Below are 57,671 nucleotides of genomic sequence, written 5' to 3'. Positions count from 1 at the left end.
CCACACACACCAACGGATGGAACACACTTCCAGCGACTCAGTGCAGCCCTGCAGGCACTACCGGAACAACGATCGGAGGTGGATCAACTGCACGTCACTCCCGAAACCTGCCACCAGTACTACACAAGCATGATTTCCGACCTGCTGCTGATGGCCGATGCCACCGGCAAACTGAACAACCTCCATTACAACAATCAGGTGAAAATCCTGCTGCTGATTTCAGAAGCCAAAGAACGACTGGGACAAACACGTGCCCTGATGACCCCGATTCTGGCCAGAAACACCGTCAGCAGTGCCGATGAACAACAGCTCATACAACTCAGAACTGAATTTCACCTGCTGATCAACCACGCATTCAAGTATTCCGATCAACCCACACGTCTGGCACTGGATCAGTTCATGACACAGGACAGCCTGCAAAGGATGCTGCAAATCATTCAACACTCACTCGCAGCATCCGCAGCAACAACCAACCTGCAACCGATCACTTACGAACAATGGTTTCACCTCAGCAGCCAGGCGATCAATCAGCTGCTGGATACCGAGCTGCGCGTCATCAATAACCTGATCAATGAAAACACACAGCAGCTTCAATCCACCCAGACCACCACGGCCAGCCTGGTGTCTTTTTTCATGCTGTTTCTACTGATCATTCTGCTGGTCTCTGCCGAAACCCATAAGTCCATCAAGGATAAAAGAGAGCTGCTGCTGCAATTGCTCAATGAAAAGGCTGCCGACTCGGTGCTGGCCAAACAGGTTTATGATGCCATCACCAGGAGCAGCCAGCAGATTCGGCCACAAGGCATCAACTATGCCATTCAGCCCTGTGTCGGCCATGAGTTCAGCGGTGATTTTGTGATGTTGTCCAGAACACCAAAATCCGGTGTTTACCACCTGCTGATTCTGGATGCTACCGGCCATGGCCTGTCTGCTGCCATCAGCCTGCTACCCCTGATTCAGATCTTTCGTTCGATGTCAGAAAAAGGCTTTGAGCTGACCGACATCATTTGTGAAGCCAATCAGAAACTGGAACAGATCCTGCCTGGTGACCGGCTGGTGGCGGCAGCCTTCATCAGCCTGGATCTGAATCTGCAGCAGGCACAGTTATGGAATGCTGCCATGCCAGACACACTGCTGCTGGACCGGAAAAACCAGGCCCGGCTGCTGGCATCCGACTTTCTGCCGCTAGGTGCCACCCCTCTCAGCAAAGAGGAAGTGAAACCCAACACCATCAGTCTGACGGATCACTCCATCATCCTGCTGTCTGATGGATTGATAGAACACACCCGCGGGCAGAAAAAAAGCCGTGCTTACAAACTGCTGGCTGAAAACCTGATCCTGCAGCACTATCAGCCCGACAAGGTGATCAGCCAGCTGCTGGCCTCCGGGCCACCCCAGGATGACATGACACTGCTGATCATCAGCCACCCGGACCTGCAACAGATCACTATCTGAACAAAGTCAGCCGCTTCACTGACAGCTGCCACAACAGGTTTCACTGGTCTGCAGAGGCTGCACAAACAACACCTCGTTTTCCAGCAGTATGTGCTCCATCAGGTCTTCTTTCAGCTCCTGCAAGCCGCGATACAAGGCGGTCCAGGTGTTGCAGGCGCCTTCCGGCAGAGTGATGCCATTGGTCAGATAGTCCAGCTTGTCCAGTTCTTCACCATGCTGCAAGTGTTCTTCCTGCATCACATGAATCGGGCCGGAAGGATAAATGCCCTGTTGCAGCATCGGAAAAAGGATCTGCTCTTCCTTGCGCATGTGGCTATCCAGTTCCTGCTGCATGTTCTGCAGATGCTCAGCCAGCCCCAGCGGGCATTCCTCGGCATGACCATGCACCTGCTCAACCCGCAGCGCCAGACGAATCAGCTCAGGCAACTGCTCCCGATGGCGTTGGTGATAACGCTGCAGGATATGCTCAACCAGTGTTTTGGCAGACTCTTTTCGCCAGTCTTTAGCCGGGGGCTGCTGCTGCAACTGCTCCAGTGCTTGCAGAATCGGTGCTGCATCCAGTTGCTGTTTGGCCAGGGCATCAGCCAGGGTCTGTTGTCCACCGCAGCAGAAATCCAGCTTGTGTTGATGGAAAATGCGAGTGGCACCGTTGATTTCAGTCGCCAGCTTGCCCAGGGGTTGATCCAGTAGTTGCATGTGTTTTCTCCTCTCAGGAACAGATATCCCCTGATTCAAAGCAACCCTCATGCCAAAAATAAACCACTGTTTATCAAGATAAAAAAAGATATCAGGGTATTATCAACCCCGACCAGAAAGGGTTAATTAAACCCTGAAGGGTAAAATCCACCCTCGCACTTCATTAAAAGCACTCCATCAAGAAAGCCCCATCAGGAAACATCTGATTAACCTTATCGGCGCGGGCAGGGCAAAATCGTTCATCCGCCGCTTCCGCGATCAACCGGGACGACCATCCGCACGCGGACGCGTCAAAACCGGCCAGTACACCAGGCAATAACAGGCATAAGCCAGCACCCAGCCTGCAGCCGCCAACTGATACCAGAACACCAGGCTACCCGGCAACCAGGGAGCCAGCACTCTTGCACCTGCCACCAGCAGGATCAACAAAAAGGCCAGGGACATCACCGGTTTTGCTTGTAACAAACGCCCCGTGTGCCCAAGGGAAATGCGGGCCATCATCGCCAGAATCATCAAGCCCATGGCACCCACTGCCAGCGCATGCAGCGCGGTTGAGCGCGGCACCGGCAGGCCTGCGGCGGCGGCCGCAAACAGTGCCAGTCCCAGCGGAATGAACCAGCAGGCCAGATGCAGAGACCAGAGCAGTGGCACACGCCAGGTCACCCAGATTTTCACCCGCAAGACCCGCCAGAAACCCAGCAGTGCTGCCAGGCCATACAAGAGTGCCAGCCAGGTATCCGGCACGTGGATCTGCAACCCGGTCAGATGCAGGAATACAATCAACCACAGGGCACCCAGAAACCACCGATCCAACCAGGGATGATCCGCCACTTTTGGAGTGCCGGTGCCATTGGCGGTGAACATCGGCAACACCCGGCCCGACACGATCGCCATCACCAGGGTGATCAGCCACACAGCCGTCAGTGCACCCTGCTGCTGCAATACCGGTTGCTGCCAGAGCACACCAAGATGCATCAGCAGATTACAGACCGTCAGCAACAGCAGCAGCGGCACAAAAAACAGATTCCGCCATTTCCCGGCCTGCACCAGAATCAACCCGAACAGCAGTGCTGCCACCGGTAAAAAAACCAGATCCACACCAGCCGCCAGCCAGCCCGGTACACCGGGATTCCAGAACATCAGCACCCGACCGGCCAGCCAGATCACAGTAAGCCACAGCAGCAGACGGCCATGTGTGGCCCTGACGCCGGTCCAGTTCTGTACTGCAGTCAGCAGAAAACCGACAATGATGGCTGCCACAAAGCCGAACAGCATCTCATGCTGATGCCAGAACATCAGGCCACCATAAGGCTCAAACATCACCCGGCCCGTTAACAACAATCCCCATAACAACATGGCCAGCAGACTGAACAGGGCACCCAGCAGAAACAGCGGACGAAACGCCTGTCGCAGCAGAGGGTGCAGAGCCTGCTCCTGATTCAATTCAGGTGTTGTCATGCTGTTGTTCTCTGTTGTTGATGGTGGATGCCTGTTGCTCAGTGACCGGTTTACCTGCTGTTGCTCCGAGGCCACGATGCAACGCCACTCGCGCCAGCAGATGAGCACTGATCGGGGCAGTGACAAACAGGAACAGGGTAATCAGCGCCTCCTGTACGGAAATGCCCGGTTGGGTGCTGCTGAAATAGATCAGTGAACCCAGCAAGGTTGCCCCCACACCCAGGGTGCTGGCCTTGGTCGGCCCATGCAACCGCATGAAAAAATCCGGCAACCTGGCCAGCCCCCAGGAGCCCAGCAACGCCACCAGCGCACCCAGCAGCAATAACAGGGCAATCAAACCTTCCAGTAGCCACATCATTCGATCACATCTCCCCGCAGCAGGTATTTGCTTAACGCCAGGGTACTGACAAAACCCATCAAGGCAATCAGCATTGCCACTTCAAACAGGACACCCAGCCCCAGATGTATGTCCGTCAGCACCAGCAGGGCAATGGAGTTGATCATCATGGTGTCCAGCGCCAGCACCCTATCTACAATATCAGGCCCCTTCACCAGTCGATAAAGATTCAGCAACAGAGCCAGGGCAAAAATGCCCATTGCCAGTGGAACCACCCAGCTCAACATTGAAAGATCTCCTTCAGCGGTTGCTCATAACGCTGCTTGATCTGTTGTACCAGCGCCTGCTCATCTTCCAGGTGCAGCACATGAATCATCAACACCTGACGCTGTGCATCATAATGAGCCGACACAGTGCCTGGTGTCAGAGAGATGGTGCTGGCCAGCAACGTGATGGCATAGTCATTGTTCAGCTCAACCGGATAATCAATGAAACCAGGGGACATGCGCTCAACCGGCCCCATCAACAGTCGTGCCACCACCCAGTTGGAAGTCAGCAGATCCCCCAGAAACACCAGCAGATAACGCAGCATCAAACCGGGACGGTGCACCTCCGGCTGGCGTGGCATGAATGGATCTGCCACCAGTGGAATCACCCAGCCCAGCAAGCCACCCAACAGCAGATGAGCAACACTCAGGGTGTTCATCAGAAACAGCCACAACACCACCAGAAAAACCGACAGCAGCGGACGAGGCAGCCAGAAACGCCAGCGCATCATTTCCACACCCCACCTGGCAGCAGCTCGGCCACCTTCGGATGCGCTTGCAGATAAGCTCCCGGTTCCATCAACTGCTCGGCAGTCAGCAACATCCACCCCATCACCGGCTCCGCATTCAGGGATAAAAGACCACTGGCACTCAGTAACACCACCACCAGCAACAATTCCACCGGGTTCAGTGGCCGTTGTTTTTCACAGGCCGGAGAACTCCAGAACCAGGCCGATCCGCCACGACTCAGGGCCACCAGCACCAGCAGGCCGGCAAACAGGATCACTGCCCACAGCCAGAACCCCTGTTCCAGACTGTATACCGAATGGAGTATCCAGACCTTGCTGATAAAACCACTGAAAGGAGGCAACCCGGCCATGCTGATGGCGGCCACAAAAAACAGTCCCGCCATCAACCAGCGGTTATTCATGCCCGCCTGCACATGAAAGCGATCATACCCCTGATCCCTTTGCCGCCCGATCAGATCAGCCATTAAAAAGAACACTGCGGTCATCAGGGTGGAATGCACCAGATAAAACAGCGCTGCAGCCAACGCCTGTGGACTGGCCAGGGTCAGGGTGGCCAGCAGAATGCCGACAGAAAGAATCACCAGATAAGCGGTCAGGGTTCTCAGGCTGAGTGAACCCAGCGCACCCAGCCCACCCAGCAACAGGGTGGCCAATGCCAGAGGCCAGACCCAGGCGAGCAACTCAACCTGAAGGGGATCATCACCCGTGCCAAACACCAGCCAGAACACCCGCAGAATGGCGTAAATCCCCACCTTGGTCATGATTGCAAACAGTGCAGCAACCGGTGCACTGGCTGCGGTGTAAGCCCTTGGCAACCAGAAGAGCAGCGGCAGGATCGCCGCCTTGATGCCAAACACCACCAGCAACAACACTCCGGCAGCCAGATAAAGCGGGCGATCACTCACCGGCGCAGCAGCAACCTTCAGCGCCAGATCCGCCATATTCAGGGTTCCGGCGACACCATAAAGGGTGGCCAGTGCCAGCACAAACACCGCCGAACCCACCAGGTTGATGATCACATAATGCAAACCCGCCCGACTGCGGGCACGGCTGCCGCCATGCAACAGCAAGGCATAAGAGGCCAGCAGCAGGATTTCAAAAAACACAAACAGGTTGAACAGATCCCCGGTTAACAGGGCACCATTCACACCCAGCAACTGGAATTGAAACAGTGCATGAAAATTCATGCCGAGGCGATCCGTGCCCTGACAGGCATACAACAGACAAAATGCCGCCAGCACAGCGGTTAACACCAGCATCAGAGCACTTAAACGATCCAGCACCAGCACAATGCCAAAAGGTGGTGCCCAGTTGCCGAGGGCATACAGGTGATAATCACCGGATGCAGCCAGTGCCAGCAATTGCAGCCCAACCACCACCAGTGAAAGACTGGCGATCACGCCGATCACTCGCTGCAGCGCCAACCCGAGACCCGGCCAGAGCAGCAACAAGGCACCGGCCAGCAGCGGTAATAAAACCGGCATCAGCAACAGGTGGCTCATAAGCGGTCCTCATTGGGTGCTTCGCCATCCACATGGTCGCTGCGCAACTCCACTGCCGCTTTTAATGCCAGCACCACCGTAAAGGCAGTCATCGCAAAACCGATCACGATGGCAGTCAACACCAGTGCCTGTGGCAAGGGATCTGCATAATCATCCACCACCCCGATCAGTGCCGGTGATCCGGTTTTTAATCGCCCCATGGCAAACAGAAACACATTCACTGCATGAGAAAGCAGTGTCAGGCCCAGAATCACACTGAAGGTTCGTCCCCGCAGCAGCAGATAAACACCTGAAGCGGTCAGTATGCCCAGCACCACTGCCAGAATCAGCTCCATCAACCCACCTCCTTGCCGGGACCAGCCACCGTCATCAGGCGCCCCAGGTTGGCCAGTATCAACAGGGTGGAACCAACCACCACGGCATAAACCCCCAGATCAAACACCAGCACACTGGCCAGCTCGACTTCACCCAACAGCAGCAGATCAAAGTGCCCAAAGGTTGAGGTCAGGAAGGGATAACCAAACACCAGACTCCCCAGTCCTGTCAGGGTTGCCAGCAGAATTCCGGCACCGATCAACGGACGGAACTGCGTACGCATGCGTTGCTGGGCCCATACCAGACCACCCGCCATGTATTGCAGTGTCAGCGCCACCGCAGTCACCAATCCGGCAATAAAGCCGCCACCCGGCATGTTGTGGCCACGCAGGAAGATATAAGCCGACACCATCAGTGCAATCGGCAACACCAGACCGGCCGTGACCCTTAACAACAAGGGGTGAGCCTCGGCAAAACCCTGCGCATCCCAGCCTTCAGACACCCGTGACTTGAGCTGCAGATCCTGAGTGAAGGCAAACACCGCCACCGCAGCAATGGCCAGCACGGTGATTTCACCCAGAGTGTCAAAACCACGAAAATCCACCAGAATCACATTCACCACATTGGTGCCACCACCACCGGGCACACTCTGCTCCAGAAAAAAACCGGAAATTGAATCCAGGGGTCGTGTCAGCAATCCATAAGCCAGGGTTGCAAACGCAGCACCGACTCCGCCCGCCAGGAACAGATCCCGCCCTCTGCGAGCCTTGCTGCTTTCATGCGGTGATCGCTGGGGTAAAAATGACAAGGCCAGCATCATGATCACCACCGCCATCACCTCCACCGACAACTGTGTCAGCGCCAGATCCGGTGCTGAAAAACGGGCAAAAAACAGCGTGATGATCAATCCCACCACCCCCAGCAACAGCAAGGCCAGCAGACGCTTGCGCTGAATCATCACCACCCCGATGGCAGCAACCGCCAGCACCAGCGCACCGATGGCAAAGGCCGGATCAACCGGTGACAAGGGGAGAGGCCCGACCACCATTCCCTGCAGCGCCCAGAACAGCAACACCAGCAAAGTGGTGAACAACAGGGCCAGATAACGCTGCAAAGAACCATTTTCCAGCTGATGCACCAGCCAGCGGGTGAACAGAATCACCTGCCGCATCAGGGTTTCAAAAATCTCCTTGGCATCCACTTCCGGCAAACGGGCATGCAGTGCAAACAGCGGATTGCGTGCAGCATAAAAGGCAATGCCACCGATCAGCGCCAGCAGACTCATCCAGAAGGGCCAGCCACTGTCCAGCGCAGCAAAGTCATAACTGGGCAACAGCTGGCCGGTTGCAGCCAGGGTCACTGGCACCACCCAGAAATCAAACAGTCCCACCGGATGCCAACCGATCACCAACGTCAGCACCACCAGCGGCAACAGCGGCAACAAGGCCCAGCGACGCAACGGCTGGGGTATTCCTTTGGGCAAATCCTGCGGCTGACCATTAAAAAACACGTTGTGGAAAATCCGAGCGGAATAGGCCACTGACAAACCACCGGCCAGGGTCACCCACAGCGGCAGCACACTCACTGCCCAGAAAGGCTGATCAACCGTCAGGCTGGCCGCAAACAGCATTTTCTTGCTGAAATAACCGCTCAATAACGGCAGGCCCGCCATGGCAGCAGCAGAAATGGCGGTCAGCACCATCAGCCCCGGATAATAGCGCCACAAACCATTGATTTTTCGAAGATCACGGGTTCCTGTGGCCAGATCCACATAACCGGCCATCATGAACAGCGGTGCCTTGAACAGGGCATGACCAATCAGGTGAAACAGTGCAATGCCCAAAGCCAGCGGGCTGCCCAGCCCCAGCAGCAAGGTGATCAACCCCAGGTGTGAAAGGGTGGAATAAGCCAGCAGGCCTTTCATGTCATGCATGAACATGGCCACAAAAGCACCCAGCATCAGGGTACTCATGCCAACCAGGGTCACCAGTGTGAACCAGGCATGGGTTTCAGCCAGTGCAGGATGCAGTCGCATCAACAGAAAGATCCCGGCCTTCACCAGGGTTGCTGAATGAAGATACGCTGAAACCGGTGTGGGGGCTGCCATGGCATGAGGCAGCCACAGATGAAAGGGAAACTGCGCGGACTTGGCAAAAGCACCCAGCAGAATCAACACCAGTATCCACTCATAATATGCGCTGGCTTTGATGGCCTCACCACTGGCCAGCACCTGACTCAATTCCAGAGAACCAGCCACCTGCCCCAGCAACACCAGCCCGGCCAACAGCGCCAGCCCGCCACCGGCAGTGATCACCAGCGTCATGCGTGCACCACGACGGGCAGCACTTTTTTGCCAACTGAAGGCCACCAGCAGAAACGAAATCAGGCTGGTCATTTCCCAGAACACCAACAGCACCAACAGGTTTTCCGAGGTCACCAGCCCCAGCATGGCAGCCATAAACAACAGCATCAGGACATAAAACCGCCCGGCATTTTCTTTACCGGCAAAATAATGGCGCGCAAACAGGATGATCAGACTGCCAATACCACTGATCAGCAGGGCAAAAATGCCACCCAGTGCATCCAGTCGCAGACTGAAAGTCAGCCCCAGGCTGGGCACCCACTGCCAGTGATGAATCAGTGTCTCACCGGCCAGCACCAGGGGCAGCTGCAACACCACCAGCAGAAAGCTGGCCAGCGCAGGCAACAGGGCAATCACAGCCAGCAATCCGACCGGGCGGGAAGCAAAAAAGACGGGTAACAAAGCACCCAGCAAAGGAAAAAGAAACAGCAGAGCCAGTGCCATGAGCCGGTCAACCTGTTGTTGATCTGGTTTCAGCAGCCAGAAGGCATCCATCAGAAGTGCGCCATGCAGTTGCCATAACAACCACAGGACGCCACTTCTTTACGCTTAAGGCCAACCTTGGTTAGCGGGGCGTGGGCTGCTGCTGTGCTTCCTCTTCTGCCAGCATGCGATCCACAGATGAAATGTAATACTCATCATCAAAGGCATTTTCAGGTTCTTTCAGCCACAGCAGGCAGATCAGCCAACTGATGAAAGCACCGGTTGCAATGATGTAGAAGAACTGGGTTGGTGTGACAAAGGTGAAGATGGTCAGATAAACCACTGCTCCCACATTGCCATAAGCACCGGCCATACCCGAGATCTGCCCGGTGATGCGGCGTTTGATCGACGGAATGATGCCGAAGGTGGCACCCTCTGCACCCTGTACAAAAATCGAGCAGAAGATGGTCACGGCAATGGCGATGATCAGCGGCCAGGAAGCGTTGAGCATACCCATGAGTATGAAACCGACCCCGATGCCAAACATATAGCAGAGCATCACAAACCGCCGATTACCCATGCGATCCGACACCATGCCACCCATCGGGCGAGCCACCAGATTCACAAAGGCAAAGGATGCGGCAATCAAACCGGCCGCAGCAGCACTGAGTCCCCAGGTTTCTTCAAAGAACATTGGCAGCATGGAGACCACCGCCAGCTCGGCACCGAAGTTGGCAAAATAGGTCGAATTCAGTGCCGCCACACTGTTGAAGTTGTACTTGTCATCTTCTGGTACACCCTTTTTCAGGATCGGCACGTTGACCCGCAGAATCTGGACAATCTGGTAAATCACCACCGCAGCAATGACTGCATAAGCAATGATGGCACCGGTGGTGGTGATATAACCCATCATCTGAATGCGCCATACCAGAATGGCCAGTACCCCAACCAAAGGAATGGTCCACAGAATCAGTTTGACCATATCACCCCAGCTACTGACCTCCATGGCAGCGGCTTTACGAGGCTTGCGGTGCGCTTTTACATCCGGGCCATCAGTGATGGCAAACCAGTAAAACACACCATAACCAGCCATCACGATGGCACTCTGGGCAATCGCCCAGCGCCAACCGTCATCACCACCGTACCAAACCAGCGCAATGGTCGGCAGGGTCATGGCCGCTGCAGCGGAGCCGAAGTTACCCCAACCAGCATAAAAACCCTCGGCAAAACCGATATCCTTGGGTTTAAACCACAGGGCAGTCATGTGAATACCAACCACAAAACTGGCACCAATGGAGCTCAGCACCAGGCGTGAAATCAACAGCTGCATCATGGTGGTACCAAAGGCAAACATCAGTGCCGGAATGGCCATCACCACCATCAGAATGGAAAACACCCGCCGAGGACCAAAACGATCCAGTGCCATGCCCACCAGGATACGCGCCGGGATGGTCAGGGCCACGTTACAGATGGCAAATAATCGGATGTCATCTGCGGTCAACCAGTCCACACTGCGCAGCATGCTGGATGCCAGCGGTGCCATGTTGAACCAGACGTAAAAAGTGATAAAAAAGGCGATCCACGTCAGGTGGAGCGCCTTGATATCGGGACTCTTGAATTTGAAAATGTCAGCGACTTTCATGGGGCTATCCTCTGGCCTTCATTCAGGAAAACGCAATCAGCTGGGATAAATCAGCACCGGCACTTCCACTCGACGAGCCAGAAACGAGCTGACACTGCCGAAGGTCATGTAATCCAGTTCATCCACAAAATAATTCAGTGATCGCGAGATAAAGCCGCCATCCGGCTGATGGCTATGACGTGCAATCACCAGCAGATTGGGGTTATGTTTCTGAGTTGCCCGCAGAATCATCTTGCGCGGGTCACCCTCAGCCAGCAGCACCTCACCGGACAACTTCTCCTGAGTGACAAAATCCAGCCCTTCGTGCAGGGCCTGCTTGAGCTCCTCATACTCCTCCTGAAACAGGTCTTCATTGGCATCAGAGGAGTCGCGGGGGTTTTCGGCCACACCCACCAGCATGATTTTTGGACTCATGCAGTGGAACATAGTGAGCGTCTGGGCCAGCGCCAGCTTGGCATTACGTGAACCGTCATAAGCAACCATGATTTTCATGTTCTTGCCCTCGGGACAGGTGGGAATACCGGTTTTCCCGCAGGAAAACCGGTTGCAAACAACTCAGGGGTTTTTTACATAAGCGCCTTTGCGCAGGTAGAACCACCAGTTCAGCACCATGCACAGGGCGTAGAAGACCGCAAAACCGTACATGGCCATTTCCGGTGTACCACCACGGATCTGATCACCAATCACCATCGGTGCTACAAAAGAACCGTAAGCAGCCACTGCAGAAGTCCAGCCCAGCACCGGTCCGGCCTGCTCCTGGTTGTAGATCACACCAATGGTGCGGAAGGTGGAGCCGTTGCCAATGCCGGTGGCCGCAAAGATGACCACAAACAGCACAATGAAGTAGAAGAAGTACTGCTCAGGTGTGGCTGACTGGTAAGCCAGCATCATGATGTAACCCACCGCAGCCGAAGCAATCACCATCACACCGGCAATCACCTGGGTCACAATCGAGCCACCCAGCTTGTCAGACACCCAGCCACCCAGCGGGCGAATCAGTGCACCCACAAACGGGCCAATCCAGGCATAGGTCAGAGCAGAGGGTGCATTGGGGTTGCTCACCCGCTGCATCACACCATCCACTTCAATGGTGCTGGAGCCGAAGATAACGGTGATGGACAGTGGCAAGGCCATGGAAAAGCCGATGAACGAACCGAAGGTCAGGATGTACAGGATCGACATGGACCAGGTGTGTTTATCCTTGAAGATGGCAAACTGACGCTTGGAGTTTTCACCGATCTTGCCGGGCACCATGCGCATCAACACCAGGGTTGCCACCATGATCAGCAGCATCGCCAGCCAGGGGTTCAGAATACCCAGACCGGTCGGAGCCGGCAGATAGAGGTAAAGACCCACACCGGCAGTGATAAAACCGATGATGTACAGGCCAGTGATACGACCAAAAGCTGCCAGAGGATTGCCTGGGTCTGGCGTGATGCTACGCAGGTTATTCATGCCAAACCAGGCGGCAATCACCAGTGGCAGCAAAATGGCGACCCAGATGAACCCGGCATTCTGAATCCAGGTCTCGGTACCCGCCTCAATGCGCCCGATCAGGGTGCCGCTGTCGCGCACCAGGGTCATCGGATCACCCGCCAGCAGACCAAAGACACCCACAGTCATCACTGCCGGGATCAGAATCTGCATGGTGGTGACACCAAAGTTGCCAAGACCGGCATTCAGGCCTAACGCCAACCCCTGCTCCTTTTTCGGGAAAAAGGTGCTGATGTTACTCATCGAGGCCGCAAAGTTACCACCGCCGATGCCAGACAAGAACGCCAGTATCTGGAAGGTCAACAGCGGTGTATCCGGATTTTGCAATGCCATACCGGCACCAAAAGCTGGAATCATCAGCATGGCGGTGGTCAGGAAGATGGTATTGCGTCCGCCTGCGATGCGGATCATGAACGAAGCAGGAATACGCAGGGTCGCCCCGGTAAGACCTGCAATGGCAGTCAGAGTGAACAGCTGTCCTGGTTCAAAAGGAAAGCCCAGGTTCAACATCTGAACCGTGATGATGCCCCACATCAGCCATACGGCAAAACCGCACAGCAGGTTGGGGATTGAAATCCAGAGATTGCGATAAGCTATAGACCGACCCTTGGACTTCCAGTAAGACTCATTTTCGACATCCCAATCATGGATGTCTTGATTTGATCTGGCCATGGTAGTTTCCTGTTGGCTTCTGCTACCTGTGAAATTGCGGTTTCAGAACGCACAACCCGGGCGTTTTATTTGTGCGTTGCACTGAAGATACGCTGGAAAAACACACGCGCAAGACGGTCAAAAATCAATGACAACACCCCATCTACTCCTTCCGGAGTAGTCAAAAGAACATCGCATAATATTGTTTTAAAAGGATTTAAAATTGGGTGGAGGTAAGCGGGTTGATGCATGCTTTAAGGCTGATGTTATTTGTGGGTATACACAAATAACCCTACCTTCAGCCATAAAAAAACCCGGTCAAGGCCGGGTTTTTTTATGACTGATCATGATCATTCACTGACGCTGGGTGATACCCTCCTGCACGGCCCAGACAGCCACTTCCACGCGGGATCGCAGGTTGAGTTTTTTCAGCAGGTTTTTGACGTGGACTTTCACCGTTCCTTCACTGATATCCAGACGCCTGGCCACCATCTTGTTGGACAGACCTTCAGCAACCTGTCGCAGGATCTGCATTTCCCTGGCGGTAAGACTGCTGATATCCGGCCCGGCCGGTTTGCTGCGTTGATTACGCAGCGCTTCAGCCAGCAGTGACGTGAGTTTTTCGCTGATTGCCATGCGTCCCAATGCAGCCTGGCGCAATTGGCTCACCAGATCTTCCGGCTCCATATCCTTCAGCAGGTAACCATCCGCACCGGCCTTGATAGCTGCCACCACATCCTCTTCATGGTCCGACACGGTAAAGATCACAATACGGGAACTGATCTTTTCTGCTCGCAAGAGTTTGAGGGTTTCAATGCCGTTGATATCCGGCATGTTCAGATCCAGCAGGATCAGATCCGGGTCCAGCTCAACGGCCAACTGCACCCCATCAAGGGCATTGCTGGCCTCTCCGGCCAGCACCAGATCAGGCTCCATCTCCAGCAACTGGATGATGCCACGGCGCAACAGCGGGTGGTCATCAATCAACAGTACACTGGCAGGCGCTTTTTCATCAAACAAGTCTGACTTCTTTTTATTATCCATCATTGGCTTTCCTTGTTGACTGCAACAGGTTCAGACATTACATGCTGCTGCCCGCTGGCTTGCCCACCGGACGCTGCGCTTGGTATAAAATCCAACCACACTTCAACACCACCAGCGGTGTGATTCGCCACCTGCAGGCTACCGCCGAGTGTCAGGCTGCGATCCCGCATGATCACCATGCCATAGTGTTGATCGGGTACTCGGCCATCCTTCAGACCAACACCATTGTCCCGTACCCGCACGCTCACCTGACCGGCAGCATAATCAATCAGTACCTGCACCTCACTGGCCTGTGCATGCTTGAAGGTGTTGGCCAGGGCTTCACGGATGATCTGCAGTACATGGATTTCTTCATTCGGATTCAACAGGTGCATCGGCAGGTTGTAATCCAGCTCAATGTGAAACCCGGCCTTGGCAGAAAACTCATCAATGGTCTGCAAGATGGCCTGGTGCAAACCGGGTTTGTCCAGTTTCAGGCGGAAGGTGGTCAGCAACTCCCGTAATTGACGATAGGCACTGTTCAGGCCGGTGCGCAGTTCATCCACCACCACCTGTTCCGCTTCTGAAACACCCTCACTCTCATGCAGCTTTTGCAATCTGGCCACCTGAATTTTCAGGTAAGAAAGTGACTGCGCCAGTGAATCATGCAGTTCACGGGCAATCACCGTGCGCTCTTCCAGCAGCGAAACCTGCTGCAGCTCAGCCATACGATTCTGCAGGTAAACCGCTGTCGCCAATTGATCGGCCAGGGTCTCCAGCAGTCGCCGTCCTCTTTCACTCAACTGGCGGCCGAAGGGGTACCAGACTTCCATACTGCCCAGCTTGCGGTTTCCGGCTCGTACTGCAAAGTGCATTTTCTGTTGGTGAGTACGGCAACGTCCGGTTGCTTCGGGGTCCTCAGTGGAAATACAGATATCACACTCCAGATTCCGGCAATAACCGGGACGATCCGGTGTCTGGGTATCCAGCACCGGAATCGATGCCGCCATCTCATCAGAGGTCAGGTAGAGTTTAATTGGGCCAATGCTTAACAGGGTTTCGAGTTTTTTCAGCATTGGCAAGGCATTACGGCACATGTCGCCGCCACCTTCATAGATCGAGCGGCTAGTGTCATGAAGGATTTCCAGCGCCTTGTGGCTGCGCTCCAGTTCTGCAGTCTTGTCCCTGACCCGAGCCTCCAGGCTGCTGTAACTGACCGACAGCTCTTCCGCCATCTGATCAAAAGCCTGTCCCAACTGGCTCAGTTCATCCTTGCCAGTCACCCCGGAGCGTACCGAAAAATTATGCCGGGTGGCCTGTTTTGCCAGCTCCACCAGTTGATGCAGGGGTTTGATCAGGTGATTACGGATATCAACAATGGCCACCACCAGAATCACCAGGGTGATTAACAAGCCGATGATGTGCAGGAACTTCAGCAACTCCACCTTGTGCTCGGTGCTTTTTTCCAGCAAGTGCACCATCTGATCGATATCGTTAACCAGTGACTCCAACTGCCGCAGGGTGCCAGGCAGCCGTTCTTCTCCAGCCAGGCCAGCAGTATAAAGGTTCAACTCCTGCGTCATCTGGCGCCGCCAGATCTGTTCGATCCACTGGTGCTGAAGGCGGGTGCTGTCTCCTCGCGCAAAAGGAATGGCATTCAGCAATTCAGGGTTGTACAGCCGCTGCTCAAAACCACCGATCATCTGCAGCAAGCGCTGCTTTTCATCCTCGCGTAGCTCATCGGAACTGTGCACATAAGACTGCAGGGTGCTGGCAATACGCCAGGTCTGCATACGCAGCGAACCAGCCACATTTAATGCCGCGGCATCGCCCTGGGTGCGTTCAGCCACCACCACCGACACAGTAATACTGGACAGCGCCATCAGGCTGATGGCCATCAACAGGGCAACAATGCGGGCAATCAGTGACTTTCGGAACAGGTTCATGGGGTTTTTACAAGCTCTTGAATCCCTGGTTTTACTGCAGGGTATTGCATCATCCATCCGGTGTCATCCGAATACCCCTGAAGGAGTAGAAGGCTGGTCTCTGGAGGTAACCGGACAGAATTTGCATTGATATTGTTCCAGAATCCAGCTCGTGAATCGCCATCCGGGTACCGGGCCCCTGCCTGAGATGCGCTCCACTGATGAACGGCAGGTGCAGTCCCGACCTGACACCAGGACGGCAAGAGAAACGTCCACCTATTCGAGGAGTCTGGGAGATCGACAATGAGTCACTTCATAGATCGACTGAATTATTTCAGCAAATCACGCGTCCCCTTTGCCAATGGCCACGGGGAAACTCAGGTAACCAATCGCGACTGGGAAGATGGCTATCGCCAGCGCTGGCAACATGACAAGGTGGTTCGCTCCACCCATGGCGTCAACTGCACCGGCTCCTGCAGCTGGAAGATCTACGTCAAGAATGGCCTGGTCACCTGGGAAACCCAGCAGACCGACTACCCGCGCACCCGTACCGATCTGCCGAACCATGAACCCAGGGGCTGCCCACGTGGCGCCAGTTATTCCTGGTACATGTACAGTGCCAATCGCCTGAAGTACCCGATGATGCGCAAGCAGCTGATGAAGCTGTGGCGCAAGGCTCGCAGCCTGCATGATGATCCGGTGCAGGCCTGGGCTTCAATTGTGGAAGACCCGAGCAAAACCAGCACTTACAAAACCCAGCGCGGCATGGGTGGGTTCATCCGCTCCAGCTGGGATGAAGTCAACGAGCTGATTGCAGCATCCAACACCTACACGGCCAAAACCTTCGGGCCGGACCGTATCATCGGCTTCTCACCGATTCCCGCCATGTCGATGGTGTCCTATGCCGCCGGCAGCCGTTACCTGTCGCTGATCGGTGGCGTCTGCATGAGCTTTTACGACTGGTACTGTGACCTGCCGCCAGCCTCTCCGATGACCTGGGGGGAGCAAACCGACGTTCCTGAGTCTGCTGACTGGTACAACAGTAATTACATCATTGCCTGGGGCTCCAACGTACCTCAGACCCGTACTCCGGATGCTCACTTCTTCACCGAAGTGCGTTACAAGGGCACCAAAACCGTTGCCATTACCCCGGACTACTCCGAGGTCGCCAAGCTCTCCGATCAGTGGCTGAACCCCAAGCAGGGCACCGATGCCGCACTGGCCATGGCTTTTGGCCATGTGATCCTGAAAGAATTCCACCTCGACAACCCCAGTGAATACTTCACCGATTACGTGCGTCGTTACACCGACATGCCTTATCTGGTGATGCTGGAAGAGCGTGAAGATGGCCGTTTTGTACCCGGTCGTTTCCTGCGTGCCAGCGACATGAGTGACCAGCTGGGTGAAAGCAACAACCCGGAATGGAAAACCCTGGCCATTGATGAGCTGACGGATGATCTGGTGGCTCCCAACGGTTCCATCGGTTTCCGCTGGGGTCAGAAGGGCAAGTGGAACATCGATCAGAAAACCGGTGACGACCACCGTGAAGTGAAACTGCGCCTGAGCCTGAAAGGGGCTCACGACGAAGTGGTGCAGGTCGGTTTCCCCTATTTCGGGGGCATCGAACACGAGCACTTCAACTCGGTGAAAGTCAAGGATGTACTGCACCACGCACTGCCGGCCCGCAAGCTGAAACTGGCCGATGGCAGCGAAGCCAGAGTGGTCAGTGTGTTTGACCTGATGATTGCCAACTACGGCATCAACCAGGGCCTGGGCGAAGATGACGGTGCCACCGATCACAACCAGATTGCCCCCTACACACCAGCCTGGCAGGAGGCCATCACCGGTGTACCACAGGACACCGTGATTCGCATTGCCCGTGAGTTTGCTGAAACGGCACACAAGACCAAAGGTCGTTCAATGATCATTGTTGGTGCCGGCATGAACCACTGGTATCACATGGACATGAACTACCGCGGCCTGATCAACATGCTGATCCTGTGTGGCTGTGTTGGTCAGTCCGGCGGTGGCTGGGCCCACTATGTTGGCCAGGAAAAACTGCGTCCGCAAACCGGCTGGCAACCCCTGGCCTTTGCACTGGACTGGACCCGTCCGCCACGCCATATGAACTCCACGTCCTTCTTCTACAACCACTCCGATCAGTGGCGTTATGAAAAACTGGAAGTCAGTGAAATCCTGTCACCGCTGGCCGATGCGCGTCGTTACACCGGCAGCCTGATTGACTTCAACGTTCGCTCTGAACGCATGGGCTGGCTGCCATCAGCACCCCAGCTGAACACCAACCCGCTGACCATCGCCACCCGTGCTGCGGCAGCAGGCATGACACCACAGGAATACACAGTACAGGCACTGAAGTCCGGTGAAATTGCCTTTGCAGCAGAAGATCCGGATTCACCTGAGAACTTCCCACGCAACCTGTTCATCTGGCGTTCCAACCTGCTGGGTTCTTCCGGCAAGGGTCACGAGTACATGCTCAAGTACCTGTTGGGCACCCGTCATGGTCTGCAGGGCAAGGATCTGGGCAAGGAAGGCGGCCCGATGCCGGAAGAAGTGAAGTGGCACGACGAGGTGCAGGAAGGCAAGCTGGACCTGCTGGTGACCCTGGACTTCCGCATGTCCACCACCTGCCTCTACTCGGATATCGTGCTGCCAACGGCCACCTGGTATGAAAAGAATGACCTGAATACCTCGGACATGCACCCCTTCATCCACCCGCTGACGGCTGCCACTGATCCTGCCTGGGAAGCACGCAGCGACTGGGAAATCTACAAGGGCATTGCGAAGGAGTTTTCCAGAGTCTGTAAAGGCCACCTGGGGGTGGAAACCGACCTGGTGACCCTGCCATTGCAACATGATGCACCGGCAGAGCTGGGCCAACCGCTGGATGTGAAAGACTGGAAAAAAGGTGAGTGTGACCTGATTCCAGGCAAAACCGCACCGGCACTGATTCCGGTTGAACGCAACTACCCGGAAACCTACGCCCGCTTCACCTCGCTGGGCCCGGCACTGGAAAAATTGGGCAATGGCGGCAAGGGCATCAGCTGGAACACAGACACAGAAGTGGAACTGCTGGGTCGCCTGAACCATCGTCACGAAGAAGGCAGCAATGCCGGTCGTCCGAAAATCGAAACCGCCATTGATGCCGCTGAAGTGGTACTGACACTGGCACCGGAAACCAACGGACATGTTGCCGTCAAGGCCTGGCAGGCACTGTCTGACATCACCGGTCTGGATCACACCCACCTGGCCCGCTCCAAGGAAGAGGAAAAAATCCGCTTCCACGACATCGTGGCACAACCGCGCAAGATCATTTCCAGCCCCACCTGGTCCGGTCTGGAAGATGAACATGTGTCCTACAACGCCGGTTACACCAACGTGCATGAACTGATTCCGTGGCGCACCCTGACCGGTCGTCAGCAGTTCTACCAGGATCACCCATGGATGCGCGCTTTCGGTGAAAGCCTGCTGGTGTATCGCCCGCCAATCAACACCAAGGCGGTGGCACCGATGCTGGGCAAGAAAACCAACGGCAATCCGGAAAAAGCACTCAACTGGATCACGCCACACCAGAAATGGGGCATTCACAGCACCTACAGCGACAACCTGCTGATGCTGACCCTGTCTCGTGGCGGCCCGATTGTCTGGATGAGTGAGGATGATGCTCGTGATCTTGGCATCCGCGACAACGACTGGATTGAGCTGTTCAACACCAACGGGGCCATTGCTGCCCGTGCGGTGGTCAGTCAGCGCGTGATGCCCGGCATGGTGATGATGTACCACGCCCAGGAGCGCATCGTGAACGTGCCCGGTTCGGAAGTCACCGGTACCCGTGGCGGCATTCACAACTCGGTCACCCGTGCCTGTCCCAAACCCACGCACATGATCGGTGGTTACGCGCATCAGGCTTACGGTTTCAACTACTACGGCACAGTCGGTTCCAACCGTGATGAATTTGTCATCGTGCGCAAGATGAAGCGCATCGACTGGCTGGACGGTGAAGGCAACGACTATCAGCAGGAGGCCGCAAAATGAAAATTCGTTCTCAGGTCGGCATGGTTCTGAACCTCGACAAATGCATCGGCTGCCACACCTGCTCCATCACCTGTAAAAATGTGTGGACCAGTCGTGAAGGCATGGAGTATGCCTGGTTCAACAACGTTGAAACCAAGCCAGGCATTGGTTATCCCAAGGAATGGGAAAACCAGGACAAGTGGAAGGGTGGCTGGGTGCGCCGTCGTGACGGCAAGATCGAGCCCCGCATCGGTGGCAAGTTCCGGGTATTGGCAAACATCTTTGCCAATCCGGACCTGCCGGAAATTGATGACTACTACGAACCCTTTGATTTTGACTACCAGCACCTGCACAACGCGCCGGAGAGCAAACACCAGCCGGTGGCTCGTCCGCGCTCGTTGATCAGCGGTGAACGGATGAACAAGATCGAATGGGGCCCCAACTGGGAAGAGATCCTCGGCACCGAGTTTTCCAGGCGCCGCAAGGATGCCAACTTCGACCAGATCCAGGCAGACATCTACGGTCAGTTTGAAAACACCTTCATGATGTACCTGCCGCGCCTGTGTGAGCACTGCCTGAATCCGGCTTGTGTGGCGTCCTGCCCCAGTGGTGCCATTTACAAGCGGGAAGAAGACGGCATTGTCCTGATTGACCAGGAAAAATGCCGTGGCTGGCGCATGTGTGTCAGCGGCTGCCCCTACAAGAAGATCTACTACAACTGGAAAACCGGCAAGTCCGAGAAGTGCATCTTCTGTTATCCACGCATTGAATCCGGCATGCCCACCGTCTGCTCGGAAACCTGTGTGGGCCGCATCCGCTATCTCGGTGTACTGCTGTATGACGCAGACCGCATCGAAGAAGTGGCCAGCACTCCGGCAGTGGGTGACCTGTATGAAGAACAGCTCAGCATCTTCCTGGATCCCTTTGATCCGGCAGTGATTGCTCAGGCCAGAAAGGATGGCATCACTGACAACGTGCTGAAAGCTGCACAGGCCTCCCCAGTCTGGAAGCTGGCGATGGACTGGAAGCTGGCACTGCCACTGCACCCGGAATACCGCACCCTGCCAATGGTCTGGTACGTACCCCCCTTGTCACCGATTCAGTCTGCAGCTGATGCCGGTCAGATCGGTCACTCCGGTGTATTGCCGGATGTGGACAGCCTGCGCATTCCAGTGCGTTACCTGGCCAACATGCTGACTGCCGGTGATGAAAAGCCGGTACTGCTGGCCTTGAAACGGATGCTGGCAATGCGTGAATACAAGCGCGCTGAGCAGGTGGATGGTGTGGAAAACCTGCGGGCACTGGAGCAGGTCGGACTGAGCAAATCCCAGGCGGACGCCATGTACCGCTACCTGGCAATTGCCAACTACGAAGACCGCTTTGTGATTCCGACCAGCCACCGCGAACTGGCCAGAGAAGCCTTCCCGGAACGCAATGGCTGCGGCTTCAGCTTCGGTGACGGTTGCCACGGCGACAGCAAGTTCAGCCTGTTCGGCGGCAAGAAGCAGACCACCACCATGGTGCAGAAGCTGGGTGCCGTTCAGCAGGTGGACCCTGCCTCACTGCGTGATTGAGGAGAAAAGCATGAAAATTCTGACTGTTCTTGCAAGGCTGCTGGATTATCCCACCGCGGAACTGCGGGACTTCCGGCAGGAACTGATCACGCTGATCCGTGAAGAGCGCAACCTGTCAAAAGACCAGCGCGCTCAGTTGGTTGCCTTCACCGAGTACCTGTGCACTGCCAATCTGCTGGATGTGCAGGAAAACTATGTGGGCCTGTTTGACCGCGGCAGGGCGTTGTCCCTGCTGCTGTTCGAGCATGTACACGGTGAATCCAGGGATCGTGGTCAGGCCATGGTCGACCTGCTGGCGGAATACGAACAGGCCGGACTGTTGCTGAATGCCCGTGAACTGCCGGATCACCTGCCACTGTTCCTGGAGTTCCTGTCCACCCGCGAAGCGGCTGAAGCCCGGCAATGGCTGGAATCTGTCAACCATATTCTGGCCCTGCTGTCCGAGCGCCTGAAGCAGCGTGACAGTGACTACCACCTGTTGTTCGACAGCCTGCTGACCATCTGTGCAGCCGATGTTGACCGCCGGGAACTGGCCGAAAAAGTCGCTGCCGAGCAACCGGATCACACGCCGGAAGCCCTGGATCAGGTCTGGGAGGAGGAAATGGTGAAATTCATCGATGACCAGAGCACCCAGGCCTGTGGTCAGAGCAACATTGTCCGCCAGCGTCGTGACGAACTCGGCAAGGTTCAGACCCTGCATCTGCAGGACCCTGCACCGGCCAGAACCGGCACCTACGGCGCCTGAGGGCGAGGAGAGAAATCATGAATTACCTGGATACTTTGCTGTTCGGCGTTTATCCCTACCTGGCTCTGGCGGTGTTCATCATCGGCAGCTGGATTCGCTACGATCATGGCCAGTACACCTGGAAAGCAGGTTCCAGCCAGATGTTGCGCAAATCCGGCATGAGTCTGGCCAGCAACCTGTTCCACATCGGCATCCTGCTGATCTTCTTTGGCCACCTGGTGGGGTTGCTGACACCCTCCTGGCTTTATGAGCCCTTCATGTCAGCGGGCACCAAACAGCTGATTGCCATAGTGGTGGGCGGTTTTGCCGGCACCCTCTGCTGGATAGGTTCACTGCTGCTGCTGAAACGCCGCCTGACGGATCCGCGTGTCAGAGCCAGTGGCACAACCGGGGACACCCTGGTGATTGCCATCCTGTTTGTGCAGGTCACTCTGGGCATGCTCACGCTGATTCCCAGCATGAGCCACCTGGATGGCGCCATGATGCAGCAGTTGTCCAAGTGGGCGCAGTCAGTGGTCACCCTGCAGGGTAACCCGGCAGTGTACATGGAAGGTGTGGATGCCATTTACCGCGCCCACATTTTCCTGGGGATGACCATTTTTGTGATCTTCCCCTTCACCCGTCTGGTTCATATCTGGAGTGCACCAGTTGAATACCTGAGCCGTCGTTACCAACTGGTTCGTCGTCGCGGTTGATCCGCCTGAACTGCCGGTCAGGTCAGCCGACCTGACCGGCATCACCGCAAGGGGCACAAAATCATGCACAGCATACCCATCGCCGATATCACCCAGGGCTTCCAGCCAGACGACTTTCCCACCGTCAGAATCGGAGAAGAGCTCATTCCTGCCGAAAGCATTGCCCGGGAAATGCAACAGCACCCCGGTGCCAGCCTGGAAGAAGCCTGGGAAGCAGCAGCCCGCAGTCTGGTGGTGCGCCACCTGATGCAACGCCGGGCCGCCGAACTGGCACTCGACAACGAAGCGGACGAACAGGCACAACTGGCCAGTCTACTGGATCGTGAACTGCAGATTGAACCACCGGATGAAGCCACCTGCCGTCGTTATCACCAACAGAATCCGGAACGTTTCACCAGCTCACCGCTGGTGGCAGCCCGTCATATCCTGCTGGCTGCGGCACCGGATGACATCACCACCCGTGACCAGCAGCGGGATCTGGGCCTGGCACTGTTGCAGCAATTACAGACAGCACCAGACACCTTTGATGAACTGGCCCTGCGTCATTCGGCCTGTGAGTCTCGCCTTCAGGGCGGACAGCTGGGGCAGATTTCCAAAGGTCAGACAGTTGCAGAATTTGAGCAGCAGGTATTCAACCTGCCGGAAGGCCTCCACTCACAACTGATAGAAAGCCGTTATGGCTACCATCTGGTGATCATTGATCAGCATGTGAATGGTGAGCTGCTGCCTTATGAAGCAGTGGCGGAACGCATCAAAAACTACCTGAGTGAAAAAGCCACTCGCACTGCCATTCACGACTACCTGCACCGGCTGGCCGAGCAGGCAGAGGTGACCGGAATCACGCTCAACTGAGTCAACAGCATGCCCTCGTGGAGGTTGCTATGACAAGTGCAGAAACACTGCCGGGACGCTGGACCCATTACCCCCGGCAGACCCTGACACAACTGCTCGAGGGCATCATCGAGTTCAGTGACAATGGCGTCATTCTCACCAACGCCCGCCAGGAAATCCTTTTTGTGAATCAGGCGTTCACCCTGATCACCGGTTACCCGGAAGAAGAAGTTCGCGGTAAAACACCTCAGTTGCTCAAATCTGGACAGCATGACAGTGCCCACTACCACAAGATGTGGAATGCCATTCACCAGGCCGGTTACTGGCAAGGTGTGATGACCAACAAAAAAAGGGATGGCAGCTTTTACACCGAATGGCTGTCAATCATGAATGTTCGCAACACTGAAGGCAAAACAGACTGCTATCTGGGCATCATGCAGAACCTGTCGATCCATGAAGACAAGCAGGAAATCATTGAGTATCTGAAAAAACGTGATGCCATGACCGCCTTGATGAATCGGGAGGCCATCATTGAACAGCTGTCAGCCATGACACCCGAGCGGCGCAGTCGTGTTTTTCTGGCAGTCATCGACATCGACCACTTTTATTTCATCAATGAAAAATACAGCTCCTCTGCCGGTGATCAGGTGATCAAGGCAGTGGCGCGTGAACTGACGGTGCTGTCTGACCGCAGTGATCAACTGGCACGCATTGGCGCAGACAAGTACCTGTGGGTGGGGCAGGAAGATTCCCGATCCCGGGTCGAAGAAAAATTCCGTGCCATACGCAACCTGATCAGCCGCAAATATGCACTGGATACCCAGGTGGTGGATGTCAGTGTCAGCATCGGCATTGAATACTGCCCGCAAGGATTTGAAGATGCCCATGCCATGCTGCGCAATGCTGAACAGGCACTGATTCAGGGACGCAAAACCGGTTATGGCCGGGTACAGGTATTCAATCACCGTGAAAACTTCACCGATCTGGATGAAATCGACCTGACCCGTGAGCTCGGAGAAGCACTGGAGCATGACCAACTGGAGCTTTATTACCAACCCAAGTGCCAGTTAGACAACGGCAAGCTGGCCGGAGTTGAAGCGCTGATCCGCTGGAACCATCCACAACGCGGGCTGCTGACACCCAACCTGTTCATTCCGCTGGCGGAACGCTTCGGCCTGATCAACCGCCTCGGTTACTGGGTTATCGAGCAGGCCTGTCACCAGTTACAACAGTGGCGAAACACCGCTTTTTCCGACATCAGTATTGCCATCAACATGTCTGTGCAACAACTGATGGATCCTCATGTCATCCACTTTCTGAAATCCTGTCTGGAACGTTACCGCATCAACCGGGGGCTGGAAATTGAACTGACTGAAAGTGTCATCCTCAGCCAGGAAAGAAGCGGACTGAACCTGCTGGAGCAGATCTCCGCGATGGGTATTTTGCTTAACATTGATGACTTCGGCACCGGTTATTCCAACTTCAGTTACCTGCGCAAGATGCCGGTGCGCTTCCTGAAAATCGACCGCAGTTTTGTCACCGACATTGAACACAACAAGGATGACCAGATGATTGTTCGCAGCATTCTGGCCATCGGTCACGGCCTTGGCATGCAGGTGATCGCTGAGGGTGTGGAAAACACCGGGCAACGTGACTGGCTGCGTCATCAGCAGTGTGATCTGTATCAGGGTTACCTCTTGTCGCGCCCACAACCTTTGGGAGAACTGGAATCATGGCTCAGCAAACAGTTTTAGTACCCCTTGTCCCGATTCAGGGCAGGCCCCGGCGTAATGGCTGTGTATTGCCGGGGGTTGCCTGTCGCAGGCACGCCCGACTGGGACCGGTCAACAACAGCTGCAGCATGAAATGCCTGGTGCGCAGCCATCCCCTGTTTCGGCAGATCGGCAATGACGACTTTGAGCTGATTCTGGAAAAGGCCCGTCACCTGGAACTACCCTCGCATGAGACCCTGTTCCGCCAGGGTGATGAAGCCCAGCGTTTTTATCTGGTCATTGACGGTGCCATCAAACTCTTTCGCATTTTTGACAGCGGCATGGAAAGTGTTGTTGGCAACGCCACGGCACTGCAAGCGGTGGGTGAGTACGATGTGTTTACCCGCGGCGGCCGTTATGACTGCTTTGCTGAAACCACCCGGCCAACCCGCCTGATCGGCTTTTCAGCCCCACTTTATTTGCAGCTGGCACGCAAAAACAACACCACCGCACTGGCATTGGTTGAGTATCTGGCAGAAAAACGCTCCAGCCACTATTCAGAAATTGAAACCATCACCATTTGCAATGCTCGCCAGCGTGTCATCAGCTACCTGAAAAAACTCTGTGAAGACAACGACAACCGCCTGATGGGCATCAGTGGCAATCAGGGACTGGTGCTGCCGGTGCCCAAGTATCAGATCGCTGCTTATCTGGGCATGAAACCGGAAACCTTTTCACGGGTATTGGCTGCCCTGCAAAAAGATGGCGTCATTCAAATCAATCGGCGTGAAATTGTTATTACTGACCCTGATCTGCTTGATGCAGGACAGGATTAAAAAAAAGATCTTGATAACCATCATCTCCCCATCGACAGGTCGATGTAACATCAGGATCGCTTACTGTCAGGTATAGCAGGAATACTGCCATTGGCCCGGTTTATCCGGGTCTTTTTTTGGATTTAATTCAGCGAATTGATAACCATCATGGCAAGTATCAACAACCTCATTAGAATAAGACTCGGCTTGATTCTCCAAGATCAGCTTTAATACTTGCCGGGATAAACATCCCGGCTTTTTTATACCCCATTTAAACCATCGAACTACCCATTAATGGCTAAATCCAATCACAACCTGGATTGATAAGGTTGCTTAAGAAACCTCTGATTAATGTCACGAGCGCAGGTTAGGCAAGGCGAAATTGGCTGAAAAAGCGGAGTTTACACAGAGTAAATGAGCATTTTGAGGCCAATTTCAACACAGCATAAGCCAGCAAAGTAGTTAATCAGAGGTTTCTTAAACCGGCATTCAAATCCAGGTGATGCATATGTCCGATAAAAACCTTCCACTGGTTTATTCCTGTTCTGGCTGCTCTGATGTAGCCCAACTGGCCAATACCCTTGCACTGCGACTCAACCAGCAGGGACTGGCAGAAATGTCCTGTATCTCCGGTGTCGGCGGCAAGGTTCCAGCACTGGTGAAGGCTGCCCGCAGTGGTCGCCGGATACTGGCCCTTGATGGTTGTGCCCTGCAGTGCAGCCATGCCTGCCTGCAACAGGTGGGTGTGGAGCCTGATCTGCATGTGCGCCTGCATGAGCAGGGTTTCCGCAAACATTATGATCAGCTGTACAGCAACGAGGAACAGGAACAAGCCTGGCAGGTGCTGCTGCAGATCCTGCAGGATGACGAACAGTGCTGAGGCCCTGACCATGCAACAGAAAATGCTGCTGTTGACCATCCGCCTGCTCAGGGCGGTTGGACTGAAAACGCTGAATCGCCAGTTCCTGTTTTCTTACCTGCTGATTTTTATACTCGCCTGCACCGCCAGCATCTCCCTCTACCTGAGCATGTCGGTTTCACCGGAAACCATCAATGTTGCCGGTGCCCAGCGCATGCTCAGCCAGAAAATCACCCGTGATGTACTGCTGGTGGTGCAGGGTGCTGAGCAACAACAGGTATTGAACCGGACCATCCAGCGTTTTGATGCCGCTCACCGGGACCTGGTCCAGGGTAACCCCGAACGCAGTATTTCGCGTATCAATGATCCCGTGGTTCAACAGCAACTGCAGCAGGTTGAAGTCTCGTGGCAAGAGTTTCAGGGCGTCATTCAAAACTACCTGAAGCAACCACTACCCGAGCAGCTGCAGCACATCCGTGAGGTGTCAGATCGTTTGCTGGCGGAGATGCACCAGACGGTAGAACACATGACGCTGGTATCCACCAACACTCAACAGCGCCAGATGCTGCTGGCATTTATCTGTGTGCTGATCATTCTGCTGATGGTGATCATGGGACGGCTGTTTGGTCTCAGCCATCTGATGAACAACATTCAGTCACTGCTGCATGGCCTCAGAAAAGTAGGGCAGGGCGACTTCCGTCACCGCATGAAGGTTTACCATGCCGATGATGAAATCGGGCAGATGATGACGGCCTACAACAGCATGCAGGACCAGGTCTGCAAACTGCTGGATGACGTTAAACAATCCGCTGCCACAACCCGTAGCCATGTTGATGGGGTGTTGCAGGCCACGGACAGAACCCGGGCGGGTGTGCAGCGCCAGCACGAGGATCTGGATCAGGTCAGCCTGGCGATGAACCAGATGACAGCCAGCATTGCGGAAGTGGCGGAAAATGCGGAACTGGCTGCCAGTGCGGCACAGCAGGCCGACCAGCAGGCATCCATCGGTAACAGGGAGGTACAGGACGCCGCTCGGTTACTGCTTTCACTGGCAGCCGACATGACCGAAGCCGCAGATCAGATCGAACGACTGGAAGAAGAAAGCAGTGAAGCCGATCATGTGCTTGAAGTGATCAACCAGATTTCTGAGCAGACCAACCTGCTGGCACTGAATGCGGCCATCGAAGCGGCCCGCGCCGGTGAGGCAGGACGCGGCTTTGCCGTGGTTGCTGACGAAGTGCGCAATCTGGCCCGCAGAACGCAGGAATCCACGGTTGAAATTCAGCAGATCATCAGCCGCCTGCAGCAGGGTAGCCATGCCTCGGCAGAACGCATCCGCAAGGCTTCACAGGAAACCACTCAGCGGGTTCAGCAGGTGGAAAGTGCAACAGCAACCCTGAATGGCATTGTCAGTGCGGTGGAACAGATCAACACCATGAACCAGCAGATTGCCACCGCAGCAGAACAGCAGAACCAAGCGGCGGCAGCCATGAATGCACACCTGCAGCAGATTGCCAACATCGCATCCACCAACAGCCAGGATGCCGGGGATGTCGTGCACAGTAGTGACAGGATTCACGGTGAAATCAGACACCTCAGCCAGCGTTTACAAGAATTTAAAACCCTGGTTTCCGTCGATAACTGAGCGGGCTTTCCTGTCCCCTTGATCAACATCAAGGCATAAAACAGCAGGCCCGTTAGCCTTGGAAAATTTTCTGTTTCCCATCTGACCGGAGTCCATCATGGAACTGGTATGTCCCGCCGGAAACCTTCCGGCGCTCAGGGCCGCGGTTGATCAGGGTGCTGATGCCGTGTATCTGGGCTTTCGCAACGCCACCAATGCCCGGCAGTTTGCCGGTCTGAATTTCAGTGAAAACAAGGCTGCCGAAGGCATTGCTTACGCCCGTGCTCGTGGCTGCCGGGTGTTCTGTGCCATCAATACCTATCCCCAACCTGCCGGCTGGTCGATCTGGACTCATGCCGTGGATCAGGCTGCTGCACTGGGCGTGGATGCACTGATACTGGCTGATACTGGCCTGCTGGATTATGCCTGCAACCGGCACCCACAGGTGGCGCGCCATCTGTCGGTACAGGGTTCAGCCACCACCCGGGCAGCACTGGATTTTTACCATCGCAACTTCGGCATACGCCGTGCCGTGTTGCCAAGGGTGCTGTCGCTGGCTCAGGTGAAGGAACTGGCGACCCAGTCGCCAGTGGAACTGGAGGTGTTTGGTTTTGGCAGCCTGTGCATCATGGTGGAAGGGCGCTGTTACCTGTCCTCCTACCTGACCGATGAGTCCCCCAATTCACGGGGCGCCTGTTCACCGGCCAAGGCGGTACGCTGGGAAGAAACACCAGCGGGACTGGAATCCCGCCTTAATGGTGTGTTGATTGACTGTTACGGCAAGGATGAAAAAGCCGGTTACCCAACCCTCTGCAAGGGGCGTTTTGAAGTGGCCGGACAGACTTACCACGCACTGGAAGAACCCACCAGTCTGAACACCCTGGATCTGCTGCCACAATTACAGGCCATCGGCATCAAGGCCATCAAGCTGGAGGGCCGTCAGCGCAGCCCGGCCTATGTCGGGCAGGTCACCGGTGTCTGGCGGCAGGCACTGGACAGACTGCAGCAACCCGGTGAATTCAGTGTACTGCCGAACTGGCAGGCACAACTGAGCAGCCTGTCCGAAGGCAGTGTCACCACCCTCGGTGCTTATCACCGGTCCTGGAAATGAAGGAGCAGAACATGAAACTGACACTGGGACCGCTGCTGTTCTTCTGGCCGGCCGAGCAGGTGCGGGCCTTTTATCAACAGGTGGCCGAATGGCCGGTGGACCGGGTTTGCCTGGGAGAAACCGTCTGTTCCCGCCGCCGTGAAATGAAACTGCCAGACTGGCTGATGATTGCGGATCAACTGAAGGCTGCCGGTAAAGAAGTGCTGCTGTCCAGCCAGACACTGCTGGAGTCTGAAGCCGATCTGCGCCAGCTTTACAAACTGGTGGAAGCCGCTGCCGACAGCAGCAGTGTGGCACTGGTGGAAGCATCGGACATGAGTGCCGTGCAGGTCTGCCATGAACTGCAGCAACCCTTCATGGCCGGTGCCGCGCTGAACATCTACAACACCGCCACGCTTGATCTGCTGGTGCGCCAGGGCATGCAGCACTGGGTGTTTCCGGTGGAGCTGCCAAAGGAAACACTCACTGACATGCAGCAGTGGATTGTGCAGCAACAACCACAACTGCAGACCGAGGTTTTTGCCTTCGGCCACCTGCCGCTGGCCTGGTCGGCACGCTGTTTCACCGCCCGGCATCATGACTTGCCAAAGGATCGCTGCCAGTTTGTCTGCCGCGACTATCCTTCCGGTCTGTCACTGCATTCACAGGAGCAGCATCAGTTATTCACCATGAACGGCATCCAGACCCTGTCCGGTGCCTGCTGCAACCTGCTGGATCAGGGACCGGAAATCAAGGACATGGGAATCAGTTCACTGCGCCTCAGCCCGATTGCAAGCGGCATGGCTGAAGTGGTGGCCGCTTTTGATGTCATGCGAAATGGCCAGTTGCCGGAGCGTGATCCCTTGCAACTGCTGGATCTCGACCGTTGCAACGGTTACTGGTTCGGCGCACCTGGCATGCAGCAGTTGCAACTGTCCGGGCACTGAAACTCGCCCGGCATGCTGTATTTTGTTTCAGACCACCACGGTGGAACGGCTGGCAACCAGCCGTTCCAGCCACTGCAACAGGCGTCCTTCCAGCCCCTGCTCAAGTGACCAGTCCAGACTGTCGAGCAGATTCTTGATGCCCAGCCCCAGTTCGGTATCCCCTTCAATCACCAGTTGACGACGGAAAAACAGGCCATCCGGGTCTTCTCGCCTTAAAGCCAGCCGCAGAAATGCCTGCCAGTCACCCCGGATCACGGCTTCACCGGGGCGCTGACTGAGGCAAAGTCGACCTTGCTGCAGGGTCAAGGTCAGGCGGATACCCGGATCAGTGATGTGCAATTGCAAAAAACGTCCTTCCAGCAGCTCAAAATCACCTTCCTGCAAGGCAACGGCAAACATCCGGTTCAAGCGGGGTTCCAGCAGTTTTTTCTTGACGGTCAACGGGATGCGGGCATCCAGTGGAGCAATCAAGCGAGCCGGTGAAGGTAACCGCTGGTACAGGGCTGTTGGCAGGGGTAGACGTAACATACTGACTCCAGAGCAGTTAAATTCGGTGGTCCATCTTAGAAGATCAAAACTTCACTGAACCTGATATTGATCAAGGTTGTTTCCAATGGCTTCGCTAAGCTCTCAACCACCAGATATAGTATTTTAAATAAATCCAGACACTAGATATGGAGACAACATGAACAGCCTGGCCCCCAACCCCCACCAGCTGGTCGATGTTCGCCACGCCATGGAAGAGTACCTGCAGCGCGCTGACTGGCGTGTCAGCGCCAATGCCAACCAGGGGTATTCACTCGGCGGCATGATTCTGAACGTGGCAGGCAAGGTGACCGCCAACTACTGGCTCAACGAGGTTTATTCACCCGAGGTGGGTGCTGCACATCGGCGCGGCGACCTGCACCTGCATGATCTGGACATGCTGTCCGGTTATTGCGCCGGCTGGTCATTGCGTCAGTTACTGTTTGAAGGTTTCAACGGTGTACCGGGACGGGCCGAAAGCAGGCCGCCTCGCCACCTCTCCAGCGCTCTGGGGCAGATGGTCAACTTTCTCGGCACCCTGCAGAACGAATGGGCCGGTGCTCAGGCATTCAGCTCCTTTGATACCTATCTGGCACCTTTCATCCGCAAGGACCAGATGAGTTACAGTGAGGTTCGCCAGAACATCCAGGAGTTCATTTATAACCTGAACGTGCCATCCCGCTGGGGCACCCAGACACCTTTCACCAACCTGACCTTTGACTGGGTCTGCCCGGCAGATCTGGCCGAGCAGGTGCCGGTGATCGGTGGTGAAGAACAACCCTTCACCTACGGTGAGCTGCAGGCCGAAATGGACCTGATCAACCGCGCCTATCTGGAAGTGATGCTGGAAGGTGATTGCAAGTCACGGGTGTTCACCTTTCCGATTCCGACCTACAACATCACCCCGGAATTTGACTGGGACTCTCCCAACACCGAGCTGCTGTTTGATCTGACCGCCCGTTATGGCCTGCCTTACTTTCAGAACTTCCTGAACTCGGATCTGAAACCCCACATGGTGCGCTCCATGTGCTGCCGCCTGCAGCTGGATGTGCGCGAACTGCTGAAACGCGGCAATGGTCTGTTCGGGTCCGCTGAACAAACCGGCTCCATTGGTGTGGTGACCATCAACTGCGCCCGCCTGGGCTACCGTTTTGCCGGTGACTGGAAGGGATTGATTGCGGCACTGGATGAGTTGCTGGAACTGTCACGCGACAGCCTGGAAGTGAAGCGCGAACGCATCCAGCACTGGATGGATGAAGGGCTTTACCCCTACAGCAAGCGTTATCTGGGCACCCTGCGCAACCACTTTTCCACCATCGGGGTGAACGGCATCAATGAGATGCTGCGCAACTTCAGCGGTGATCGGTTGACACTGGCGGATGAAGAAGGGCAGGAACTGGCACTGCAACTGCTCGACCACATCCGTGAAAAAATGCAGGCCTTTCAGGAACAGACCGGCCACCTCTACAACCTGGAAGCCACTCCGGCAGAAGGCACCACCTACCGTTTTGCCCGCGAGGATCGTAAACACTATCCCGACATCCTGCAGGCCGGTACCGCAGAAAAGCCCTATTACACCAACTCCAGCCAGTTACCGGTGGGGCACACCGATGACCCTTTTGAGGCCCTGCTGCTGCAGGATGCCCTGCAGAAACGTTACACCGGCGGCACCGTGCTGCACCTTTACATGCGTGAACGCCTTTCCAGCGCCACCGCCTGCAAACAACTGGTGAAAACCGCACTGAGCCGTTTCCACCTGCCTTACCTGACGGTCACGCCCACCTTCTCCATCTGTCCGGTGCACGGTTATCTGGATGGTGAGCATGAATTCTGCCCGCGTTGTGATGAAGAACGCCTGCAGAAAAAACGTCAGGCAGCCATGCAGTCACACGAAACCCTGATCTGAAAACCCTTTTTTCATTCAAGCAAACAACCAGGAGTCATGACATGAACAGCCACACCAGCCTTGCAACCCGGAACATTCAACTGGAAGCCCATGAACGCCAGCCCTGTGAAGTCTGGACCCGGGTGATGGGTTACCACCGCCCGGTCAGCCAGTTCAATCCCGGCAAGCAATCCGAGCATGCCGAACGCCGTCACTTCAGTGAACAGGCTGCTGTTGCCTGATGTCAGCAGTTTCTGATTCCTTAGTGGTCGCCGGGTTAACCCCGATGACCACCCTGGATTACCCGGATCATCTGGCCTGTGTGGTGTTCACCCAGGGCTGTCCACTGCGCTGTGGTTATTGCCACAATCCGCAGATGCTGCCGCGCGCGCCTCAGGCCGATGCACCGGACTGGCCACAGGTCCGGCACTTTCTGGAAAAACGCTGTGGGCTGCTGCAGGCAGTGGTGTTCAGTGGCGGTGAGCCAACCACTCAGGCCGCCCTGCTGCCAGCGGTGGATGAAGTGCAGGCCATGGGTTTTAAAGTGGCACTGCACACCTCTGGCATCAATCCGTCACGACTGGAAAAACTCCTGCCGCAATTAAGCTGGGTCGGACTGGACATCAAGGCGACTCCGGCGGACTACACCCGCATCTGCGGCCGTGAAGGTGTTGCCGACAAGGCCAGCGACAGCCTGCAACTGCTGCTGGAATCGGAGGTTGAACTGGAAGTGCGCACCACCCTGCACCCGCTGGACTTTAATGAAACCAACCTGCAACAGCTGCTGCAATGGTTGCAACAACAGGGGGTTAAACGCCTGGTATTACAACTCGCCCGGGGTAGTCAGTGCCTGAACAACCAGTACGCCCGGCTGCCACAACCCTTCACTGCCACTCAACTGGAACCCCTGCTGCAAACCTTCCGCCCGGCATTTGAATCCCTGCAATTGCGCTGAAGCTGCCCCTTGTTGATGTGACTGGCATCAAATCCTCTGCTTGCCCATATTCGTCAAGACGCATATTCTGATGGTAGATACTCTGCAGAGCTGATGCCATGCCTGACTCATCCAGCAAGCCTTCATTACTGCAGCTCCTGCAGGATAATCAGGGGCAAATCCGCCTGTTACTCTTGATGGTGGGTATTTTTCTGCTGATCTTTTTCCTGCCGGTGGAGCAGGAGCGTTTCAGCAATGCGCTGCTGGAAGGCGTACGCCTGACACACTGGTATGCCCGTGAGCATGTGATTCTATGCCTGTTACCCGCCTTTCTGATTGCCGGTGCCATGGCGGTTTACATCAGCCAGGGTGCCGTGATGCGTTACCTGGGGCCGGAAGCCTCCAAACCGGTGGCTTTCAGTGTGGCATCGGTATCCGGCACGCTACTGGCCGTATGCTCCTGCACAGTGCTGCCCTTGTTCGGTGGCATCTACAGGCGTGGTGCCGGTCTGGGTGCAGCCATTGCCTTTCTCTACTCCGGTCCGGCCATTAATGTGATGGCCGTGGTGGTCACCATGAAAGTGCTGGGTGCCGAAATCGGCATTGCCCGAGCCGTGAGTGCCATCCTGTTTGCACTGGTGATTGGCAGCATCATGCACTTCATTTATCGCAAGGAAGAAGCCGAGCGATCGGTGAAAAATGCCAGAGGGTTTGGTGGTGATTCCTCGGACAAACCCATGGCCGCCATTGTCGGTTTTTTTGCCCTGATGATCGGCATTCTGGTATTTGCCAACTGGGCAGCGGCAGACAGTGAACAATGGATGCTGATTCATGCCTGGAAGTGGCCAATCACGGCAATGCTGGCGATGGCCCTGGGTGTTTTACTGGTATGGCGCTGGCAATGGCCGCCACTGCCCTTATTGCTGCTCGCTGGTGTAATCGGGGTGGCCGTCGTGCTTGCACCCCATGCGCCAGAACTGCCTTTTGTGCTGGGAATCGGGGGGCTGATGTTGATTGCCGCCTTGCGTGAACAGGATCGTGAGTGGACGGTACAAAGCTGGGATTTTGCCAGACAGATATTACCACTGTTGCTGGCCGGAGTATTTGTGGCCGGGTTTGCACTGGGCAGACCGGGGCATGAAGGCATCATTCCATCAGAGTGGGTGGCCATGGCAGTGGGTGACAACTCATTAAAATCCACCGTGCTGGCATCCCTGCTCGGTGCACTGATGTACTTCTCCACCCTGACCGAAGTGCCCATAGTGGAAGCACTGATGGGTTCCGGTATGGGCAAAGGCCCGGCACTGGCGCTGCTGCTGGCCGGACCGGCCTTGTCACTGCCCAACATGCTGGTGATTCGTACCATTCTGGGCACTCAGAAAACCCTGGTGTACTGTACGTTGGTGGTGATCATGGCCACCCTTACCGGTTTTATTTACGGCAATTTCTGGGGTTAGGATCAAGACCTTGACTGAATTGCGGCATCCGCATCATCAACACTCAACAGGAGCATCCAATGAAATTCACCATTTATGGCAAGGGCTGCAGCAACTGCCAACTGCTCACTGAACGCGTCTCTCAGGTTGCAGATGAGCTGGGACTTGAATACCAGATTGAAAAAGTCACCGACATCAATGCCATCGTGGATGCCGGTGTGATGCACACCCCGGCACTGGCAGTGGATGATGAACTGGTTCTGGAAGGTAAGGTGGCATCAACCAGTCAATTGAAAAATTTGCTCGGGCGTTAGAAGCCTCTGGTTAACCTGCACCTCTTACCCACAAGCTTCTTCCATTGCACTTATTGATGCAGTGGGCGGTAAAAGTAATATTTGCTTATCAGTACATGAGAATGACTTTTTTCTCATGTAGAATCCTTCCCCTCAAAACCACCAGATTTTCTCGGGAAAAGCGAATTTTTTCATGAGTGATGCTACAAACTCCAGCAAAACTGCTGCAGACCCCTCCACAGAAAGCATGGGCATTTTTGGTCGCTTCCTGTCAATCTGGGTAGCCATGGCCATTGTTGTCGGCATTCTGCTCGGGCAGTTTGCCCCTGCCATCCCGGAAGCCCTGGCTGCTTATGAATACGCCCAGGTGTCGATTCCCGTAGCCATCCTGATCTGGGGCATGATTTTCCCGATGATGGTGCAGATCGACTTCTCGGCGCTGCTGGATGTTCGCAAACAACCCAGAGGACTGGTCATCACCACCTCGGTCAACTGGCTGATCAAACCCTTCAGCATGTTTGCCATCAGCTGGTTTTTTCTGCTGGTGGTGTTTAAACCCTTCATTCCCGAAGCCCTGGCTTATGAATATCTGGCCGGTGCCATCCTGCTGGGTGCCGCCCCCTGCACTGCCATGGTGTTTGTCTGGAGTTACCTGACTCGCGGTGATGCCGCTTATACACTGGTGCAGGTGGCTTTAAATGACATCATCATGTTGTTTGCCTTTGCACCGATTGTGGTGCTGTTACTAGGCATTTCCAATATCCCGGTGCCCTGGGATACGGTGTTTCTGTCGGTGCTGCTGTACATTGTGATTCCGCTGGCGGCCGGTTACCTGACCCGCATCAGCCTGATCAAACACAAGGGTCAGGCCTGGTTTGACCAGGTGTTCATGCCCCGCATCGGCTCGGTCACCCCGGTGGCACTGATCATCACCCTGGTGCTGCTGTTTGCCTTTCAGGGTGAGGTGATCCTCGCCAATCCGCTGCACATCGGCCTGATTGCCATCCCGTTGATCATCCAGACGGTGCTGATTTTCCTGCTGGCCTACTACTGGGCAAAAAGCTGGAAGGTGCCCCATAACATTGCCGCACCCGGTGCCATGATTGGTGCCAGCAATTTCTTTGAGCTGGCCGTGGCAGCTGCCATTGCCCTGTTTGGCCTGCAATCCGGCGCAGCTTTGGCTACAGTGGTAGGGGTACTGGTGGAAGTGCCGCTGATGCTGGCACTGGTGCGTTACGCCAACCGTACCCGTCAGGGCTTTGCTGCCGTCTCCCCCACCTGAACCCGAGAACTGCCATGAAATGTCCACTGATTGCCCTGATGCTGCTGTCCACCTGTCTCCATGCCAATCCACCCGCGGAAACACCCACCAACAACACTGAATCACAGGAGCCGGTGGAGAAACCCGTGTTTACACCCTGGGTTGAGCCTGAACTGGACCTGGGATTGTGCGACAGCTGAACAGCTTCTCCATCAGAAACAACCCCCAACAAATCCCCCCTGCCAACGTGAAAAGATGATGCAGATCAATGCATTGTTGTCACACCCAGAATCCCTCGCAAATCCTGATTAGACTTTAGTTTCAAGCTGCGACTTTTTGCCCCTCTATACCTTGCTGATCTGAACTTTCACTGCAACACTTGGTTTTATATATATGCCTGTTCGCATGTGCGAAGATTAATACCCATATAAAAACAACGGGGCTACCCCACCATGACCAGTCAGGCGTTTGCTCAGCCCATTGCACTTGAAACCATCCCTGCTGCTTCGGCACTGGGCTGGGTGGCTGGTCGTTGCCTGCAATCCCATCCCTGGCGCCAGCAGTGCACCAGCTGCCTGAAAGCCTGTCCGGCACAAGCTCTGAGTTTTGAAGAAAGCAACACCCTGACTGATGCCATCCACACCGAAAACACGCAGCAATGGCTGCAAAAAGGCTTGCGGCTGGTGGCATCGGATGCGTGCCACGGTTGCGGGCAGTGTGTTGCTGCCTGCCCTGCGGAAGCCCTACTCAGCAGTGAACACCAACAAAACGAACGTCATCTGCAGTCATTGCCACAACAGACCACTGAACCGCTTTATCTGGGGTGTCATCGCAGCCATGCCAGCAGGCCAGCAGACCTTCAGGTGCACTGCTTAAAAAGTCTGCCTGATGACCTGCTGGCACACTGGCAAAGCCTGCAACCCCATCGCTCCCTGCATTTGCTGCTACCCGATGGCTGCGATACCTGTCCGGCCGCTGGTGAGCACCCGCTCAGTCAGCAACTACCCCGGAACAGCTGTGCTTCAAAAGCCTTTCAGCCTGCGGCACCAACACGGCTGAATCGCCGCCAGTTATTGACCGGCCTGCGTGGTGCCACTCGTCCGACCTATGAAACCACTGATGGTGGGCCTGCTACTCGCCGCCTGCAACGTCACTATTCAGCACTGCATGCAGCACTGCAGAACAGTCAGCACACCACTGCTTTATCTGCCACCAATACAACCACCTTGCCGTTGATGCTGCCGCAACTGCAGCTGGATACCTCGCGCTGTGATGCTCAGGGGCTGTGTGTACGCCTTTGCCCCAGCAAGGCATTGACCACTGATGAACAACAGGGACTGACCTTTAATGCCCTGCAATGCCTGAGTTGCAACCAGTGTGTTGAATCTTGCCCGGAGCAGGCACTGAACCTGAATCAGGTGGAATACAGCCCCCGGTTCAACCCACTGACACTGCTGCGAGAAGGTGAAGAAACACGCTGTTTTGAATGCGGACGGCATTTTTCCCGCCCGGCTTCAGGCACCCCCCATACAGCTGACAACACCCCCCCCATCTGCCCGGCCTGCCGCAAGGACAAGGCCCTGATGCAAGGGGGATTTGCCAGTCTTTTCGGGTAATCCCGCAAATGAATTGCAGGCAACCGAAAAGATGCAACACCTCCATGGAACCGGCTGCAGGGACGTTCTTCACGGAAGAAGCAAAAACAACAATCAGCCCTTGATGAGGAGAAAATGGCAATGAAATTATTTCAGGCCATGATGAGCAGAAGGCGTTTTCTGCAAACCAGCACCGCTGCAGGTGCCGTGGGTGCCACGGCTGCAGGTGTGACCGGTTTGTCCGGACTGACGCAATCCACTGAAGCGCGGGCAGCACGTCCGCGTGGCGAGACCAAAGTCACCAAAAACATCTGCCACCAGTGCCCGGCGCGCTGCGGTATTGATGTGTACACCACCAATGGCCGGGTTCATGCCATGTATGGTGATACCGGCAACCCGATTGCCAATGGCAAGCTGTGCCCGAAAGGCCACCTGGGCAGCTATTTCCTGTATGACCCGGATCGCTTCAAGGGTCCAATGAAACGCACCAACCCGCGCAAGGGTCGTAATGAAGACCCAGGTTTTGTGCCGATCTCCTGGGAAGAAGCCTTTGATACCGTGGCCGCTCGCCTGAACAACCTGCGTGAACGAGGTGAATCGCACCGGTTTGCTCACTTCTACGGTCGCGGCTGGGGTGCTTCAGATGCCGGTCTCTATGGTGACTTCGGCAAGCTCTACGGCACACCCAACTCCGCCATCGGTCACGCTTCCATGTGTGCGGAAGGCTCCAAAAAAGCCAAACACGCCACTGATGGCAACAACTCCTACAATGCCCATGACCTGCGCAAGACCAACTATCTGTTGATCATGGGTGCCAGCTTCCTGGAAGCCTTCCGACCCTACAACAACATGATGCAGATGTGGGGCGAAATGCGCAGCAAGAGCCCGAAAACCCGCGTGACCTGTGTTGATGTTCGCATGAACCCGACCATGGCTGCGTCAGATCGTGCGCTCTACATCAAACCAGCCACCGATGGTGCTTTTGCACTGGCTGTCGCTCACGTGATCCTGACCGAAAGCCTGTGGGATCGTGATTTTGTCGGTGACTTTAAAGACCTCAACCAGCGCTTCCGCACCGGTGAACGCATCATGCCTGGCAGCTTCGATGAGAAGTGGGTCCACGGCCTGACTGAATGGTGGAACGAAGAACTGAAGGATCGCACTCCCGAGTGGGCGGAAGGCATCACCGGCATTCCGGCCAGGCACATCCGCCAGACTGCCATTGAGTTTGGTTCCACCCGTCCAGCCGTTGCCATCTTTGAGCGCGGCCCGACCGGTCACACCAACGGCACCTACAACGGCATGGCCATTCACTCGTTGAATGCCCTGGTTGGCTCCATGTTCACTGAGGGTGGCTTGTTCTACCAGATGGGCACTCCTTATGGCGGCCTGCCTGCCAATGCTGACGACTACCTGGATGACTACGCCAGAAACGGCCCATGGAAAAGTCAGCCACGCATCGATCTGGCACGCACCGCCGAATGGCCAATGACCTCCACCATGATGCAGGAAGCTGGTCCCAACCATCTGAAAGGCACCCCCTACAAGATGGACACGGCCATGTTCTACAGCACCAACCCGATCTGGACCGCACCAGATCCCAAGGCCTGGGAAGAAGCATTAAAAGATGTGTTTGTCATTGACACCTCACCCTTCCCCGGTGAAACCGCCATGTATGCCGATATTGTCATGCCGGAGTCCACCTATCTGGAACGCCTGCAAGACTCTCCGACCTATCCGTTTGAAGGCTGGCCCATGTCTGCCCTGCGGGTTCCGGCCATTGATCCGATCTACGACACCAAACACTTTGGTGACATGCTGATCGAAATCGGCAAGCGGATTAACGGCCCCACCGGCGAGTTTTACCGCATCATCGACAATGTCGAGAATGTGCTGCGCCACCGTGCCAAGGGCTTTGAAAACAACCCCGGCGACAATGGTGTGCGCGACTTCGAAAGCTGGAAGGAAAAAGGCGTGTGGTATCGCAAGCCTTATCACTGGCGTTTTATCCGTGGAGACTTCTACGAATGGGAAGGCCAGCGTTACAGCAAGCGCATGACTGCGGCAGAAGTGAAACAAAAACTGCTGAGAACCCCATCCGGCAAGTTTGAGTTCAAATCCGGTTATCTGGAGCAGTACGCTGACTACATCAATAAAGAGCTGGGTGTTCCGGTTGAGCGGGTCGGTCTGGTGCAGTGGGTGGAACCCAGGCACACCGGCGGCAACCGTGACCTCTACTTCGTGACACCCAAAACCCCGATGCACGCTGAAGGACGTGGCGCCAACATCCCTCACGCGGCGGCCATTCATCAGCCGGTCGCTGGTGGCCGTGGCACGGTGTACCTGGAACTGCACCCTGACACCGCCCGTTCCCGTGGCATCCGGAATGGTGACAAGGTCAAGATCACTTCCGATCTGGGCAGCATTGAAGCGGAATGTCGCTTTGTGGCCTCCCACCGTCCCGACACCATCATCCTGCCGTTTGAGTTTGGGCACTGGGCTCAAGGGCGCTGGGCCAAGGATCGTGGACCTGGGCACTCAGGTGAACTCACCGCCAACGTGTCAGACCCGATTTCCGGTCTGGCGAGTTATTACACCGGCAAAGTCACCCTGACCAAGGCCTGAACCCAGCAACTTATTGAGGAGTAAACAATCATGGCAAAATGGGGAATGGTCATTGACCTGGATAAGTGTACCGGCTGCCAGGCCTGTACCACCGCCTGTGCTATGGAAAACAACACCCTGCCCGGTGAAAGCTGGCAGGACGTGCTTTTTTACCATGAAGGTGAATACCCGAGCGCCCAGATGAAGTGGCTGCCTCGGCCTTGCATGCAGTGTGAAAACCCCTCTTGTGTGCATGTCTGCCCAACCCGCGCCACCTATAAGGATGAATCTGCCGGTGGGGTGGTGTTTGTGGACTGGAACAAGTGCATCGGCTGCAAATACTGCATGATTGCCTGTCCCTATGGCGTGCGCTTTTATGCGGATGAAAAACCCCTGCTGGAACCGGATCTGCGCGAGATTTTCCCCGGCGGTCAGGACAAGCAGCTGTGGAGTCCGCCCTACCAGAGCCCGGACGAAGACTGGAGCAAGGGCATTGGCATCCAGCCGCCCGGCGTGGTGTCCAAGTGTACCTTCTGCCATCACAAAACCAGCAAGGCACCCGCTGGCACCGTGGACTTTGACGAGGACAACCCTGCCGTCAAGGAATACGTACCGGCCTGTGTACGCACCTGTGCACCCAAGGCACGTTACTTCGGTGACCTGGACAACCCGGAAAGCCAGGTGAACCAGCTGATCGGTGACAAGCATGGTGTGCGCCTGAAAGACCATACCGGCAACAAACCTCAGGTTTATTACCTGGGTGCCGGTGCCGGTGTACCTGCGTTCCAGCCTGCGGACAAAGGGGATAAATCATGAGTAATAACAACGTGAAGCAAGGCATGGCCGGTAATGGCCTGCTACTGCTGTCTCTGGTGGTGTTTCTGGTCAGCCTGATCTATGCCTTCATGCAGATCGGCAGTAACGGTCACGCCTCCTTCAACACCTCATCAGCCCTGCCCTGGGGGCAGCCGATTGCAACCTACCTGTATTTTGCACTGGCTTCCTCCGGTCTGGGCCTGCTGGCTTCGCTGCCACTGGTATTCGGCTTCAAGCAATACTACCCGGTGGCCAAGCGCTGCATTTTCCTGGCCTTTATTGTGCTGATTTCCGGCATGGCAGTGCTGGCCATGGAACTGGGCAATGTGTTCCGTATGCTGTGGGCAATTCCTCTGAACTTCCAGACCCAGTCTGCGATGTTCTGGATGGGCATCTTCTATGCACTGGATCTACTGTTCCTGCTGTGGAAGTTCCGCAAAATGGAATCCGGTGAATGGGACAGCAAAACCAGCAAACAAGTGGGTATTGCCTCTTTCCTGCTGGTGCTGCTGGCCAGCGGTAACCTGGCGCTGATCTTCGGCATGATGAGCATGCGCCCTTTCTGGTTTGATGCCCTGCTGCCGATCTACTTCTACTTCACTGCAGTGACCAGCGGCATGGCTGCCCTGGTGTTCTTTGTGTACTTAAGCCACGGCTTTCGCCGTGACACCATGTCACCTGCCTTGCAGAAGCTGATGACCGGTGCAGTACCAAAACTCTTTGCTGCGCTGGTGGGCGGCACCCTGCTGTTCATTGCTGCTCGCGCCATTACCGGCATGTACAGCAACAATCCGGAAATCAACCTGGTGTGGACAGACTACCTCTTCTCCTCAACCACTTATCATCTGTCGTTGTGGGTGGGGTTGCTGCTGCCATTCATCATCCTGTTGAACAGCAACCTGCGCAATCAGGTCAATATGCAACTGCTGGCCAGTATCCTGGTATTTTTGGGGCTGTTTTCCGAACGCTTCTTTTTTGTGGTCGGTGGACAAGTGGTGCCGCTGTTCAAGGGCACCTGGATCCCGAACCTGATCCAGTACAGCCCGTCAGCCACTGAATGGTCACTGACCATCATGGGCTGGTCACTGATTTTTGTGCTCTATGTGCTGGGTGAGAAGTTCTTCAACCTCTCGGCCATGCCAGACAACCTGGATCAGGATGCCTGATACAAACCGCTGCAACACTGGCAGCCCCTTCGGGGGCTGCTTTTCACTTTTACCGGAAACAAACCCATGAACGCACCCGTCATCCCTTTTCCTGCACTGCAAGCCAGCGCCGAATTTCATCTTTGCATGGCGCGTGTATTGATGGCTCCTGAGCTGAACCTGAGCCCGGAGACCCTGCTGACTGAGCTGCTGCCAGACCTGCAGGCTCTGTCCAGTGAACTGCCAGCCCTGAATCCTGAATTTTTGCAGCAGTTGGAGCAGGCTCTGCAACAACTGCCTGATCGTGAAGCACTGCTGCGTGAATACAGCCAACTGTTTCTGGTTCCACCGGCACCGGCGCCCCTGAATCTGGGTTATTACCTGGACGGCGGCCTGATGGGGCGCACCACCCAGGCACTGGAAACCTTTTATGAGCGTCAGGCTCTGGCCCGGAATCCAGCATTCCGTGATCTGCCCGATCATCTGGCACTGACACTCGAATGGCTGGCCTGGACACTGGCAACAGCAGTTGAATACCAGAACGAAGACCCACAACGCAGTGAACAGGCACTGCAAGATCTCGGGACAGCTTTGTATCACTACCTGCTGCCGGGGACAGAAGCCTTGCTACATCCGGTTCAAACTGCTGCAACCAGCAAAAACCAGAGTGGCTGCTGGTCGCTGCTGCTGCAGTTGATCCACCATCAGATGGCTGCCGACTTGCAACAACTCAAAGCCCTGCTGCCGGAACAGGCCTTGCAGGACCCGGTCAGCAGCGAAGCCCGAGCCGAGTCTGCCGATGGCCACCCTGCCATCCCCATGGCCTCCGGCAATGCTGATGAAACCCTGCACTGCACTCGTTGTGGTGTGACGTTCCAGGCTGGTGAAATGCTGGGCACCCTGCTGTTGCGACTGCGCGAAGCCGGATTGACCACCGATCATGTTGAAATCTGCCCCTCCTGCCGGGATGCAGGTGTGCAGGTGTGCAAGAACTACCCAGCATGAAACCACCGGGTAGCGGCATCCGTCGCCAGCGCTGAAAGACTGTGGATTGCTGCAGCCACTACCTCCTGGGGGGTAGTGCATCGAACCCGACAAAAAAGAGATAATCATCATGAACGTTGAAGCCAACATGCAGGTTACGGCAGCCTTCCGGGTACTGGATGAATGTGGTGAATGCCTGCGTCGTTCAACACCGGAACAACCCCTGCGTTACATTCACGGGCGCGGTGAGTTGCTGTCAGAACTGGAGCGGGCACTGGAAGGGGCTGCAGTCGGTGACCAAAAATGTGTCACCCTGAACCCCGAAGAGGCCTTTGGCCCCCATCGCCCGGAACTGGTGTTTGAAGCCATCCGCGAGCACCTGCCACCGGGAGAATTGAAAGAAGGCATGAGTTTTGCTCCGGGAGGTCAACAGGGTAAGTTCACCCTGCGAGTGATCAAACTGACCGAAAAGGGTGCCCTGCTGGATGGCAACCACCCCCTGGCAGGCAAAACCCTCACCTGGGAGATCAGCATTGAAAAGATCCGCTCGGCTCTGCCGGAAGTATCCGACTCCTGTGATCATGAACCACTGCGCTGGGTATCCTTGAATGGTTAGAATCCTTTTGCTGCTGGCCTGTTTGTCATTGCCCCTGTCCGTGACCGCCAACCAGCCGGTACGCATTGCCGCAGCGGCGGATCTGCAACTGGCACTGACCGAACTGGCCCGGCAGTTCAAGGCTGAACACCCTCAGGCCGATCTGCGCATCACCTTTGGTTCCTCCGGTGTGTTTGCCACCCAGTTGCGTCAGGGAGCACCCTTTGAGCTGTATTTCTCTGCCAATGCCGATTATGTGCACATCCTGTATGAAGAGGGCCTGACACTGGATGAAGGCACCGACTATGCTTTCGGTCGGCTGGCCTTTTACACCCGTGATCCGCTGCAGGCCGATACCGCCGAACAGGCTCTGGCGGCATGGCATCAACAGGCACGCAACACCCACAAGCTGTCGATTGCCAACCCTCGCCACGCACCCTACGGGGTTGCAGCCATCGGCTGGCTGGACCAACTGGGCATGGAGCAGGCATTAAAACACCGCCTGGTGCTGGGTGAAAATGCAGCACAATCAGTGCAGTTTGTGTTGTCCGGTGCTGCCCGCAGCGGCATTGTTGCCTGGCCACTGCTGGCCAGCCGTGACGACCTGCCCGGCAGCCGCTGGCTGATTCCCGAAGATCAGCACCCGCCACTGCAGCAGCGCATGGTGTTGATGAAAAATGCCGGCCCTGTTGCTCATGCCTTTTACCACTACCTGCAAACGGATGCCGCCCGGCAGGTATTCAGCCACCATGGTTTTGGAGCACCCTGATGGAATGGCAGGCGCTGGAAATCTCCTTTCGCCTGGCGCTGTTCACCAGCCTGCTGTTGTTACCGGTCGGCATCTGGCTAGGGCGACTGCTGGCCTGGTCGCAGCAACGTGGCATGGCGGTGCTGCAAAGCCTGGTGTTTCTGCCGCTGGTGTTGCCACCCACCGTACTGGGTTATTACTTTCTGGTGGCCTTTTCCGGTGATGCAGCCCTTGGTGGCCTGTGGGAGTGGCTGTTCGACAAGTCGCTGAACTTCAGCTTTGAAGGCCTGCTGCTGGCCTCGGTGATAGCCAACCTGCCTTTTGCAGTGCAGCCACTGCAGCATGCCTTTGCCAACATCGATCCGGATGTGCGGGATGCGGCGCGTGTCTGTGGCCTGAATGTCTGGCAATCGCTGCTGCGCATTGAGCTGCCGCTGGTCTGGCCCGGACTGGCCGGTGCCTTTGTGCTGACCTTTGCGCATACCCTGGGGGAGTTTGGTGTGGTGCTGATGGTGGGTGGCAACCTGGCCGGAGAAACCCGTACCCTGTCGATTGCCATTTATGATCAGGTGCAGGCCTTTAATTTCAGTGCCGCCGGACAGATGTCCTTGCTGTTGCTGGTTCTGGCCTTTTTCAGCCTGTTGCTGCTACAGGGTCTGGGGCAGTTTCGCCAGACTCGCAAGCCCTGATGCCGGAAACCCCTGAATGAAACCATCGATGGACAACAACCTGGCCCTGCATTTTGACCTGAAGTCCTGCGGGGCCATTCCCCTCAAGGTCCGTCTTGAAGTTGCACCCGGTGAGCTGGTGGCCTTGCTGGGTCCTTCCGGCAGCGGTAAAACCACCCTGCTGCGCAGCCTGGCAGGACTTTACCCGGAAACCAGAGGGCGGGTATTCAGCGGTGATCACTGCTGGCTGGACAGCCAGCGCGGCATCCAGTTAAAACCCGAGCAGCGGCAACTGGGCATGGTGTTTCAGGGGTATGCGCTGTTTCCCCACCTGACTGCCCTGCAGAACCTGATGATCCCGCTGCGTCATCTGCCGCAACACCAGGCGCGTCAGCAGGCGGCGACATGGCTGGAGCGGGTGCATCTGAGTGGTCTTGAACAACGTAAACCGCATCAGCTGTCCGGTGGGCAGCGCCAGCGGGTGGCACTGGCAAGAGCACTGGTGGCCCAGCCTCGCGCCCTGCTGCTGGATGAACCCTTTTCCGCGGTGGATCAGGCCACCCGTCAGAAACTGCGTCGTGAGCTGGCGTTACTGCGCCAGACCATTCAGGCCCCCACCCTGCTGGTGACCCATGATCTGGAAGAGGCACTGCAACTGGCTGATCGCATCTGTGTGTTGCATCACGGTCAGGTGTTGCAGGTGAGTGCACCGGATCAATTGATGAATCATCCGGCCAGCCCGACCGTCGCCCGCTTGCTCGGCATGCACAACCTGTTTGAAGGGCAGGTGCTGGCCAGCAGTGCTGAACAGCTGGTGTTGGATTGGCAGGGGTTGCCCTTGATCCTGCCGGGGCAGGCCGGTTTTAATGTCGGGCAACAGCTTCACTGGATGGCACCCCCGCAGAGCCTGTTGCTGCACCGCCCGGATCGGCCAGTGCCCGGTGACAAGGAGAATCCGCTGCGTGGCATCATTGAAGAACTGGTGTTGCTTGGCCCTCATGCCAGCCTCAGCATCCGTCCGGATCATGCACCGGCCTTGCCACTGAGGTTTTTTGTGCCCAGGCATTTTGTTGAGCGTCAGCAGTTGCACCCCGGCATGGCAGTTTCACTCAGCCTGCTGGGGCAACAGCTGCATCTGTTCAGCCCACCGGAGCATGCAGGCGATCCAGCCTGAGCCGCTGGCGCGCATCAAACAAGCGGCGACTCCCGGCCATCACTGCCAGCATCGCACCCAGCCCGGTCCCCAGGGTGATGATCAACATGATCAGGATCTGGTATTTCACTGCCAGTGCCGGTGGCGTTCCGGCCAGGATCTGACCGGTCATCATGCCCGGCAGACTGATGATGCCTGCGGCAGCCATGGCATTGATGCTGGGAATCATGCCGGCACGCATCGCTTCACGGCGTATCGGCATCACTGCCTGGGTCCAGTGCTGACCCAGCATCAGACGATTCTCGATCACCTGTCGCTGTTGCCAGGCCTGTTCAGTCAGTCGATCCAGACTTAATGCCACACCGGTCATGGTGTTACCCAGCAGCATGCCGAGCAACGGAATGGCATATTGCGGGGTATACCAGGGAGAGGGTCCGATCAGCACCAGCAGGGTGATCACGGCAATTGAAAAGGAAGAAATAAACATCGACAGGGTGCCGATGCCATAAGCCCAGCCGCCGCTGAAACGGCGTTTCTGGCGAGCCATGACTTCGCGGCCGGCCAGCAGCAACATCACCAGCGCCATCAGGCCGACCCACAACAGACTGCCGACTGAAAACAGCAGCTCCAGCACCAGAGCAATCAGTGCCAGTTGCACCACCGTGCGCAGTGTGGCGATCAACAGACTGCGACTGATGCCCAGACGGGCCTGAAATGCCAGCAGACTCAGCATCAGCACCAGAACCACCGCCAGTCCCAGTTGCCACCAACTGAGTTCAATCACTTCCAATCAACATCTCCTGGACTTCACCGTCTTGAATCACCAGCTCCAGATCAGCCACTCGCTGCACCTGTTCACGATCATGCGCAACCCACACCACCGGCCAGCGGTGACGGGCAATCTGCTGCTTCAGCCAGTGTTCAACCCGCAAGGTGGTAGCCGGGTCCAGATTGGCTGTCGGTTCATCCAACAGCAGGACTTTCAGCGGGAAAGCCAGGGCACGCAACAGTGCCAGCCGTTGTTTTTCACCACTGGACAGGCGGCTGACCTGCCACTCCATGGCGTCACTGCTCAGCCCCAGGGCCTTGAGATCTTCAGGATCATAGTCAGCCGGGAAGTGATCGGCAACCTCATCCGACCACCACTGGCTTTCTGCTGGCACCAACCGCACCTGCAGTCGCCATAAGTGTGCCGGGGTCTGCTGCTGATTCTGATCATCCAGCCAGACCTCGCCCTGATGCGGCTCCAGATCGGCCAGCGCCCGCAACAGGCGACTCTTGCCACTGCCCGAAGTACCGGTCAGACAACAAATCTCCCCGCCCCTGAGATTCAGGGAAAAGGGCTGCAGCAAGGCACTGCCAAGTTGCTGAAGGCGTAAAATGGAAGGTTGGCTGGCATTCATTATCGGATGTCCATACAAAAGAAAACCGGAACCAGCCTAACAACTGCTCCCGGTTTTTTTACTGCTTCAGCTCATGAACAGTGGTTTTAAATCAGCCTTTATCACCTGTTTTTGCGGTGAGACCCACACCTGCAGCAATGATTGCCAGCAAAAGCAACGCCACCAGCACGGCATCCGGAACATAGAAGGTTTCATAAACCGTCCAGCCAAAAGCAGCCAGCAACTGCGAAAAGTGTGTCGGACTGCCAGCCAGATGGCCACCTAGCGTACCGGTGATGGCAAACAGTAAACCACCGGCCAGTGCCAGCACCACCAGTGCCCAGCGCTGTGTACCCTGAAACATCAGCGCACCAAAGCGCCATATCAACAGGGTGATACTGCTGTAAATGGCCAGGCTCCAGATAGCCATCAGGATGTGATTACGAGCCAAAGGACTATACAGATTGGCTTCCGCAGGCCAAACCAGCCAGCCACTGACCAGTCCAGCCACGGCTCCGAGCAGACTGAACACCAGCACCGGCAACAACCCGGCACGAGACAGCTCGGCAAAACGCCCGCTCAGAAACACACCGGCCAGAATCATCAACGTCGCCAGGGCCCAGAAAGCCAGTGGGAAATGCACCAGCATGGCGTGAACACCATTCATGCGCCACCTCCTTCATTCAAGCGAACATTCTTCATTAACCGATGCAGGCCAAACCAGACACCCAACATCAACAGCAAACCAACCACCAGCGTTTTACGCCACTGACTGATAATCTCTTGATTAAACTCCATTTCCACGCCGTAAATGGCCAGCTGTTTTTCACTGTGGCGCGGACGAACCGGTTTGCCTTCAGCAATATCGGGGGCACCCGCATGGGCCTTGCTGACCAGTAAAGGCCAGTTCACCTGTCCGGGGTAAAAGAGTGTCAGATCCTTCCAGGTATCACTCCATTGCGGTGTCTCACCACTGAAACGCTGTGCAACAATATCGGCTTCACGCCCCAGCCCCAGGGTGTAGGGGTGAGAAACATAGTGCCAACGACTGCCGGTAGCATCCCGGTGCACGGCCATGCCAAGGGTGTAAACCCCCTGCTCCCGAAACATCTTGTCATCCAGCGGGAAGCCGGTATCCAGTGCACGCACCAGCGTGACATCCCAGTAACCATTGCTCCAACGTGCCGGGCCACCTTCCACACCAATGGCTGCACGGGAACCTTCCGGCTGGCGATGCAGGATACGCGGAATCACATCACCTTCTTGCCATTGATGGTCAGGATCAAAGGGTTTGGCCAGGTCTTCAGATAAAAAGTAGATACCATCAAAATCCGGGCTCTGTGCCTGAACTGTATCCCAGCGCAAGGCGTCAATACCGGCTTTTTCACGATCAAACACCCACATGGGGCGGCTGTTGGCTGCATCCCAGTTGGTGGTATAAGGACCACGCCCCTTGTCACTGAGACGGAACTCAGCAATCAACTGGTCGTCCGAAACTCCCACCGCATTGGAGCGACCCGCCCGCCAGTGCCAGAGATCCAGAAAATACCCGGCTTCGCGCTGTTGCTGCAGGGTCTGTTCATCCACCACACCCCGCCAGTCAGAAACATCCATGCGCGTGGCCGGCAGGTACTTGCGCACATCACTCTGGCGCAATGTCTGCCCAAGGTGTGGATCGGCCTGAACTTCAGCCGGAGTGGCCTGGTCGGTGAAAAAACGGGCATTGGCACCTACGGTGATGTAACCACCGTAACGACCAAACTCCGGCACCTTGCCATCATCCACCAGCATTGTCACCCGATCTTCATAAGTGCCGTCCGGATGAGCACCAACCGGTGACCCACCATGACGTACCCAGCGGCCTTGCTCATAACGCAGCATGTCGTGATAAACATAAGCGCGTTCGGCAGGCCAGCGATAACGGAAATAGATTTTTTCATCGTTGTAAGCCACCTGCATTTGCAGTGGCATCAGCAATACATCAGGAATGGCAATATTGCGTTCGGGATCATCCTGCACAACACCCTTGCCTTGCGTGGTCCACAACAGGACCCAACCCAGCAACAGGGTAGCCAGAATCACTCCCAGTCGTACACAGCTCATGCGGCTCTCCTTTTTATTGGTTTTATACCCGCAATGAAAGTGTAGACTTCACATCACACAATTACTGTTTCTTGTTGTTGTTTCAGGTGTTCGCCTGAATCACCACCGCCATTCGCTCCAGTGACTGCTCCAGCTGTGCTGCCGGACAACCGAAGTTCAGGCGCAGGTAATCTGCATCACCAAAGGCCTCACCGGGTGACAGGGCCACGCCGCCATCAAGAAAAGCCTGCAAGGGATTGGGCAGTTTCAGTGCACTGACATTCAGCCAGGCCACAAAGGTTGCCTGAGGACGGACATAACCGATCTGGGGAAAATCCTGCAACCAGCGCTCCAGCAGATCCAGATTGGCATTCAGATGGGCTTTTAACTCCTTTAACCAGGGACGCCCCTGCTGCCAGGCAGCCTGAGCTGCCAGCACACCCAGGTAGTTCATGTCCGGCATCAGGCCCCGCATGGCCAACCGGAAATGATTGCGCAGGGTGGCATCGGGAATCACCGCCACGGCACAGGACAGACCGGCAATGTTAAAGGTCTTGCTGGGGGCCATCAGGGTGATGGAACGACGGGCAGCTGCTTCACTGACAGCCGCAAAAGGCAGGTGGCGCAAACCCGGTTGCAGGATCAGGTCAGCCCAGATCTCGTCAGAAATCACCAGCAGATCTTCTTTTTCGGCCAGCTCTGCCAGCTGTTCCAGCTCAGCCCGCTGATAAACCTTGCCGGTGGGATTCTGCGGATGGCACAACACCAGTGCACCGGTTTCCGGCTGCAGCCAGCCACTCAGGTCGGTTTCACTGACCGGCACATCCACTGTGGGGCGTTGCCTTACCTTGCCCAGCACACGAATGGGTGGGTAAACCGGTGACTGTACCAACAGGCCTTCATCCACTTCCAGCAAGGCTTCCACTGCCAGATTAAACCCCGGCACCACACCCGGAATCCACACCAGCCAATCGCTTTCAACCGGCCAGTCATATTCGCTCTGGCACCAGTCCACAAAGGCCTGCACCAGTGTTTCAGGCACTTCACCGTAACCGAATATCCCTCGATTGGCTGCCGCCGCCAACACCTGTTGCACCGCCGGAGGTGACGCCAGATCCATGTCTGCCACCCACATCGGAATCACATCCTGCTGTTCATAACGCTGCCATTTCAGACTGGCGCTGCCCTTGCGGTTAATGCTGCTGCTGAAATCAAAGCTCATGTTCCGGTTGCTCCGCTGATTCTGGAAAAAGGTGACTCAATAGCCACACAAGCGGCTTGTGGCACACCACAAAAACCCTTAGCTTGGTTCGACTGTTACTGTCTGGAGTAGACGCATGTTCATTTATCCGATCACCCCTGGCTTCACTGATACCGATGCGCTGGGGCACATCAACAATACCCGTGTACCGGTCTGGTTTGAGCTGGCTCGCAACGACGTGTTTCGCCTGTTCACCCCGGATCTTGATCCGAAAAAATGGCAACTGATACTGGCCCGGATCGAGGTGGACTTTGTTGGTGAACTCTTTTATGGCCGGGATGTGGAAATTCGCACCTGGATTGAACGCATCGGCAAAAGCTCTTTCACCGTAACCCAGGAAGCCTGGCAACAGGATGCTGCCGGGGCAAGCAACCTGGGTGCCAGAGGCAAGGCCATTCTAGTGCATTACAACTTTGCCGAAGGTGCTTCGATGCCGCTGGAAGGTGAACTGCGTCAGCGACTGGAACAGCATCTGCAACCTGCCGACCAGTAACCTGACAGGTTGCATCAGAGGCCAGGGATCGGCCTCAGAAGTGGATCAGCAGGCTCATGTGCGGACGGAACACCAGGGAATAGCTGTCCTTGTTTTGTGGTGTATCGATGCCGTAAAGGGTGCTGATGGCACCACTGACCACTGCCCAGCGGGTGATCGGAATTTCATAACCAACCCGCAAGTCCAGTCCGAAATCATTTTTGTAGCCTGTGTCGCCATTCCAGTAACTGGCACCCAACTGGTAAAAGCTGCCACTCAGGTAACGTTCGTTATAACGTTTAAAACCCGCTTCATACATCTGGTAGTTGTCACCATCGGCCACACCAAACACCAGGGCGGAACGACGCCCCGTGGACATCTGCCAGGACAGGTTAAACTGGTCACCATCCTGCGCCTGATCCAGGTAACGCAGTGCATCAAAACCAAAAGCATGACTGGTTCTGGCTTCTGCTGCCGTGGCTGCCAGACCGGTTGCCAGCAGTAGCAGTGCAATCAGTAATGCTTTAATGCGAAACACCATGAACAACTCCTGAAAAAAATGACCCGGCTGCGACCCATCCGGTAAAGCCCAGCATCTTAAAATAAAAGCATCCGGCTGCCTACTGCAACAGCGCCTTGAGTTGACCACGCAAACAACGATCCAGTTCCTTTTTACCGCTGCAACCCAGCTGTTGTTCCAGCAGGGTTTCATGCTGCTGCTGCAACAGCAGTTGTATCCAGGGATAAAGTGATGGAGCTGTTAACCCCTGTTGCAGTTGCAGCATCAGCCAGCGCTTCAGCGCTGTGCGGGTTAATGCCAGCGGGCGGTGCCCCACGGCATAAGCCTGCAATTCCTGTTGATCCTGTGCATTGAGGGGTTCACACGCCAGCGGCAAACCCGCCAGTAAAGGAGCCACCACCGTCGCCGGTAATTGCTGCAGCGCCAATGGCAGGAGCTCCGGCAGGGTTTCGGCAAGACGTTGTTGCAAAGCCTGCTGCAAGGCCTGACCGGCTTCTGTCAGCCCTTTCACCACCTGCAGGGTGTGTTCACCACTGGCCTGATCACGGGTAATACCCACCCTGGCCGATGCATAACCAGCCTTGCTCCAGAACGCCAGCAACGATTCAGTGACACCAAAACTGCTGCCCAGCAGATCAATGCCCTGGTTCTGCTGAGCCTGTTGTTGCACAAAATCCAGCAGCGCCAGACCAATGCCACGTCCCTGCAATAACGGATGCACCAGAATCCGCTGCACCCGCCACCAGTGAAGCTGCGCAGCCTGCACAAAACCACCATGAAACGTCAGTGACTGAGCCAGCAAATGGCCTTGTGGACGCCGCTGCCCCATAAAAATGGCGGCAGCCAGTTCAGCATCAAAACCACCCTCCTGCTGAACCAGTACCAGCCCCACGGGGTGTTGATCCTGCCAGGCACAGGCCAGTTGCAGATCCGGTGCATCCAGCAACTGCCGAAAATCATCCGGTGTGGTGCGATAGTGCGCCAGCACCAGCAAACCAAAAACCTGGCTGAGCAGTGATTCATCCGCCAGCAATTGCTGGCGATCCAACCACTGGATCTGAATGCTTGTGATGCTGTCCGGAGCCGGATCAACCACTTCAGCATCCAGCAGCAACAAACGATCCGTCAGACGCTCCAGCGGGTCCAGCGCAGCCCAGCGCAGGGGTTGCCGTAAAGTCAGTGACAACCAACCCGGTGCCTGCTGATCCAGATGTCGGGTAAAACGCAGCGCAAATCCCCGCCCATTACCCTCGTACCCCTGCTGGGTGGTGGCAAACACACTGCGCGGATAGTGCTGCAGCAGTTGCTGCAAAACCGGCACCGGCAAGGCAGCGGCTTCATCCACCAGCAGCAGGTCAGCTGTTGGCAAGGTCTGTAACAGCGCATCCGGTGCCACAAAACCGATCTGTGCCGTTCGTTCAGGGGGTAAATCCTGCAAGCGGGCAAACACCGCATCTGAGGCTTCACGCGAGGGTGCAGTGATCAGCAGCTTTTTTTGTGGTTCATGCAGGGCCAGTGCGCGCAACAACAACCCCAGTGCACCACTCTTGCCACGCCCGCGATTGGCCGTGACCACCACTGGTACCACTGGCTTCTGGCCCACCCATTCCAGCAACTGCTGCACCAGCCTGGCCTGATCCTCACTGGCTGCACCCAGTGGCCAGTGGCCGGATGCGGAAGCCGCTGCCACAGCCGGCAACTGCCACCAGTTGCCCTGCTGGCCTTGTGACTGGCTCCAACGCGGCACATCAGCCGCCAGCAGCAGATGTTCACAGCGCTGCAGAAAATGACAGGACAACTGCTCCGGTTCATACGGCCAATGCGCCAGACGCCGGTAATCCGGATCGGGTTGAGAAGACCAGGGTTCAGGTGTCAGCAACAGCAACAGGCCACCGGCCTGCAAGGTACCGGACAGGGCACCCAGCGCATCCGGGTGCAAACCGGTGAAGGCATCAAACACCAGCACCTGCTGTTCACTGCCCAGCCGATGACGCGCCCTTGAAGCAGGCAACAGCTCAACCCCTGTCGGCAAATCCGGCAATTCACCGGCCGGTGTCACAGCCTGCACCCAGCAGCCTTTCAGGGAGTCATCCTGCAATTGCTGCATACGCGCCAGCCACTGCAAGGCCGCTGCACGGCACCAGCCAGCATCACCCCGCAACCAGAGCAACTGGCGAAAACGGCGCTTTTCAAGGTCTTGCAACCAGTTAATCAGGGTGGTTTCAGAAGGCATGATTGTGGGTGTGGACTTGTGTGTTATTGACTGATGTTGCTGAACACACTATGCAAGCCCGGCAGGAATAGCAACCGCAAAAAATGAAGTGTACCTGCCTATAAAAAAAGGCCGCTGTCAGAGGGAGCTAACCAGCGGCCAAAGGGCTACACAGAGGCAACAACAGAAACAGGGATCAGGGTTCTTGCAGCTCCGGCAGGTTGGCAAACAGCTGCAGGGTTTCGGGGTTGGCCAGGGCATCCTGGTTTTTCACCGGGCGGCCGTGCACCACTTCACGCACGGCCAGTTCCACGATCTTGCCGGACAGGGTGCGGGGAATGTCCGCCACCTGAATGATTTTGCTGGGCACATGGCGCGGCGTGGTTTCGGCCTTGATGGTTTCTCGGATGCGTTTTTTCAGGCCTTCATCCAGCGTGAAGCCTTCTTTCATGCGCACAAACAACACCACCCGCACATCGTCTTTCCAGTCCTGACCAATGCACAGGGCTTCCAGCACCGCTTCCACCTTTTCCACCTGACGGTAGATTTCGGCAGTGCCAATACGCACGCCACCGGGATTCAGCACCGCATCGGAACGACCATGGATGATCATGCCGTCTTCCGGGGTGATTTCGGCGTAATCACCATGTGCCCAGATGTTGTCAAAACGCTCGAAGTAGGCGGCGCGGTAACGGCTGCCATCCGGGTCGTTCCAGAAACCAATCGGCATGGAGGGGAAGGGTTGAACACACACCAGTTCACCCTTTTCACCCACCACCGGCTGGCCCTGCTCGTTGTACACCTGCACATCCATGCCCAGTCCCCGGCACTGCAACTGACCGCGATACACCGGGCGGGTCGGGCAACCCAGTGCAAAACAGGAGATGATGTCGGTGCCACCGGAGATGGAAGCCAGCAGCAGATCGGGTTTGATGTCCCGATAAACATAATCAAAGGATTCATGTGACAGGGGTGAACCGGTGGAGAGGATGGCTCGGAGTTTGGGCAGGTGATGGGTCTGGCCCGGCTTTAAACCGGCTTTTTCACAAGCGGCGATGTACTTGGCGCTGGTGCCAAAGACTGTCACACCTTCACGTTCGGCCATGTCCCACAGGGTTTTGGGTTCTGGAGCAAAAGGAGAGCCATCAAACAACACCAGTGTGGCACCCACCGCCAGCCCAGACACCAGCCAATTCCACATCATCCAGCCACATGTCGTGTAATAAAACAGCGTGTCGTCGCGTGTCAGGCTGGTGTGTAACTGGTGTTCTTTTAAATGCTGTAACAGCGTGCCACCGGCAGAATGCACAATACACTTGGGGACTCCGGTGGTGCCGGAGGAATACATGATGTACAGCGGGTGATCAAAAGGCAGTTCGGCAAAATCAATTTCTCTGGCATCAGGGATACGAAAGTCATCCCACAACACGGCCTTTTGGATGCTGCTGATATCCGGATGAGTCTCCAGAAATGGAAACACCACTACTTGTTCCAGTCCATCCAGTGCGTCAGCGATTTCCGCCACTCGCGGCAGGCTGTTGATGCGTTTGCCGTTGTAAAGATAACCATCGGTGGCAAACAACACTTTGGGCTGGATCTGACCAAAACGATCCAGCACACCGTTAAAACCAAAATCCGGTGAGCAGGATGACCAGATGGCACCCAGACTGGCTGTGGCCAGCATCGCCATCAGGGCATAGTGGCAGTTGGGCACAAACCCCGCCACCCGATCACCCGGAACCACCCCGGCCTGTTCCAGTGCCAGCGCGATCTGGGCCACCTGGTCATGCAGCTGGGCAAAGGTCAGTGACACCCGCTGGCCATCTTCACGCAGGGAAACCACCGCAGTGCGATCATCCCGGAAACGCAGCAGGTTTTCCGCAAAGTTCAGCCGGGCTTCCGGAAACCAGCGGGCACCGGGCATCCGGTCAGCATTTTCCAGCACACGACTGCCCTGTTCAGCGGCCACCACTTCACCGAATTCCCACATCATTTCCCAGAATTCCTCCGGGTTGACTACACTCCACTGGTGCAGGTCTTCGTAGTGGCTCAGGGATTGCTGATAACGCTCATTCACCCGCTGCATGAAGGCACGCA

Annotated in this window: 51 protein-coding genes (1 of these 51 running past the window's edge); 29 read left to right on the top strand and 22 right to left on the bottom strand. The window is 56.0% G+C overall.

Annotated features, from left to right (window positions below):
- Positions 1 to 1,455: the 3' portion of a nitrate- and nitrite sensing domain-containing protein gene (locus tag BT114_RS13810; RefSeq protein WP_072327088.1), read on the top strand. The gene continues 330 nt to the left of window position 1, outside the view; only the last 1,455 of its 1,785 coding nucleotides appear in the window; its start codon lies off the left edge, out of view; it ends in the stop codon at positions 1,453 to 1,455.
- A gap of 15 nt (positions 1,456 to 1,470) precedes the next feature.
- Here BT114_RS13810 and ytfE read toward each other — a convergent pair whose 3' ends face one another.
- The 13 genes from ytfE to BT114_RS13745 all read right to left on the bottom strand — a co-directional run bounded on the left by ytfE (position 1,471) and on the right by BT114_RS13745 (position 16,100).
- Positions 1,471 to 2,151 (bottom strand): iron-sulfur cluster repair protein YtfE, encoded by a 681-nt coding sequence (gene ytfE, locus BT114_RS13805; protein WP_072327087.1) that lies wholly within the window; start codon positions 2,149 to 2,151, stop codon positions 1,471 to 1,473.
- A 258-nt stretch (positions 2,152 to 2,409) separates the two neighbouring features.
- Positions 2,410 to 3,609: an NnrS family protein gene (locus BT114_RS13800; protein ID WP_072327086.1), complete on the bottom strand. Its 1,200-nt coding sequence runs from the start codon at positions 3,607 to 3,609 to the stop codon at positions 2,410 to 2,412.
- Positions 3,596 to 3,967: a Na+/H+ antiporter subunit G gene (locus BT114_RS13795; protein ID WP_072327085.1), complete on the bottom strand. Its 372-nt coding sequence runs from the start codon at positions 3,965 to 3,967 to the stop codon at positions 3,596 to 3,598. The genes BT114_RS13800 and BT114_RS13795 overlap by 14 nt, the downstream gene beginning before the upstream one ends.
- Positions 3,964 to 4,233, bottom strand: coding sequence for a K+/H+ antiporter subunit F (locus BT114_RS13790; RefSeq protein ID WP_072327084.1), 270 nt, complete (start codon positions 4,231 to 4,233; stop codon positions 3,964 to 3,966). Before BT114_RS13790 ends, BT114_RS13795 begins: the two co-directional genes overlap by 4 nt.
- Positions 4,227 to 4,724 (bottom strand): Na+/H+ antiporter subunit E, encoded by a 498-nt coding sequence (locus BT114_RS13785; protein ID WP_072327083.1) that lies wholly within the window; start codon positions 4,722 to 4,724, stop codon positions 4,227 to 4,229. Before BT114_RS13785 ends, BT114_RS13790 begins: the two co-directional genes overlap by 7 nt.
- Positions 4,721 to 6,244, bottom strand: a complete 1,524-nt coding sequence (locus BT114_RS13780; RefSeq protein ID WP_072327082.1) for a monovalent cation/H+ antiporter subunit D — start codon at positions 6,242 to 6,244, stop codon at positions 4,721 to 4,723. The genes BT114_RS13785 and BT114_RS13780 overlap by 4 nt, the downstream gene beginning before the upstream one ends.
- On the bottom strand, positions 6,241 to 6,579 hold the full coding sequence (locus BT114_RS13775; RefSeq protein WP_072327081.1) for a Na+/H+ antiporter subunit C: 339 nt from the start codon (positions 6,577 to 6,579) through the stop codon (positions 6,241 to 6,243). The genes BT114_RS13780 and BT114_RS13775 overlap by 4 nt, the downstream gene beginning before the upstream one ends.
- Complete coding sequence (locus BT114_RS13770) at positions 6,579 to 9,446, bottom strand: monovalent cation/H+ antiporter subunit A (RefSeq protein WP_342715850.1); 2,868 nt, start codon at positions 9,444 to 9,446, stop codon at positions 6,579 to 6,581. The genes BT114_RS13775 and BT114_RS13770 overlap by 1 nt, the downstream gene beginning before the upstream one ends.
- A 40-nt stretch (positions 9,447 to 9,486) precedes the next feature.
- A complete protein-coding gene (locus BT114_RS13765) occupies positions 9,487 to 10,986 on the bottom strand; it encodes an MFS transporter (RefSeq protein WP_072327080.1) in 1,500 nt (499 codons plus the stop codon).
- A 36-nt stretch (positions 10,987 to 11,022) separates the two neighbouring features.
- Entirely contained in the window at positions 11,023 to 11,478 is a 456-nt protein-coding gene (locus BT114_RS13760; RefSeq protein ID WP_072327079.1) for a universal stress protein, read from the bottom strand.
- A 63-nt stretch (positions 11,479 to 11,541) separates the two neighbouring features.
- Positions 11,542 to 13,152: an MFS transporter gene (locus BT114_RS13755; RefSeq protein ID WP_072327078.1), complete on the bottom strand. Its 1,611-nt coding sequence runs from the start codon at positions 13,150 to 13,152 to the stop codon at positions 11,542 to 11,544.
- A gap of 333 nt (positions 13,153 to 13,485) precedes the next feature.
- The gene (gene narL / locus BT114_RS13750) at positions 13,486 to 14,178 is read right to left on the bottom strand and encodes a two-component system response regulator NarL (protein WP_342715849.1); all 693 of its coding nucleotides are present in this window, start codon (positions 14,176 to 14,178) and stop codon (positions 13,486 to 13,488) included.
- Complete coding sequence (locus tag BT114_RS13745; protein ID WP_072327077.1) at positions 14,175 to 16,100, bottom strand: histidine kinase; 1,926 nt, start codon at positions 16,098 to 16,100, stop codon at positions 14,175 to 14,177. The genes narL and BT114_RS13745 overlap by 4 nt, the downstream gene beginning before the upstream one ends.
- 282 nt (positions 16,101 to 16,382) lie before the next feature.
- Here BT114_RS13745 and BT114_RS13740 point away from each other — a divergent pair, with 282 nt between their 5' ends.
- The 11 genes from BT114_RS13740 to BT114_RS13690 all read left to right on the top strand — a co-directional run bounded on the left by BT114_RS13740 (position 16,383) and on the right by BT114_RS13690 (position 31,003).
- Complete coding sequence (locus BT114_RS13740) at positions 16,383 to 20,132, top strand: nitrate reductase subunit alpha (protein ID WP_072327076.1); 3,750 nt, start codon at positions 16,383 to 16,385, stop codon at positions 20,130 to 20,132.
- Positions 20,129 to 21,685: a nitrate reductase subunit beta gene (narH, locus tag BT114_RS13735; RefSeq protein WP_072327075.1), complete on the top strand. Its 1,557-nt coding sequence runs from the start codon at positions 20,129 to 20,131 to the stop codon at positions 21,683 to 21,685. The genes BT114_RS13740 and narH overlap by 4 nt, the downstream gene beginning before the upstream one ends.
- A gap of 10 nt (positions 21,686 to 21,695) precedes the next feature.
- A complete protein-coding gene (gene narJ, locus BT114_RS13730) occupies positions 21,696 to 22,430 on the top strand; it encodes a nitrate reductase molybdenum cofactor assembly chaperone (protein ID WP_072327074.1) in 735 nt (244 codons plus the stop codon).
- Between the two features lie 17 nt (positions 22,431 to 22,447).
- Positions 22,448 to 23,125: a respiratory nitrate reductase subunit gamma gene (gene narI / locus BT114_RS13725; RefSeq protein WP_072327073.1), complete on the top strand. Its 678-nt coding sequence runs from the start codon at positions 22,448 to 22,450 to the stop codon at positions 23,123 to 23,125.
- 63 nt (positions 23,126 to 23,188) lie between these two features.
- A complete protein-coding gene (locus BT114_RS13720; protein WP_072327072.1) occupies positions 23,189 to 23,977 on the top strand; it encodes a peptidylprolyl isomerase in 789 nt (262 codons plus the stop codon).
- Between the two features lie 29 nt (positions 23,978 to 24,006).
- The gene (locus tag BT114_RS13715) at positions 24,007 to 25,710 is read left to right on the top strand and encodes a putative bifunctional diguanylate cyclase/phosphodiesterase (RefSeq protein ID WP_072327071.1); all 1,704 of its coding nucleotides are present in this window, start codon (positions 24,007 to 24,009) and stop codon (positions 25,708 to 25,710) included.
- Entirely contained in the window at positions 25,689 to 26,504 is an 816-nt protein-coding gene (locus tag BT114_RS13710; protein ID WP_084662278.1) for a Crp/Fnr family transcriptional regulator, read from the top strand. Before BT114_RS13715 ends, BT114_RS13710 begins: the two co-directional genes overlap by 22 nt.
- A gap of 487 nt (positions 26,505 to 26,991) precedes the next feature.
- A complete protein-coding gene (locus tag BT114_RS13705; protein WP_072327069.1) occupies positions 26,992 to 27,363 on the top strand; it encodes a putative zinc-binding protein in 372 nt (123 codons plus the stop codon).
- A 10-nt stretch (positions 27,364 to 27,373) separates the two neighbouring features.
- A complete protein-coding gene (locus BT114_RS13700; RefSeq protein ID WP_177247098.1) occupies positions 27,374 to 28,987 on the top strand; it encodes a methyl-accepting chemotaxis protein in 1,614 nt (537 codons plus the stop codon).
- A gap of 97 nt (positions 28,988 to 29,084) precedes the next feature.
- A complete protein-coding gene (gene ubiU / locus BT114_RS13695) occupies positions 29,085 to 30,077 on the top strand; it encodes a ubiquinone anaerobic biosynthesis protein UbiU (protein WP_072327068.1) in 993 nt (330 codons plus the stop codon).
- 11 nt (positions 30,078 to 30,088) lie between these two features.
- Positions 30,089 to 31,003 (top strand): U32 family peptidase, encoded by a 915-nt coding sequence (locus BT114_RS13690; RefSeq protein ID WP_072327067.1) that lies wholly within the window; start codon positions 30,089 to 30,091, stop codon positions 31,001 to 31,003.
- Positions 31,004 to 31,030: 27 nt separating this feature from the next.
- On the opposite strand, the gene ubiT is transcribed toward BT114_RS13690, so the two are convergent.
- The gene (ubiT, locus tag BT114_RS13685; protein ID WP_072327066.1) at positions 31,031 to 31,531 is read right to left on the bottom strand and encodes a ubiquinone anaerobic biosynthesis accessory factor UbiT; all 501 of its coding nucleotides are present in this window, start codon (positions 31,529 to 31,531) and stop codon (positions 31,031 to 31,033) included.
- A gap of 157 nt (positions 31,532 to 31,688) precedes the next feature.
- On the opposite strand from ubiT, the gene BT114_RS13680 reads away from it, so the two are divergent.
- The 16 genes from BT114_RS13680 (at position 31,689) to BT114_RS13610 (ending at position 47,666) form a co-directional block, all read left to right on the top strand.
- Positions 31,689 to 33,434, top strand: a complete 1,746-nt coding sequence (locus tag BT114_RS13680; RefSeq protein ID WP_072327065.1) for a ribonucleoside triphosphate reductase — start codon at positions 31,689 to 31,691, stop codon at positions 33,432 to 33,434.
- A 41-nt stretch (positions 33,435 to 33,475) separates the two neighbouring features.
- Positions 33,476 to 33,655, top strand: coding sequence for an anaerobic ribonucleoside-triphosphate reductase (gene nrdD, locus BT114_RS13675; RefSeq protein WP_072327064.1), 180 nt, complete (start codon positions 33,476 to 33,478; stop codon positions 33,653 to 33,655).
- Positions 33,655 to 34,368 (top strand): anaerobic ribonucleoside-triphosphate reductase activating protein, encoded by a 714-nt coding sequence (locus BT114_RS13670; RefSeq protein WP_072327063.1) that lies wholly within the window; start codon positions 33,655 to 33,657, stop codon positions 34,366 to 34,368. Before nrdD ends, BT114_RS13670 begins: the two co-directional genes overlap by 1 nt.
- Positions 34,369 to 34,466: 98 nt before the next feature.
- Entirely contained in the window at positions 34,467 to 35,804 is a 1,338-nt protein-coding gene (locus tag BT114_RS13665) for a permease (protein ID WP_072327062.1), read from the top strand.
- A gap of 59 nt (positions 35,805 to 35,863) precedes the next feature.
- Positions 35,864 to 36,097, top strand: coding sequence for a thioredoxin family protein (locus BT114_RS13660; protein ID WP_072327061.1), 234 nt, complete (start codon positions 35,864 to 35,866; stop codon positions 36,095 to 36,097).
- Between the two features lie 172 nt (positions 36,098 to 36,269).
- Positions 36,270 to 37,358: an ACR3 family arsenite efflux transporter gene (arsB, locus tag BT114_RS13655; protein WP_072327060.1), complete on the top strand. Its 1,089-nt coding sequence runs from the start codon at positions 36,270 to 36,272 to the stop codon at positions 37,356 to 37,358.
- A gap of 14 nt (positions 37,359 to 37,372) precedes the next feature.
- Positions 37,373 to 37,537 carry a hypothetical protein gene (locus tag BT114_RS14990; protein ID WP_177247097.1) on the top strand — a complete coding sequence of 55 codons (165 nt, stop codon included), beginning with the start codon at positions 37,373 to 37,375 and terminating at the stop codon, positions 37,535 to 37,537.
- A 252-nt stretch (positions 37,538 to 37,789) separates the two neighbouring features.
- A complete protein-coding gene (locus BT114_RS13650; protein ID WP_072327059.1) occupies positions 37,790 to 38,953 on the top strand; it encodes a 4Fe-4S dicluster domain-containing protein in 1,164 nt (387 codons plus the stop codon).
- Positions 38,954 to 39,073: 120 nt separating this feature from the next.
- Positions 39,074 to 41,557 carry a molybdopterin-dependent oxidoreductase gene (locus BT114_RS13645; RefSeq protein ID WP_072327058.1) on the top strand — a complete coding sequence of 828 codons (2,484 nt, stop codon included), beginning with the start codon at positions 39,074 to 39,076 and terminating at the stop codon, positions 41,555 to 41,557.
- Between the two features lie 30 nt (positions 41,558 to 41,587).
- Positions 41,588 to 42,352: a 4Fe-4S dicluster domain-containing protein gene (locus tag BT114_RS13640; protein WP_218163521.1), complete on the top strand. Its 765-nt coding sequence runs from the start codon at positions 41,588 to 41,590 to the stop codon at positions 42,350 to 42,352.
- Positions 42,349 to 43,518 carry an NrfD/PsrC family molybdoenzyme membrane anchor subunit gene (gene nrfD, locus BT114_RS13635; protein ID WP_072327056.1) on the top strand — a complete coding sequence of 390 codons (1,170 nt, stop codon included), beginning with the start codon at positions 42,349 to 42,351 and terminating at the stop codon, positions 43,516 to 43,518. Before BT114_RS13640 ends, nrfD begins: the two co-directional genes overlap by 4 nt.
- Positions 43,519 to 43,584: 66 nt before the next feature.
- Positions 43,585 to 44,502 carry a molecular chaperone TorD family protein gene (locus BT114_RS13630; protein ID WP_072327055.1) on the top strand — a complete coding sequence of 306 codons (918 nt, stop codon included), beginning with the start codon at positions 43,585 to 43,587 and terminating at the stop codon, positions 44,500 to 44,502.
- Between the two features lie 109 nt (positions 44,503 to 44,611).
- On the top strand, positions 44,612 to 45,097 hold the full coding sequence (locus BT114_RS13625) for an FKBP-type peptidyl-prolyl cis-trans isomerase (protein ID WP_072327054.1): 486 nt from the start codon (positions 44,612 to 44,614) through the stop codon (positions 45,095 to 45,097).
- Positions 45,090 to 45,845 carry a molybdate ABC transporter substrate-binding protein gene (gene modA, locus BT114_RS13620; protein ID WP_072327053.1) on the top strand — a complete coding sequence of 252 codons (756 nt, stop codon included), beginning with the start codon at positions 45,090 to 45,092 and terminating at the stop codon, positions 45,843 to 45,845. The genes BT114_RS13625 and modA overlap by 8 nt, the downstream gene beginning before the upstream one ends.
- Positions 45,845 to 46,513 carry a molybdate ABC transporter permease subunit gene (gene modB / locus BT114_RS13615; RefSeq protein ID WP_072327052.1) on the top strand — a complete coding sequence of 223 codons (669 nt, stop codon included), beginning with the start codon at positions 45,845 to 45,847 and terminating at the stop codon, positions 46,511 to 46,513. The genes modA and modB overlap by 1 nt, the downstream gene beginning before the upstream one ends.
- A gap of 16 nt (positions 46,514 to 46,529) precedes the next feature.
- On the top strand, positions 46,530 to 47,666 hold the full coding sequence (locus tag BT114_RS13610; RefSeq protein WP_143142850.1) for an ABC transporter ATP-binding protein: 1,137 nt from the start codon (positions 46,530 to 46,532) through the stop codon (positions 47,664 to 47,666).
- Here BT114_RS13610 and BT114_RS13605 read toward each other — a convergent pair.
- The 5 genes from BT114_RS13605 to BT114_RS13585 form a co-directional block, all read right to left on the bottom strand.
- Positions 47,632 to 48,429, bottom strand: a complete 798-nt coding sequence (locus tag BT114_RS13605) for an ABC transporter permease (RefSeq protein WP_245770453.1) — start codon at positions 48,427 to 48,429, stop codon at positions 47,632 to 47,634. The two genes, BT114_RS13610 and BT114_RS13605, sit on opposite strands and share 35 nt — an antisense overlap.
- Positions 48,422 to 49,048, bottom strand: a complete 627-nt coding sequence (locus BT114_RS13600; RefSeq protein WP_072327049.1) for an ABC transporter ATP-binding protein — start codon at positions 49,046 to 49,048, stop codon at positions 48,422 to 48,424. Before BT114_RS13600 ends, BT114_RS13605 begins: the two co-directional genes overlap by 8 nt.
- Before the next feature lie 91 nt (positions 49,049 to 49,139).
- Positions 49,140 to 49,694: a DUF2231 domain-containing protein gene (locus tag BT114_RS13595; protein WP_072327048.1), complete on the bottom strand. Its 555-nt coding sequence runs from the start codon at positions 49,692 to 49,694 to the stop codon at positions 49,140 to 49,142.
- Entirely contained in the window at positions 49,691 to 51,130 is a 1,440-nt protein-coding gene (locus tag BT114_RS13590; RefSeq protein WP_072327047.1) for an ethylbenzene dehydrogenase-related protein, read from the bottom strand. The genes BT114_RS13595 and BT114_RS13590 overlap by 4 nt, the downstream gene beginning before the upstream one ends.
- A gap of 82 nt (positions 51,131 to 51,212) precedes the next feature.
- The gene (locus tag BT114_RS13585) at positions 51,213 to 52,331 is read right to left on the bottom strand and encodes a MalY/PatB family protein (protein WP_072327046.1); all 1,119 of its coding nucleotides are present in this window, start codon (positions 52,329 to 52,331) and stop codon (positions 51,213 to 51,215) included.
- 115 nt (positions 52,332 to 52,446) lie between these two features.
- Between BT114_RS13585 and BT114_RS13580 the strand changes: the two genes are divergently transcribed.
- On the top strand, positions 52,447 to 52,863 hold the full coding sequence (locus BT114_RS13580) for an acyl-CoA thioesterase (protein WP_072327045.1): 417 nt from the start codon (positions 52,447 to 52,449) through the stop codon (positions 52,861 to 52,863).
- A 34-nt stretch (positions 52,864 to 52,897) separates the two neighbouring features.
- On the opposite strand, the gene BT114_RS13575 is transcribed toward BT114_RS13580, so the two are convergent.
- The 3 genes from BT114_RS13575 to BT114_RS13565 all read right to left on the bottom strand — a co-directional run.
- A complete protein-coding gene (locus tag BT114_RS13575; RefSeq protein ID WP_072327044.1) occupies positions 52,898 to 53,383 on the bottom strand; it encodes a hypothetical protein in 486 nt (161 codons plus the stop codon).
- Between the two features lie 79 nt (positions 53,384 to 53,462).
- The gene (locus BT114_RS13570) at positions 53,463 to 55,595 is read right to left on the bottom strand and encodes a GNAT family N-acetyltransferase (protein WP_084662274.1); all 2,133 of its coding nucleotides are present in this window, start codon (positions 55,593 to 55,595) and stop codon (positions 53,463 to 53,465) included.
- A gap of 175 nt (positions 55,596 to 55,770) precedes the next feature.
- The coding region (locus tag BT114_RS13565; RefSeq protein ID WP_072327043.1) for an acetoacetate--CoA ligase at positions 55,771 to 57,671 on the bottom strand (1,901 nt) is incomplete at its 5' end.

This window comes from Marinospirillum alkaliphilum DSM 21637 (genome assembly GCF_900119735.1).
GTDB classification, from domain to species: Bacteria; Pseudomonadota; Gammaproteobacteria; order Pseudomonadales; family Halomonadaceae; genus Marinospirillum; species Marinospirillum alkaliphilum.
Note: the sequence above shows the minus strand (reverse complement) of the source record. Positions and strands in the feature narration are given on the sequence as shown.

Coding starts and splice junctions, on each gene's coding strand:
- ytfE (WP_072327087.1), bottom strand. CDS start 2,151: ATGCAACTACTGGATCAACCCCTGGGCAAGCTGGCGACTGAAATCAAC.
- BT114_RS13800 (WP_072327086.1), bottom strand. CDS start 3,609: ATGACAACACCTGAATTGAATCAGGAGCAGGCTCTGCACCCTCTGCTG.
- BT114_RS13795 (WP_072327085.1), bottom strand. CDS start 3,967: ATGATGTGGCTACTGGAAGGTTTGATTGCCCTGTTATTGCTGCTGGGT.
- BT114_RS13790 (WP_072327084.1), bottom strand. CDS start 4,233: ATGTTGAGCTGGGTGGTTCCACTGGCAATGGGCATTTTTGCCCTGGCT.
- BT114_RS13785 (WP_072327083.1), bottom strand. CDS start 4,724: ATGATGCGCTGGCGTTTCTGGCTGCCTCGTCCGCTGCTGTCGGTTTTT.
- BT114_RS13780 (WP_072327082.1), bottom strand. CDS start 6,244: ATGAGCCACCTGTTGCTGATGCCGGTTTTATTACCGCTGCTGGCCGGT.
- BT114_RS13775 (WP_072327081.1), bottom strand. CDS start 6,579: ATGGAGCTGATTCTGGCAGTGGTGCTGGGCATACTGACCGCTTCAGGT.
- BT114_RS13765 (WP_072327080.1), bottom strand. CDS start 10,986: ATGAAAGTCGCTGACATTTTCAAATTCAAGAGTCCCGATATCAAGGCG.
- BT114_RS13760 (WP_072327079.1), bottom strand. CDS start 11,478: ATGAAAATCATGGTTGCTTATGACGGTTCACGTAATGCCAAGCTGGCG.
- BT114_RS13755 (WP_072327078.1), bottom strand. CDS start 13,152: ATGGCCAGATCAAATCAAGACATCCATGATTGGGATGTCGAAAATGAG.
- narL (WP_342715849.1), bottom strand. CDS start 14,178: ATGATGGATAATAAAAAGAAGTCAGACTTGTTTGATGAAAAAGCGCCT.
- BT114_RS13745 (WP_072327077.1), bottom strand. CDS start 16,100: ATGAACCTGTTCCGAAAGTCACTGATTGCCCGCATTGTTGCCCTGTTG.
- BT114_RS13740 (WP_072327076.1), top strand. CDS start 16,383: ATGAGTCACTTCATAGATCGACTGAATTATTTCAGCAAATCACGCGTC.
- narH (WP_072327075.1), top strand. CDS start 20,129: ATGAAAATTCGTTCTCAGGTCGGCATGGTTCTGAACCTCGACAAATGC.
- narJ (WP_072327074.1), top strand. CDS start 21,696: ATGAAAATTCTGACTGTTCTTGCAAGGCTGCTGGATTATCCCACCGCG.
- narI (WP_072327073.1), top strand. CDS start 22,448: ATGAATTACCTGGATACTTTGCTGTTCGGCGTTTATCCCTACCTGGCT.
- BT114_RS13720 (WP_072327072.1), top strand. CDS start 23,189: ATGCACAGCATACCCATCGCCGATATCACCCAGGGCTTCCAGCCAGAC.
- BT114_RS13715 (WP_072327071.1), top strand. CDS start 24,007: ATGACAAGTGCAGAAACACTGCCGGGACGCTGGACCCATTACCCCCGG.
- BT114_RS13710 (WP_084662278.1), top strand. CDS start 25,689: ATGGCTCAGCAAACAGTTTTAGTACCCCTTGTCCCGATTCAGGGCAGG.
- BT114_RS13705 (WP_072327069.1), top strand. CDS start 26,992: ATGTCCGATAAAAACCTTCCACTGGTTTATTCCTGTTCTGGCTGCTCT.
- BT114_RS13700 (WP_177247098.1), top strand. CDS start 27,374: ATGCAACAGAAAATGCTGCTGTTGACCATCCGCCTGCTCAGGGCGGTT.
- ubiU (WP_072327068.1), top strand. CDS start 29,085: ATGGAACTGGTATGTCCCGCCGGAAACCTTCCGGCGCTCAGGGCCGCG.
- BT114_RS13690 (WP_072327067.1), top strand. CDS start 30,089: ATGAAACTGACACTGGGACCGCTGCTGTTCTTCTGGCCGGCCGAGCAG.
- ubiT (WP_072327066.1), bottom strand. CDS start 31,531: ATGTTACGTCTACCCCTGCCAACAGCCCTGTACCAGCGGTTACCTTCA.
- BT114_RS13680 (WP_072327065.1), top strand. CDS start 31,689: ATGAACAGCCTGGCCCCCAACCCCCACCAGCTGGTCGATGTTCGCCAC.
- nrdD (WP_072327064.1), top strand. CDS start 33,476: ATGAACAGCCACACCAGCCTTGCAACCCGGAACATTCAACTGGAAGCC.
- BT114_RS13670 (WP_072327063.1), top strand. CDS start 33,655: ATGTCAGCAGTTTCTGATTCCTTAGTGGTCGCCGGGTTAACCCCGATG.
- BT114_RS13665 (WP_072327062.1), top strand. CDS start 34,467: ATGCCTGACTCATCCAGCAAGCCTTCATTACTGCAGCTCCTGCAGGAT.
- BT114_RS13660 (WP_072327061.1), top strand. CDS start 35,864: ATGAAATTCACCATTTATGGCAAGGGCTGCAGCAACTGCCAACTGCTC.
- arsB (WP_072327060.1), top strand. CDS start 36,270: ATGAGTGATGCTACAAACTCCAGCAAAACTGCTGCAGACCCCTCCACA.
- BT114_RS14990 (WP_177247097.1), top strand. CDS start 37,373: ATGAAATGTCCACTGATTGCCCTGATGCTGCTGTCCACCTGTCTCCAT.
- BT114_RS13650 (WP_072327059.1), top strand. CDS start 37,790: ATGACCAGTCAGGCGTTTGCTCAGCCCATTGCACTTGAAACCATCCCT.
- BT114_RS13645 (WP_072327058.1), top strand. CDS start 39,074: ATGAAATTATTTCAGGCCATGATGAGCAGAAGGCGTTTTCTGCAAACC.
- BT114_RS13640 (WP_218163521.1), top strand. CDS start 41,588: ATGGCAAAATGGGGAATGGTCATTGACCTGGATAAGTGTACCGGCTGC.
- nrfD (WP_072327056.1), top strand. CDS start 42,349: ATGAGTAATAACAACGTGAAGCAAGGCATGGCCGGTAATGGCCTGCTA.
- BT114_RS13630 (WP_072327055.1), top strand. CDS start 43,585: ATGAACGCACCCGTCATCCCTTTTCCTGCACTGCAAGCCAGCGCCGAA.
- BT114_RS13625 (WP_072327054.1), top strand. CDS start 44,612: ATGAACGTTGAAGCCAACATGCAGGTTACGGCAGCCTTCCGGGTACTG.
- modA (WP_072327053.1), top strand. CDS start 45,090: ATGGTTAGAATCCTTTTGCTGCTGGCCTGTTTGTCATTGCCCCTGTCC.
- modB (WP_072327052.1), top strand. CDS start 45,845: ATGGAATGGCAGGCGCTGGAAATCTCCTTTCGCCTGGCGCTGTTCACC.
- BT114_RS13610 (WP_143142850.1), top strand. CDS start 46,530: ATGAAACCATCGATGGACAACAACCTGGCCCTGCATTTTGACCTGAAG.
- BT114_RS13600 (WP_072327049.1), bottom strand. CDS start 49,048: ATGAATGCCAGCCAACCTTCCATTTTACGCCTTCAGCAACTTGGCAGT.
- BT114_RS13595 (WP_072327048.1), bottom strand. CDS start 49,694: ATGAATGGTGTTCACGCCATGCTGGTGCATTTCCCACTGGCTTTCTGG.
- BT114_RS13590 (WP_072327047.1), bottom strand. CDS start 51,130: ATGAGCTGTGTACGACTGGGAGTGATTCTGGCTACCCTGTTGCTGGGT.
- BT114_RS13585 (WP_072327046.1), bottom strand. CDS start 52,331: ATGAGCTTTGATTTCAGCAGCAGCATTAACCGCAAGGGCAGCGCCAGT.
- BT114_RS13580 (WP_072327045.1), top strand. CDS start 52,447: ATGTTCATTTATCCGATCACCCCTGGCTTCACTGATACCGATGCGCTG.
- BT114_RS13575 (WP_072327044.1), bottom strand. CDS start 53,383: ATGGTGTTTCGCATTAAAGCATTACTGATTGCACTGCTACTGCTGGCA.
- BT114_RS13570 (WP_084662274.1), bottom strand. CDS start 55,595: ATGCCTTCTGAAACCACCCTGATTAACTGGTTGCAAGACCTTGAAAAG.